General features: G+C 69.9%; 48 protein-coding genes and 6 pseudogenes. 21 read left to right on the top strand and 33 right to left on the bottom strand.

Annotated features, from left to right (window positions below; translation table 11 throughout):
- Window positions 1-355: 355 nt before the first annotated feature.
- The 6 genes from OO68_RS14580 to OO68_RS14555 form a co-directional block, all read right to left on the bottom strand.
- Window positions 356-727, bottom strand: coding sequence for a peptidase inhibitor family I36 protein (locus OO68_RS14580; RefSeq protein ID WP_033308775.1), 372 nt, complete (start codon window positions 725-727; stop codon window positions 356-358).
- Window positions 724-1,215 carry a hypothetical protein gene (locus OO68_RS14575; protein ID WP_033308774.1) on the bottom strand — a complete coding sequence of 164 codons (492 nt, stop codon included), beginning with the start codon at window positions 1,213-1,215 and terminating at the stop codon, window positions 724-726. Before OO68_RS14575 ends, OO68_RS14580 begins: the two co-directional genes overlap by 4 nt.
- Window positions 1,216-1,636: 421 nt before the next feature.
- Window positions 1,637-2,548 (bottom strand): hypothetical protein, encoded by a 912-nt coding sequence (locus OO68_RS14570; RefSeq protein ID WP_033308773.1) that lies wholly within the window; start codon window positions 2,546-2,548, stop codon window positions 1,637-1,639.
- Between the two features lie 147 nt (window positions 2,549-2,695).
- Window positions 2,696-4,204, bottom strand: coding sequence for a DUF4246 domain-containing protein (locus OO68_RS14565; protein ID WP_078625302.1), 1,509 nt, complete (start codon window positions 4,202-4,204; stop codon window positions 2,696-2,698).
- A 177-nt stretch (window positions 4,205-4,381) separates the two neighbouring features.
- Window positions 4,382-6,694 (bottom strand): FdhF/YdeP family oxidoreductase, encoded by a 2,313-nt coding sequence (locus tag OO68_RS14560; RefSeq protein WP_033308771.1) that lies wholly within the window; start codon window positions 6,692-6,694, stop codon window positions 4,382-4,384.
- Window positions 6,695-6,730: 36 nt separating this feature from the next.
- Window positions 6,731-7,351 (bottom strand): SRPBCC family protein, encoded by a 621-nt coding sequence (locus OO68_RS14555; protein ID WP_033308770.1) that lies wholly within the window; start codon window positions 7,349-7,351, stop codon window positions 6,731-6,733.
- 573 nt (window positions 7,352-7,924) lie between these two features.
- Between OO68_RS14555 and OO68_RS14545 the strand changes: the two genes are divergently transcribed.
- Both OO68_RS14545 and OO68_RS14540 read left to right on the top strand, forming a co-directional pair.
- Window positions 7,925-8,758, top strand: a complete 834-nt coding sequence (locus tag OO68_RS14545) for a DUF4436 family protein (protein ID WP_033308912.1) — start codon at window positions 7,925-7,927, stop codon at window positions 8,756-8,758.
- Window positions 8,759-8,862: 104 nt separating this feature from the next.
- Window positions 8,863-10,236 carry an APC family permease gene (locus OO68_RS14540; RefSeq protein WP_078625300.1) on the top strand — a complete coding sequence of 458 codons (1,374 nt, stop codon included), beginning with the start codon at window positions 8,863-8,865 and terminating at the stop codon, window positions 10,234-10,236.
- 23 nt (window positions 10,237-10,259) lie between these two features.
- Here OO68_RS14540 and OO68_RS14535 read toward each other — a convergent pair whose 3' ends face one another.
- Window positions 10,260-11,582 (bottom strand): aldehyde dehydrogenase family protein, encoded by a 1,323-nt coding sequence (locus OO68_RS14535; RefSeq protein ID WP_033308767.1) that lies wholly within the window; start codon window positions 11,580-11,582, stop codon window positions 10,260-10,262.
- Between the two features lie 191 nt (window positions 11,583-11,773).
- Here OO68_RS14535 and OO68_RS44020 point away from each other — a divergent pair, with 191 nt between their 5' ends.
- Window positions 11,774-12,019: a DUF5302 domain-containing protein gene (locus OO68_RS44020; protein ID WP_078625299.1), complete on the top strand. Its 246-nt coding sequence runs from the start codon at window positions 11,774-11,776 to the stop codon at window positions 12,017-12,019.
- A 211-nt stretch (window positions 12,020-12,230) separates the two neighbouring features.
- Here OO68_RS44020 and OO68_RS14530 read toward each other — a convergent pair whose 3' ends face one another.
- Entirely contained in the window at window positions 12,231-12,728 is a 498-nt protein-coding gene (locus tag OO68_RS14530) for a peptidylprolyl isomerase (RefSeq protein ID WP_033308766.1), read from the bottom strand.
- Between the two features lie 174 nt (window positions 12,729-12,902).
- On the opposite strand from OO68_RS14530, the gene OO68_RS14525 reads away from it, so the two are divergent.
- From OO68_RS14525 to OO68_RS14505, 5 genes are all read left to right on the top strand, one after another.
- Complete coding sequence (locus OO68_RS14525; protein ID WP_051814629.1) at window positions 12,903-13,625, top strand: maleylpyruvate isomerase family mycothiol-dependent enzyme; 723 nt, start codon at window positions 12,903-12,905, stop codon at window positions 13,623-13,625.
- 242 nt (window positions 13,626-13,867) lie between these two features.
- Window positions 13,868-15,115, top strand: coding sequence for an MFS transporter (locus OO68_RS14520; RefSeq protein ID WP_033308765.1), 1,248 nt, complete (start codon window positions 13,868-13,870; stop codon window positions 15,113-15,115).
- 37 nt (window positions 15,116-15,152) lie between these two features.
- Window positions 15,153-15,776, top strand: a complete 624-nt coding sequence (locus tag OO68_RS14515) for an NUDIX hydrolase (RefSeq protein ID WP_033308764.1) — start codon at window positions 15,153-15,155, stop codon at window positions 15,774-15,776.
- Window positions 15,777-16,073: 297 nt separating this feature from the next.
- Window positions 16,074-16,682 carry a pyridoxamine 5'-phosphate oxidase family protein gene (locus OO68_RS14510; RefSeq protein WP_245236976.1) on the top strand — a complete coding sequence of 203 codons (609 nt, stop codon included), beginning with the start codon at window positions 16,074-16,076 and terminating at the stop codon, window positions 16,680-16,682.
- A gap of 135 nt (window positions 16,683-16,817) precedes the next feature.
- Window positions 16,818-17,249, top strand: coding sequence for a LolA-like protein (locus OO68_RS14505; protein ID WP_051814627.1), 432 nt, complete (start codon window positions 16,818-16,820; stop codon window positions 17,247-17,249).
- Between the two features lie 196 nt (window positions 17,250-17,445).
- Here OO68_RS14505 and OO68_RS43080 read toward each other — a convergent pair whose 3' ends face one another.
- The 3 genes from OO68_RS43080 to OO68_RS14490 all read right to left on the bottom strand — a co-directional run bounded on the left by OO68_RS43080 (window position 17,446) and on the right by OO68_RS14490 (window position 19,541).
- Window positions 17,446-17,799 (bottom strand): peptidase inhibitor family I36 protein, encoded by a 354-nt coding sequence (locus tag OO68_RS43080; RefSeq protein ID WP_051814626.1) that lies wholly within the window; start codon window positions 17,797-17,799, stop codon window positions 17,446-17,448.
- A 713-nt stretch (window positions 17,800-18,512) separates the two neighbouring features.
- Window positions 18,513-18,803: a hypothetical protein gene (locus tag OO68_RS14495; RefSeq protein ID WP_033308763.1), complete on the bottom strand. Its 291-nt coding sequence runs from the start codon at window positions 18,801-18,803 to the stop codon at window positions 18,513-18,515.
- Window positions 18,804-18,857: 54 nt separating this feature from the next.
- On the bottom strand, window positions 18,858-19,541 hold the full coding sequence (locus tag OO68_RS14490; RefSeq protein WP_033308762.1) for a class I SAM-dependent methyltransferase: 684 nt from the start codon (window positions 19,539-19,541) through the stop codon (window positions 18,858-18,860).
- 315 nt (window positions 19,542-19,856) lie between these two features.
- Here OO68_RS14490 and OO68_RS14485 point away from each other — a divergent pair, with 315 nt between their 5' ends.
- Both OO68_RS14485 and OO68_RS14480 read left to right on the top strand, forming a co-directional pair.
- A complete protein-coding gene (locus OO68_RS14485) occupies window positions 19,857-20,762 on the top strand; it encodes an SCO6745 family protein (RefSeq protein WP_245236975.1) in 906 nt (301 codons plus the stop codon).
- A gap of 378 nt (window positions 20,763-21,140) precedes the next feature.
- A complete protein-coding gene (locus OO68_RS14480; RefSeq protein WP_033308761.1) occupies window positions 21,141-21,842 on the top strand; it encodes a methyltransferase domain-containing protein in 702 nt (233 codons plus the stop codon).
- Between the two features lie 21 nt (window positions 21,843-21,863).
- On the opposite strand, the gene OO68_RS14475 is transcribed toward OO68_RS14480, so the two are convergent.
- Both OO68_RS14475 and OO68_RS48705 read right to left on the bottom strand, forming a co-directional pair.
- Window positions 21,864-22,367, bottom strand: a complete 504-nt coding sequence (locus OO68_RS14475; protein WP_033308760.1) for a hypothetical protein — start codon at window positions 22,365-22,367, stop codon at window positions 21,864-21,866.
- On the bottom strand, window positions 22,352-22,630 hold the full coding sequence (locus tag OO68_RS48705) for a hypothetical protein (protein WP_403551637.1): 279 nt from the start codon (window positions 22,628-22,630) through the stop codon (window positions 22,352-22,354). The genes OO68_RS14475 and OO68_RS48705 overlap by 16 nt, the downstream gene beginning before the upstream one ends.
- 481 nt (window positions 22,631-23,111) lie before the next feature.
- Here OO68_RS48705 and OO68_RS14470 point away from each other — a divergent pair, with 481 nt between their 5' ends.
- On the top strand, window positions 23,112-24,299 hold the full coding sequence (locus OO68_RS14470; protein WP_033308759.1) for a serpin family protein: 1,188 nt from the start codon (window positions 23,112-23,114) through the stop codon (window positions 24,297-24,299).
- Between the two features lie 149 nt (window positions 24,300-24,448).
- Here the strand turns inward: OO68_RS14470 and OO68_RS14465 are convergent, their stop codons facing one another.
- The 6 genes from OO68_RS14465 to OO68_RS14440 all read right to left on the bottom strand — a co-directional run bounded on the left by OO68_RS14465 (window position 24,449) and on the right by OO68_RS14440 (window position 33,045).
- Complete coding sequence (locus tag OO68_RS14465) at window positions 24,449-24,847, bottom strand: hypothetical protein (RefSeq protein ID WP_033308758.1); 399 nt, start codon at window positions 24,845-24,847, stop codon at window positions 24,449-24,451.
- Between the two features lie 1,191 nt (window positions 24,848-26,038).
- Window positions 26,039-27,793 (bottom strand): ankyrin repeat domain-containing protein, encoded by a 1,755-nt coding sequence (locus tag OO68_RS14460; RefSeq protein ID WP_033308757.1) that lies wholly within the window; start codon window positions 27,791-27,793, stop codon window positions 26,039-26,041.
- A gap of 447 nt (window positions 27,794-28,240) precedes the next feature.
- Entirely contained in the window at window positions 28,241-28,765 is a 525-nt protein-coding gene (locus tag OO68_RS14455; RefSeq protein ID WP_033308756.1) for a hypothetical protein, read from the bottom strand.
- A gap of 309 nt (window positions 28,766-29,074) precedes the next feature.
- Window positions 29,075-30,226: a hypothetical protein gene (locus tag OO68_RS14450; RefSeq protein WP_051814625.1), complete on the bottom strand. Its 1,152-nt coding sequence runs from the start codon at window positions 30,224-30,226 to the stop codon at window positions 29,075-29,077.
- A gap of 637 nt (window positions 30,227-30,863) precedes the next feature.
- On the bottom strand, window positions 30,864-31,982 hold the full coding sequence (locus OO68_RS14445; RefSeq protein ID WP_033308755.1) for a fatty acid desaturase family protein: 1,119 nt from the start codon (window positions 31,980-31,982) through the stop codon (window positions 30,864-30,866).
- Window positions 31,983-31,989: 7 nt separating this feature from the next.
- Window positions 31,990-33,045: a ferredoxin reductase gene (locus OO68_RS14440; RefSeq protein WP_033308754.1), complete on the bottom strand. Its 1,056-nt coding sequence runs from the start codon at window positions 33,043-33,045 to the stop codon at window positions 31,990-31,992.
- An 87-nt stretch (window positions 33,046-33,132) separates the two neighbouring features.
- Between OO68_RS14440 and OO68_RS14435 the strand changes: the two genes are divergently transcribed.
- Window positions 33,133-34,272 carry a PucR family transcriptional regulator gene (locus OO68_RS14435; protein ID WP_033308753.1) on the top strand — a complete coding sequence of 380 codons (1,140 nt, stop codon included), beginning with the start codon at window positions 33,133-33,135 and terminating at the stop codon, window positions 34,270-34,272.
- Window positions 34,273-34,423: 151 nt separating this feature from the next.
- Here OO68_RS14435 and OO68_RS14430 read toward each other — a convergent pair whose 3' ends face one another.
- Window positions 34,424-35,803 carry an FG-GAP-like repeat-containing protein gene (locus tag OO68_RS14430; protein ID WP_245236974.1) on the bottom strand — a complete coding sequence of 460 codons (1,380 nt, stop codon included), beginning with the start codon at window positions 35,801-35,803 and terminating at the stop codon, window positions 34,424-34,426.
- Window positions 35,804-36,070: 267 nt separating this feature from the next.
- Between OO68_RS14430 and OO68_RS44010 the strand changes: the two are divergent.
- Together OO68_RS44010 and OO68_RS14425 are read left to right on the top strand one after the other, a co-directional pair.
- Window positions 36,071-36,433: pseudogene (locus OO68_RS44010) on the top strand (class I SAM-dependent methyltransferase); the annotation flags it as partial.
- Window positions 36,434-36,726: 293 nt separating this feature from the next.
- Complete coding sequence (locus tag OO68_RS14425) at window positions 36,727-37,725, top strand: YdcF family protein (RefSeq protein ID WP_051814624.1); 999 nt, start codon at window positions 36,727-36,729, stop codon at window positions 37,723-37,725.
- A gap of 22 nt (window positions 37,726-37,747) precedes the next feature.
- On the opposite strand, the gene OO68_RS47630 is transcribed toward OO68_RS14425, so the two are convergent.
- Together OO68_RS47630 and OO68_RS47625 are read right to left on the bottom strand one after the other, a co-directional pair.
- A complete protein-coding gene (locus OO68_RS47630) occupies window positions 37,748-38,263 on the bottom strand; it encodes a DUF427 domain-containing protein (protein WP_329503725.1) in 516 nt (171 codons plus the stop codon).
- Window positions 38,255-38,512: pseudogene (locus OO68_RS47625) on the bottom strand (UBP-type zinc finger domain-containing protein); the annotation flags it as partial. The gene OO68_RS47630 and the pseudogene OO68_RS47625, both read right to left, overlap by 9 nt.
- Window positions 38,513-38,916: 404 nt before the next feature.
- Here OO68_RS47625 and OO68_RS14410 point away from each other — a divergent pair.
- Window positions 38,917-39,906: an aldo/keto reductase gene (locus OO68_RS14410; RefSeq protein WP_033308750.1), complete on the top strand. Its 990-nt coding sequence runs from the start codon at window positions 38,917-38,919 to the stop codon at window positions 39,904-39,906.
- Between the two features lie 141 nt (window positions 39,907-40,047).
- Here OO68_RS14410 and OO68_RS14405 read toward each other — a convergent pair whose 3' ends face one another.
- The 3 genes from OO68_RS14405 to OO68_RS14395 all read right to left on the bottom strand — a co-directional run bounded on the left by OO68_RS14405 (window position 40,048) and on the right by OO68_RS14395 (window position 44,285).
- Window positions 40,048-41,916 (bottom strand): GMC family oxidoreductase, encoded by a 1,869-nt coding sequence (locus OO68_RS14405; RefSeq protein WP_033308749.1) that lies wholly within the window; start codon window positions 41,914-41,916, stop codon window positions 40,048-40,050.
- The gene (locus OO68_RS44000; protein WP_033308748.1) at window positions 41,913-43,367 is read right to left on the bottom strand and encodes a tocopherol cyclase family protein; all 1,455 of its coding nucleotides are present in this window, start codon (window positions 43,365-43,367) and stop codon (window positions 41,913-41,915) included. Before OO68_RS44000 ends, OO68_RS14405 begins: the two co-directional genes overlap by 4 nt.
- 207 nt (window positions 43,368-43,574) lie before the next feature.
- A complete protein-coding gene (locus OO68_RS14395) occupies window positions 43,575-44,285 on the bottom strand; it encodes a FadR/GntR family transcriptional regulator (RefSeq protein WP_033308747.1) in 711 nt (236 codons plus the stop codon).
- A 413-nt stretch (window positions 44,286-44,698) separates the two neighbouring features.
- On the opposite strand from OO68_RS14395, the gene OO68_RS14390 reads away from it, so the two are divergent.
- The gene (locus OO68_RS14390; protein WP_033308746.1) at window positions 44,699-45,208 is read left to right on the top strand and encodes a hypothetical protein; all 510 of its coding nucleotides are present in this window, start codon (window positions 44,699-44,701) and stop codon (window positions 45,206-45,208) included.
- 152 nt (window positions 45,209-45,360) lie between these two features.
- Entirely contained in the window at window positions 45,361-47,070 is a 1,710-nt protein-coding gene (locus OO68_RS14385; RefSeq protein ID WP_033308745.1) for a serine/threonine-protein kinase, read from the top strand.
- A 12-nt stretch (window positions 47,071-47,082) separates the two neighbouring features.
- Here the strand turns inward: OO68_RS14385 and OO68_RS14380 are convergent, their stop codons facing one another.
- Window positions 47,083-47,385: a LuxR C-terminal-related transcriptional regulator gene (locus OO68_RS14380; protein ID WP_033308744.1), complete on the bottom strand. Its 303-nt coding sequence runs from the start codon at window positions 47,383-47,385 to the stop codon at window positions 47,083-47,085.
- 1,011 nt (window positions 47,386-48,396) lie between these two features.
- Here OO68_RS14380 and OO68_RS14375 point away from each other — a divergent pair.
- Window positions 48,397-49,827, top strand: a complete 1,431-nt coding sequence (locus OO68_RS14375) for a cytochrome P450 (RefSeq protein WP_342449655.1) — start codon at window positions 48,397-48,399, stop codon at window positions 49,825-49,827.
- A 158-nt stretch (window positions 49,828-49,985) separates the two neighbouring features.
- Window positions 49,986-50,090 (top strand): annotated as a pseudogene (locus OO68_RS47620) (type I restriction endonuclease subunit M); the annotation flags it as partial.
- Between the two features lie 100 nt (window positions 50,091-50,190).
- On the opposite strand, the pseudogene OO68_RS48700 reads toward OO68_RS47620, so the two are convergent.
- Window positions 50,191-50,415, bottom strand: a pseudogene (locus OO68_RS48700) (hypothetical protein); the annotation flags it as partial.
- Between the two features lie 226 nt (window positions 50,416-50,641).
- Between OO68_RS48700 and OO68_RS14370 the strand changes: the two are divergent.
- Window positions 50,642-51,721: a protein kinase family protein gene (locus OO68_RS14370; RefSeq protein ID WP_033308743.1), complete on the top strand. Its 1,080-nt coding sequence runs from the start codon at window positions 50,642-50,644 to the stop codon at window positions 51,719-51,721.
- Here the strand turns inward: OO68_RS14370 and OO68_RS48585 are convergent.
- The gene (locus OO68_RS48585; protein ID WP_369333420.1) at window positions 51,642-52,169 is read right to left on the bottom strand and encodes a DUF6262 family protein; all 528 of its coding nucleotides are present in this window, start codon (window positions 52,167-52,169) and stop codon (window positions 51,642-51,644) included. The two genes, OO68_RS14370 and OO68_RS48585, sit on opposite strands and share 80 nt — an antisense overlap.
- 177 nt (window positions 52,170-52,346) lie before the next feature.
- Window positions 52,347-52,769 carry a hypothetical protein gene (locus OO68_RS14360; protein ID WP_033308741.1) on the bottom strand — a complete coding sequence of 141 codons (423 nt, stop codon included), beginning with the start codon at window positions 52,767-52,769 and terminating at the stop codon, window positions 52,347-52,349.
- A gap of 130 nt (window positions 52,770-52,899) precedes the next feature.
- On the opposite strand from OO68_RS14360, the gene OO68_RS14355 reads away from it, so the two are divergent.
- The gene (locus OO68_RS14355; RefSeq protein ID WP_033308740.1) at window positions 52,900-53,421 is read left to right on the top strand and encodes a hypothetical protein; all 522 of its coding nucleotides are present in this window, start codon (window positions 52,900-52,902) and stop codon (window positions 53,419-53,421) included.
- 9 nt (window positions 53,422-53,430) lie between these two features.
- Here the strand turns inward: OO68_RS14355 and OO68_RS14350 are convergent.
- From OO68_RS14350 to OO68_RS14340, 4 genes and pseudogenes are all read right to left on the bottom strand, one after another.
- Window positions 53,431-54,053 (bottom strand): annotated as a pseudogene (locus tag OO68_RS14350) (IS5 family transposase); the annotation flags it as partial.
- Window positions 54,031-54,211 (bottom strand): annotated as a pseudogene (locus OO68_RS47615) (lamin tail domain-containing protein); the annotation flags it as partial. The pseudogenes OO68_RS47615 and OO68_RS14350, both read right to left, overlap by 23 nt.
- A 283-nt stretch (window positions 54,212-54,494) precedes the next feature.
- Window positions 54,495-56,420: an AMP-dependent synthetase/ligase gene (locus OO68_RS14345; RefSeq protein ID WP_033308738.1), complete on the bottom strand. Its 1,926-nt coding sequence runs from the start codon at window positions 56,418-56,420 to the stop codon at window positions 54,495-54,497.
- A 45-nt stretch (window positions 56,421-56,465) separates the two neighbouring features.
- Window positions 56,466-56,711, bottom strand: coding sequence for a hypothetical protein (locus OO68_RS14340; protein WP_033308737.1), 246 nt, complete (start codon window positions 56,709-56,711; stop codon window positions 56,466-56,468).
- Window positions 56,712-56,876 lie beyond the last annotated feature (165 nt).

Here is a 56,876-nt window from a genome sequence, read left to right as displayed (position 1 = left end):
GCCGGGGTGTGCGGGGGGTGTGGAGGGGCCGGGTCGGCACCCCGCGGGTCGGCTGCGCCGGGCCTGTGGGAAGTGCGGCCGGGCTCACATCCGGGGGCGAAGCGTCACGGCGGGCAGGCGGCGGCATCGGGCGTCATGGGCTCGCGCACGCTTCTCTCCTGAAAGAACCGGATCCTCACCGGAGCGCCAGAGGCCCCCACATGACAACGGTGGGGCAGCAGCATCCCGCCTCTCACCACCGGCAACTCTACCCCGACGTCAGGTAGAGGTCGGGGGATCCCCTGCGGCCGACCCGGCGGGGGAATTCCGCCGGGTCGGCCGATTCATCGGGTGCGAGTGGTACCGCGGTGGGTGTTCAGCAGCTCATGGCCCACCTGTGGGAGTCACCCCGGTCGTTGGCGACGCCGTTCCAGTTGACCTCCTGGCCGGGCGCGAGGCAGATGGTCATGTCACCGCGCTGCCCGGCGCTCTCGAATACCTGGACAAAGCTGGGGATGCCGGGGCCCGCGATTCCGTGGTTGGCCCAGGAGGAGTCGGTGTCGGCGATGTAGCCCTCCCACCAGCCGTCGTCGCCCGACCAGTTGGCGCGCTGCCCCTGGAAGTCGACGTTCTCCCAGGCACAGAAGTGGCCGCTGGGGCAGTCCGCGGCCGACGCCGTGGCGGCGGTGGTGAGGGGGCTGCCGGCGGCGAGGAGCAGCGCGGCGGCAAGGAGGGCGGGCTTCTTCATCGGTTCGTGCCTTTCTCATGTGCGGACCGGAGGATCATTCGGGCGGTGCGGACGGCGTGCGCCCGCAGTTCCCGGTAGGCGGTCCGCTCGCCTGCCGGAGCCCTGCTCTTGAGGTTGTTCACGGTGGTCGAGGCGCGGAACCAGCGCTCCTGGTCGCCGTAGAGGCGCTGCTGGGCCTGGGCCAGGCAGCCATCGGTGTGCTGGCGGACCTCGGGACCGCCGGGCAGGGTGAGGGAGAGCTCGGCCCGGCCGGTCCCGAACAGCGCGTCGCTGACGCGGCTCTGCTCCTCGGCGTCGGGCGGGCGCTGTCCCGGACGCGGCGGGGTCAGGCCCTGGCCGGACAGACAGCGGTCGGTCAGCAGGAGCTGTGCGGCCTTGACGGTGTCGTCGGCGGTGAGCGCCGGAGCGTCCGGGGCCGTGCAGGCGGTCACGACGCACAGCGAGGCGAGGAACGCGACGGCCGTCGCGCGGCGCGGGTGCGTAGGCATGGAAGAACTCAAGCCGTCCGGCGGCCCGTCGGGGGGCCAGGCAGCACAGGGAAGATCGTTCGCATGATCAACCCAACGGGGACGGAGGGGCCGCAGGACACGGCGGGGCTCGGCCCTTCACTCCAGAGAGCGGCGCTCGGGGGGCAGTACCCCGCGCGAGCAGCTCCGCCCGGGCGCCCCGCTCACATCGCGAGCACGCGATGTCCCCGGCGCGGTGAAGCAGTTCGCCGGACGGCCCCGCACCGGCTGTGCACGGTCTCCGCCGTGCACAGGGCCATGGCGCGCTTCGGGCTCGACCTGACGACGCACGCGCACCAGGTGCCGCACAACGCGGCCCGGTCCGGCCCCCATTCCTCGACAGAGGACCGGGGCCCGGACCGGGCGGTGTGTGCGTGACTCCAGCTGTGCGGCAGGACGTGGGTCAGCCCCGGGTGAGGCGGACCGCCACCGTCTCGCCGACCGTCACCGGCCGGCTGTAGTCCGGGTCCGTCGCCGTCGCGCGGCCCTCGACCTCGACGTCCCCCTTCTGGAAGGGGACCGAGCCGGTGGGTACGGCCTTACCGGTCCAGGCGACCGGTGCGCCGGGGGTGCAGGACACCGACGTGGAGAAGGAACCGCGGATGAGGTCACGCTTCTTCACCTGCGTGACGTCGCCTGCCACGGTCACCTGCACCGGCTTGTTGCAGCTCACCGTGCCGTTGATGGTGGCCTTGCCGTTGAGGGAGCTCGCGGTGCCGGCCAGGGCGATGTCGAGGCCCAGGCCGAGTTCCGCCGGCGGGGCCGGGTTCTCGATGTGGACCTCGCCACGCGCGGCCGCGGTGCCTCCCTCACAGTGCTGTTCGAAAGTGGCGTCGAGCTTCTTCACGTAGCCCTGGGGGCCGAACTCCACCGCCGAGATGGTGAAGGTACCGGTGAGCTGGTTGCAGCCGCGGCCGTTGCCGCTGAGCGACAGGCCCGGTTCGGTCCCCTCGTTGAACGGGTAGCGGGTGGCTCCCGTGTAGGTCCCGGGCGTCAGGGTCTTGCCGGACGGCGCCCCGAGGTTCAGGGTCCACCAGTCGCCGTTCGCTCCGTCGACGGAGACGGTGACCACCCGGTTGTCGGTGTCGCCGGAGACGTTCATGCGGTCCTGGGACGCCGTCGCGTAGGCGTAGGACTGGCCGCCGCTGATGTAGTCGCCCTCGTCGCCGCCGAAGCTGAAGGAGCCGTCGGTGACCGGCGTTGCGTGCGCTTCGGCACCGGAGAGCAGGCCGGTGGTGCCGGTGGCCATGGCCAGTGCCAGCGCGAGGGTGGCGGTGGCACGCGCCAGGACGCGTCTGGGCAGGCTGAAATTCATCGATGTTCCCCCTGGTGAGATGACATGAGCCCCCGTTTCGCCGAGAGTCTGCCAACCAGAATGATCTGCGACAACTGCGTTTCCGGTGTCGGCAGTTGATGTTTCAGCCAACATCCGGTGACCGGCCTGGCGCGTGGGGCGGAGGGCTCAGTGCTCGCAGAGGGAGAACTCGCGTTCGTAGAGCTGCTCGTTGTGTTCGTCGACGAAGAACTTGCGTTCCTGCATCAACTGTTCGCGGTGGTTCCTGGCCTGGTCGAGCGTCATCGTCGAGGTGTCGGACCACGGTTGCTGCGGGGGTACATCGGAGGTCGAGACGATCGTTTCCGACGGGTCGACCAGGAAGAACGCGAGAATCTTGCGGTGGCCCGGCCGGGTGGGGTCCGCGAGACGGAATGAGTCGACCCGGTGTTGCAGGATGTTCGGGAACGCAAGGCAGCGGCCCGCTGGAGTCGACGCCGACCCCAGCACCTGGTTCAGCGCGTCTTCGTCCTCCAGGCCGTAGACCGCCCGCAGGCCGTTGTCGTCGTTCTGCTCGTAATCCGGGTCATCGAGTGCCGCCCGGAAACCCAGCCGGCTCTCGGTGATGTTCTCGCTGTCCCAGTAGTAGATGGCGGTGGAGACGATCCGCTCGTTCAGCATTCCCTCGACATGCCAGGATCCGCCGCGGTACTCGGGCTTGTCCGGTGTGAGGTGGATGGTGGCGAGCTTGACGATGACCTGGAGACGGCGGCCGCGCAGGCCGACCCGGGCGGATGCCTCGGGCCGCTCGGGCGGAATGAAGGCCGGGGCGTCGGGAAGCACGGGGCGGCGGTTCTCCCACCAGTCGTCCTGCGCCACCTCCCAGGCGCGGAGCGCTTCGGTGTAGGCCCCGTCGTCGCTGTAGGAGGCCTTGTCCGGGTACTCCGGCTCCGAGTCGTACCAGCCATAGGGATCGGCCTCGATCCGCAGCGGCCGCGGATGGCGCAGATCGGTGAGCACGTTCTCCAGCAGCGGGAGCATGCGCGCGAACAAGTCCGGCAGGACGGCGGCCAGTTCACGGTGCTTCTCGGGGTGGATGTTGTTGACGTACGAGGCGAAGGCGACATCGCCGTTGTCACTGACGTCGACGTCCGTGGGCAGCCACTGGTATTTCTCCGAGAACTCGTACTTCGAGTAGCGGTTCGTCGGGTTCCGCCATGCCCGCTCGGGCGCGCCGCTCACCCCTCTCACCAGACAGAACAGAGAGGGGTGAACCAGATCCAGTACCTGGCCGTCGGATCCGGGATGCCAGTCCAGTTCTGCTTCGGGGACCGCTTCCAGGAGCTGAACCGCCCTGCGCAGCCGCGATCTGAGCGTGTCGTCGATCACCTCGTCCGACTGCCACACCCCGTCCACGGCGGACACCTCGACGCCGGTTCGCCCGTCTCTCAGCGCGGCGTAGTGCACGAGTTCGTCCAGCACATAGCGAACTTGCGCCTCGGTGAGGCCCTGGGCGATCGCTTCTCGCGTCCACCTCGCGACGATCTCGGCATCGTGCATCTTGGCGAACCACCCCGGCTTCGCCCGGATGTGTGCGCTGCACTGCATCATCTGGAGTTCCCGCAGCGTTCGCGGCGGCGCGAAGGATATGGACTGGGAAGCGTGGAAGGGCAAGGGGAAGGCGGTCAACCCGGTCAATTCTCTTGGTCCTCACGGTCGGTGCGTGGAGGCCGGAAGAATACGTCAGCGGACTGACACTGCTGCCGTGGACAGGGCGCCAGGGGGCCAGGCGGGCATGGTGGAAACGGCACCCCCTGCCGGGAACGCCCGACGGGCCCGCTGCTGTCGCGGGCCCCGTCGGGATCGTACATCCGGTCAGGCGGTTGCGGGCTGTGTCCGGTCGAGGACGGGTTCGAGGCGCACGATGATGCCCTTCGACGTGGGCTGGTTGCTGATGTCGGCGACGCTGTCGAGCGGCACCAGGACGTTCGTCTCCGGGTAGTAGGCGGCGGCCGAACCCTTGGCGGCCGGATAGGGCACGACCTCGAAGTTCTCCGCCCGGCGTTCCGAGCCGTCGCCCCAGACGCTCACCAGGTCGACGTGGTCGCCCTGAGCGAGACCGAGTTCGGTCAGGTCGGCCGGGTTGACGAGCACGACGTGACGGCTGCCGTGGATGCCGCGGTAGCGGTCGTTGTCGGTGTAGGGGATGGTGTTCCACTGGTCGTGCGAGCGCAGCGTCTGCAACAGCAGATGCCCCTCGGGTGCCCGGGGGACCACGCGCTCGTTGCTGGTGAACACAGCCTTGCCGACCTTGTTGTTGAAGACGCCCTCGTTCACCGGGTTGGGCAGTTGGAAGCCTCCGGGGCGGGTCACCCGTGCGTTGAAGTCGTGGAAGCCCGGCACGATGCGGGAGATGCGGTCGCGGATGGTTCCGTAGTCGCCCTCGAACATGTCCCAGGGAATGTCCGCCTTGCCGTTCACAGTACGGCGGGCGAGCCGGCACAGGATGGCGACTTCGCTGAGCAGCAGCGGGGAGGCCGGTTCGAGGCGGCCCTGGGAGGTGTGCACCTCGCTCATGGAGTTCTCGACGGTGACGAACTGCTCACCGTCGGCCTGCACGTCACGCTCGGTGCGCCCCAGGGTCGGCAGGATCAGCGCGGTGTCGCCGCAGACGGTGTGCGAGCGGTTGAGCTTGGTGGAGATGTGGGCGGTCAGCCGGCACGAGCGCATCGCCTCCTCGGTGGCCTCGCTGTCGGGAGCGGCGCGGACGAAGTTGCCGGCCAGGGCGAGGAAGACCTTGACCCGGCCCTCGCGCATCGCCTTGATCGAGTCCACCGAGTCCAGACCGTGCGGGCGCGGCGGGTCGAAACCGAACTCCTTCTGCAGGGCGTCGAGGAAGGTGTCCGGCATCTGCTCCCAGATGCCCATCGTGCGGTCGCCCTGGACGTTGCTGTGGCCGCGCACCGGACAGGCACCGGTACCGGCGCGCCCCAGGTTGCCGCGCAGCATCAGGAAGTTGACGATCTCCCGGACGGTGGGCACACCATGCTTGTGCTGGGTGATGCCCATCGCCCAGCAGACGATGACCCGTTCGCTGTCGAGGACCTCGTCGCGGACCTTCTCGATCTCCGCACGGGTCAGCCCGGTCGCCGTGCGCACGTCGTCCCAGTCGACGGTGCGGACGTGCCGGGCGAACTCCTCGAAACCGGTGGTGTGGGCGTCGATGAAGTCGTGGTCCAGGACGGAGCCGGGCGCCGCGTCCTCGGCCTCCAGCAGAAGGAGGTTGAGGGCCTGGAACAGGGCGAGGTCGCCGCCGGGCTTGATATGCAGGAAGCGGTCGGCGATCTGGGTGCCGCGTCCGAGGACCCCACTTGCCTTCTGCGGGTTCTTGAAGCGCCGCAGCCCGGCTTCCGGCAGCGGATTGACCGCCACGATCCGGCAGCCGTTCCGCTTGGCCTCCTCCAGGGCGCTGAGCTGGCGCGGGTGATTGCTCCCCGGGTTCTGCCCGACCAGGAAGATCAGGTCGGCGTGGTGGAGGTCGGTGAGGCTGACGGTGCCCTTGCCGGTCCCCAGGGTCTCGCTCAGGGCGAAGCCGCTGGACTCGTGGCACATGTTGCTGCAGTCGGGCAGGTTGTTGGTGCCGAAGGCGCGGGCGAAGAGCTGCAGGACGAAGGCGGCCTCGTTGCTGGCGCGGCCGGAGGTGTAGAAGACGGCCTCGTCAGGGGAGTCCAGCGCTTTCAGTTCCTGCGCGAAGACGCCCAGGACGTCGTTCCAGCTGATGGGCTCGTAGTGCTCGGAGCCGGGCCGCTTGATCATCGGCTCGGTGAGCCGGCCCTGCTGGTTGAGCCACATGTCGGAGCGGGCGGCCAGATCGGCAACGCTGTGCTCACGGAAGAAGTCGGCGGTGATCCGGCGCGTGGTCGCCTCGTCGTTGATGTGCTTGGCGCCGTTCTCGCAGTACTCGTTGCGATGCCGCCGGCTCGGGGCAGGGTCCGCCCACGCGCAACCGGGGCAGTCGATCCCGCCCACCTGGTTCATGGCCAGCAGGTCCACCCCGGTCTTGCGCGGGGAGGTCTGCTCCAGGGAATACTCCAAGGCGTGCACGACCGCGGGAACGCCGGCCGCCCACTTCTTCGGCGGTGTCACGGAGAGGGTGGTCTCCGGCTCCTCACCGGGCGGGTTCTGCATCGGTTCGCCTTTCTCTTGCCGGGTCCGGCACGCAGGTCAGCCGACAGGCCACTGGGCCACGCGGCTCCTGGGCGGTTCCGGATGGTCGTGCTGCACGCGGCCGTTGCGGATGGTGCCGCGCCAGGCCCCGCCCTCCTGCCCCAGACCTTCGATGAACCGCTTGAAGTTCATGAGCTCCCCGCGCACCGACCGGGCCGTCAGCCGGGTGGCCCTGGACGAGCGGGTGAGGATCCTCGCGGCTCCCCGCGGTTCCAGGAGCATCCGGACGGTGATCGCGGTGCCGCCGGACGCCGTCGGCCTGAACTCGACCTCCCCCTGATGGGAGGGGTGCTGCTCCAGGCCTCGCCAGGCCAGGTAGGCGTCGGGGTCCTGCTCCACGATCTCGACCGCGAAGCGGTGGCGCAGGGGGCCGTAGCCGATGGTCCAGGCGGTCATGGTGGGCCGGATCTGCTCGACTCCGTGCACCACGGTCGAGAACCGCGGGAAGGTCTTGAACTGCGTCCACTGGTTGTACGCCGTCCGCACCGGCACCGCGACCTCGACCGTCTCCTCGACGTGCCGTTGCCGCAGCGGACGGCGGCGCCTGACGCCGTCACCGTGCCTGCGCGTTCCCGGCGTGTCCGGCACGGCCTGCGGAGCGTCGTCCTTGTGCGCCATCGTGGTCTCTCTTCCGGGGCGAGGCAGCCCGGCGGCCTCCGGGCGCCCGTCCTCCCCTCGTAGGGCAGGTCTCCTCTCCCGGTTCCCACATCGTGCACTTCGAGACACACCGGTACCCGCGGATCCGGCGGGATCCCGCCCGGGGGAGGAGCGGGCCGTTCACGAGACCGGCCCGAGGCGGCTCCGGCGGGATCGTTCAGGCGTGTGCCCGAGGCGGGCTGCCCGCGCTTCATGCTCACCAGACGTCCGCATGCACGCCCCCGCCCCACCGTTTACCGTGAATCACGTGCGTTGCGCCCCTGTGGCAACCCGACTGTGGCGAATGCAGGTGGTGTCCGTGAACCGGATGGCGTCGTTGTGTACCCCCGGGAGCGGGGCGCGGGACTGCACGCTGGGTCACCCGCTGCGCCGTACGAGCGGTAGTACGGACCACCAGGACCTGCTGGAGGCCAAGGGCATCGATCTGACGTGTCCGGCGGGCCGGCTGCCGGGCATCTGGACCCAGTGATGGGCCGGAGCCGTCCGGCACCTGCCGACTCGCCCCGCCCACGACGTCGCTCAGGACGGTCCGTCCTGCCCGTGCTCGTCCCCATCGCGGCTCTGATCGTGGTGGCGGTGGCCATCGGATCGTGGCTGCAGTTCACCGAGCGGCAGGCGGTCGACGCGGTGCACACCGTCGGCTCCTCGGCCGCCGACCGGGTGGATGTGGAGGCCGTCGTCCAGAGCGTCGACGCCGCGAACAGAGAGCTGGTCCTGCGCGTCTGGGTGACCCCGCGCGGGGCCCTCGGCGAGGCGGGCGGGGCGGCCCCGGTGGCCGATCTCAGCCTCCAGACCTCGGGGGCGACCCTCAGCGACCTGAAGTTCGCGGCGCATGAGCGGCTCTCGACGAGTGACGTGCAGGTCGCGCTCACCGGCGGATCGATCAGCGACTACCCGTTCGACACCTATGAGACCGACATCGCGTTCCGGGCGGAGATGGGCGGCGAGCAGGTGCCGGTGCGGATGCTGTTCTCCAACAACGACACGCTCTTCTCGATCTCCGCGGAACCCGCGTCGTCACGGCAGGAGGCCGTTGCTGCGTTGGCGCTGTCCAGATCGGGCAGCCTGCTCGTCTTCGCGGTCTTCATGATGGTGGTGATGTGGGCGCTGGCGGCATCCGTGCTCATCGGGGCCTGGTACCTGACGACCAGCAGCGAGGGACTGGTCTGGCCCGGCCTCGCCTGGATGGCCGCCACCCTGTTCGCCCTCGCCGCGTTCCGCAACACCGCCCCGGGCACACCCCCGATCGGCTGCGTGCTGGACTGGTTCGCCTTCCTGTGGGCCGAGTCCGTCATCGCCCTGTGCCTGATCACCGTGGTCATCACGGGCGCCGACAAGGCCCTTCGCCAGACCGCGCCGCCCTCGTAGTGCTCTGCATGGCGGGCAGGGTGCCAGCGACGAACCCGGGACCGGCTACGGACGCGGCCGCCCTGCTCGCCATGCATCGCGCGGGGCGGGGGACACGAGGCGGTATGGCGAGAAGAGTCGGGAACGAAGCGTCGGCGGAATCGGTGGAACAGGGCGGCGGACAGGAGGGAACCGCACTCAAGCGCGCCCTGACGACCCCACTGCTGTACTTCTTCATCCTGGGCGACGTGCTCGGCGCCGGCGTGTACGTCCTGATCGGCCAGGTCGCGGCCGACGCCGGGGGAGCGGTCTGGGTGCCGCTGGTCGTCGCGCTGCTGCTGGCCTTGCTGACCGCTGCCTCCTACGCCGAGCTGGCGACGAAGTATCCGCGGGCGGGCGGGGCCTCCCACTACACGACCCGCGCTTTCGGACCGTTTGCGGGATTCATCGCGGGCTTCTGCATGCTGGCCGCCGGCGTCGTCTCCGTGGCCGCTCTCGCCCGCGGCTTCGGCGGCGGCTACCTGTCGGTCTTCGTGACCCTGCCCGTGGGACTCGTCGCCGTGCTGTTCCTGGCCCTGCTCGCCCTGGTGAATGCGCGGGGCATCAAGGAGTCGACCCGCGCCAACGTCGTCGCCACCGTCATCGAGGTGGGCGGACTGGTCGTCATCGTCGCCCTCGGCGCGTGGCTGCTGCTGCGCGGCGACGGCGACCCCGGACGGCTCATGCAGCTGGGCACGCCGGAGAAGGGGGCGGCGGCGGCCGTGCTGAGCGGCTCGGTACTGGCGTACTACTCCTTCGTCGGGTTCGAGACCTCGGTGAACGTCGCCGAGGAGACCCGCGACCCGCGGCGCTCCTATCCGCGCGCCCTGTTCGGCGCCCTCGCCACCGCCGGGGCCGTCTACGTGCTGGTGGGCATCGCCGCGTCCGCAGCGGTACCGACCGCCCGGCTGGCCGGGTCGAGCGGGCCACTGCTGGAAGTCGTGGAGGAGGCAGGCGCCGTGCCGTCCCGTCTGTTCAGCGCCATCGCGCTCGTCGCCGTGGCCAACGGCGCGCTGCTCACCGGCATCATGTCCTCACGCCTGGCCTACGGTATGGCGAAGGACGGACTGCTGCCCACCGCGCTGACCAAGGTGCTGCCACGCCGCCGCACACCGTGGGCCTCGATCGCGGTCACCACGCTGCTGGCGATGCTGCTGGCGCTCACCGGCAGCGTCGCGACCCTGGCCTCCACCTTGGTGCTGCTGTTGCTGCTTGTCTTCCTCATGGTCAACACGGCGGTGCTGGTCCTTCGCCGAGACCCGGGAGAGGCCGACCACTTCCGCACTCCAACCGTGCTGCCCGTGCTCGGCATCGCGTCTTGTGTCGTGCTCGCCACGCAGATCGAGGCACAGGTGTGGCTGCGCGGACTTGCGATCGTGGCCGTCGGCGCGGTGCTCGGCGCGCTCACCGTCGTCCAGCGAAACAGGAGAGACGAGAGGGAAGGCGGATGGGCGAGGTGAGGCCGTGCCCCCGGCCGAGGTCGTCAGTGCAGCGGCTTGTCCAGGACCGCCTTGCGGTGGCTGAAGGTCTCGATGGAGTAGCGGCCGTGGTAGTTGCCCATGCCGCTCTCTCCCACCCCGCCGAACGGCAGGTCGGAGACGGTGAGATGAGCGAGCGGCAGGCCGTGGCCCAGTCCGCCCGAGGAGGTCTCGGCGGCGAACCGGCGCCGCGTCCCCTCGGACTCGCTGAAGACGTACAGGGCGAGCGGCTTGTCCCGGTCGTTGATGAAGTCGATCGCCTCGTCGACGCCGGGGACGGTGACGATCGGGAGGATGGGGCCGAAGATCTCCTCACGCATGACGGGCGCGTCGGGCGAGACGTCGGCCAGGACAGTGGGTGCGATGTACTTCGCCGCCCGGTCGCTCGTGCCGCCCACTACGGTGCGGCCGGAGTCGAGCAGGCCGGTGAGCCGGTCGAAGTGCCGTTCGTTGATGATCCGCCCGTACTCGTCGGAGGCTGCCGGGTCGCTGCCGTACAGCCCCCTCACGGCGTTCACGAGCAGCGGTTCCAGCGCCGCCGCGGTCTCCGGATCGGTCAGGACGTAGTCGGGGGCGACGCAGGTTTGTCCGGCGTTGAGGAACTTGCCGCGGGCCAGCCGGTCCGCGACGACCGCCAGGTCGGTGTCGCGGTCGACGAACGCCGGTGACTTGCCGCCGAGTTCAAGGGTGACCGGCGTGAGGTGCTCGACGGCGGCCCGCAGCACGATACGGCCGACCGTGCCGTTGCCGGTGTAGAAGATGTGGTCGAAACGCTCGGCCAGCAGGGCGGTGGTCTCGGGGACCCCGCCCTCCACCACGGCGACCGCGTCGGTGTCGAGGTACGCAGGCAGCAGCCGGGCCAGGACGGCGGACGTGGCGGGGGACAGTTCGCTCGGCTTGGCGACCACCGCATTGCCGGAGGCCAGAGCCCCGACCACGGGGGCGAGCAGAAGCTGGGCCGGGTAGTTCCAGGGCGCGATGACGAGGACGACGCCGAGGGGGTCGTACTGCGTCCAGACCGATACGTCGCCGCCGAGGTGGGCCGGGGCCGGAGCGGGCTCCGGGCGCAGCCAGTCGGCGAGGTGGTCGAGGGTGTGGTCGATCTCGCGGACGGTGAAGTCGATCTCGGTGCGGAAGGCCTCTGTGGCGCTCTTGCCCAGGTCCGTGTGGAGGGCGGCTGCCAGGTCCGTGCCGTTCTCGGTGAGCATGTCACGCAGCCGGCGCAATTGGGACATGCGCCACTCGACCGGCTTGGTCCGGCCGGTACGGAAGGTGGCGCGCAGGCGGGCGACGACGTCGGCGGGCTGCTCAGGGGCGGAGTGGTTCACGGGTACCTCACAGGCTCACAGTCAGTGTATATACCAACCTTCTGCCCGCTCCGCTGCATTCCATCGTTCCGGGACCGCATCCGTGCCGTGTGTCACAGCGGGTTGAGCATCGGACCGCCGTGGGAGACCCACGCGTCAAGGCGTCGGCATGACAAGCTGTGCCTTCCAACGCCCGAGCCCAGGAGGTCACCATGGCCGCAGAGTCTCCATCACCCGAAGGTTCGGAGCCGGCTGACGCCGAGAGCCCTGCCCTCACGCCCGACGCCGACGGTCAGTACGATCTGAAGCGCAAGTTCCGGGAAGCTCTGGCCCGTAAGCGCGGTATGCAGGCCGCGGATGCCGCCGACCTCGCCGCGAGTCCTCACGCGTCGAAGATCCGCGGCGCGCACGGCCCGGCTGCCGGCCAGCGGTCGTTCCGGCGTAAGAGCGGCGGCTGAGCCGGTAACCGGCACTGAATGAGACTCGGCAGGACACGGCCCGGCCGCATGGGCCCATGAGTGGGCTGCGCCCTGCCGAGTGGCCGGCTGTAAGGGCGCCGCTACTGGCCGTTCCCACCGCCTCCCGAGCCCCTCACTTGGGCACGGGAGGCATGCGTGGCATACGGCCCGAGTCGGTCACCCCAACCCGGGCCCGCAAACGACGTCCGGTTCAGAGAGCGCCGCAGTCGGCGATGGTGATGGTCGCCGAGGTGCGGCCGGACCGTGAGCCGTAGCTCTCGATCTTCCGTACGACCTCCATGCTGCTCTCGTCGGCGACCTCACCGAACACGACGTGCTTGCCGTCGAGCCATGACGTCACGATCGTGGTGATGAAGAACTGCGAGCCGTTCGTGTTCGGGCCGGCGTTGGCCATGGAGAGCTGGCCCGGCTTGGTGTGCTTGAGCGTGAAGTTCTCGTCGGCGAACTTCTCGCCGTAGATGCTCTTGCCGCCGGTGCCGTCGCCACGGGTGAAGTCGCCGCCCTGGAGCATGAACTCCGGGATCACGCGGTGGAAGGACGAGCCCTTGTAGCCGAAGCCCTTCTCTCCGGTCGCCAGCGCGCGGAAGTTCTCCACGGTCTTGGGGGCGACGTCGTCGAACAGGTTCATGTTGATCCGGCCGGCGGGAACGTCGTCGATGGTGATGTCGAAAAAGACCTTGATAGTCATGCCTCCATCTTGACACCTGGAGCCCGCCGGGTCGGCCCGGGGACCCCGAGGCCCCCTCCGCCGGCCTACGGACCCGTGGTGGCCTGGTCTTTTCGCGGTCGTCGCATGATCATCATCCGGCACTTCCGTGGCCCGGGCGGGGACGAAACGGATCGACACAGCTAGGCTTTGACAGTGGTCAACTCCCTTATAGGTCCTGACGAGCTGGTGCTCCGGGTCTCGCGAGCGCATGCCCGGGCGCTTGAACTGGCCGATCAGCTCGACGGCCGGCAGAAGGACGCAGCGTCTGCCCTGCCCGGGTGGAGCCGTGGGCATGTCCTCCAGCACCTCGCCGACAATGCCCGTGCCTTCGAGCGGCAGGCACTGGCCGCTCTGCGCGGTGAGCTCATCGACATGTACGACGGCGGTCAGGGAGAACGAGACCGATCCATCGCGCGTGGTGCCGCCCGGCCCATAGCCGAGCTACGTGAGGACCTGGTTCTGGCCCAGCGGACGCTGGAAGACGCGTGGAGCCGGCTGACGGCGGCGGACTGGCGGCGCCCGGTCCGATTCCGCCATGCCACGGTGCTGGACACCGCGCTGGCACGCTGGCGAGAGGCGGAAATCCATGCCGTCGACCTCGCGCTCGACTACCGCCCCCGCGACTGGCCGCCCGCGTTCGCCCTCCACGCACTGGACTTTCTCGCGGACCGCGCCCCCGCCGGCATGCGGCTGGTCTTGCGCGCCGTCGACGACGGGTTCACCCGAACCCTGGGCAGCGGGACGACAGTCGAGGTCACTGGAGCAGTGCGTGACCTTGCCGCCTGGATGGCCGGCCGGAGCACCGACGGTCACCTGAGCACGACCGGCCCTCACTTGCCGCACCTGGGTCCGTGGCCGCCGGACCCCGCAGACTGAGCCATCCGTCGGCACGGATGTCGATCGACGGCCCACGTCCTGGCTGCCGGGACCGAGGATCTGGTCCGCGACGGTGCCGGTGGCCCCGGCGTCGGCCGCAGCGCGTGGGCCTCGGTCTCCACCCGGTACGACACGCGAGCAGCCAAGGCGTCGGCCGGCGGGGCACTGAACGGACACACCTGGCCCGGTGCCGGTCCATAACCCTTTGACGGGCGAGCCGCCCAGTGCCGACGATCAGGCCCATGCCTGCCGCCCTGGCGCCGCTGCGCCACCGCCCGTTTCGCCACCTCTTCATCGGTACGACGGCCAACCTGCTCGGCACCGGGGTGGCGACGATCGCCCTGGCGTTCGCCGTGCTCGACGCCACTGGCTCGGTCGGCTCGCTCGGGTTGGTGGTCGGCGCCTACTCCCTCACCAGCATCCTCTTCCTGCTGTACGGCGGAGTGCTGGCGGACCGGCTGCCGCGCGGCCCGCTGCTGGTCGGCAGCAGCACGGTCAGCGCCGCGAGCCAGGCGGTGATCGCCGCCCTGGTCCTCACTCACAGCGCCGCCGTTCCCGTGCTCATGGTGCTCGCCGCGGTCAACGGGGCGGCAAGTTCCTGCTACCAGCCCGCCGCCCAGGCCCTGTTGCCCCAGACCGTGCCGGCCGAGTCCCGCCGCGCCGCCCTCGCGCTCTCCCGGATCGCGAGCAGCAGCGCGATGATCGTGGGTGCCTCGCTGGGCGGCGTACTGGTCGCCGCGATCGGCCCCGGCTGGGGGCTGGCCGTCGACGCTGCCAGCTTCGCGCTCGCTGCCGCGTCCTTCGCGCTGATCCGCGTCCAGGCCGCGCCGGCCGCGCCCAGCCTCGGCTTCGTGCATGAACTGCGGGTCGGGTGGCAGGAGTTCACCTCCCGAAGCTGGGTGTGGGTGATCGTGGTGGCCTTCTGCTTCCTCAACGCAGGCAGCACCGCCTCGTTCGCCGTCCTTGGTCCGGCTGTCGCCGACACCACCGGGATCGGCCGCAGCGGCTGGGGCCTCGTCGTCGCCGCGGGCTCGCTCGGCGCGGTCGCCGGCGGCGTACTCTCGCTGAGCTGGCGACCCCGGCGCGCGATCCTGGTCGGCTGCGCACTGATGGGCCTGACGGCGATGACCCCGCTGCTGCTCGCGCTCGCCCCGTACACCTGGGCGCTGGTCGTGGCCAACTTCGTGGCCGGCATGGGCATCGAGCAGGCCGGCGTCGCCTGGTACTCGACCCTCAACGAGCAGATCCCCGAGGACCGCCTGGCCCGCGTCTACGCCTACGACGACCTCGGCTCCTTCCTCGCGCTCCCGCTCGCCCAGTTCGCCGCCGGACCCGCGGTACTCCTCTTCGGCCTGCACGCCACCCTCTACGCGTCCGCCGCGCTCATCCTCCTCGCCACCCTTGCCATGGTCGCCACCCCCTCCGTCCGCGCGCTGGCCCCGAAGACGCCAGAACCGCTGCCCGTCTCCGAAGATCCGGTCCCTGGCTGAGATTGATCTGACGCGTAGGAATGGACAGGATGCATGGATGGCCTCAACTGCCCGTCCCCTCACCGAGCATGATGATCAGCGGCGGGCCCGCCTTCTGGAGCTGCTCGGCGCCATCGGCCCCTGGGATGACCTGGAGCGAGCCCATCTGGAAACCGCGACGCAGTGGATCGCCGGCGGGGCCCCGGTGTACCGGGTGCGCAAGCCGGATGTTCCCGCGATGCACTTGGTGTGCTACTTCGTCGTCCTCGACGACACCAGCGGCCAGCTGCTGCTCGTTGCGCACCGCAAGGCCGGCTTGTGGCTGCCGGCCGGCGGGCACGTCGAGCCGGAGGAAGACCCGTGGACCACGGTGGTACGCGAATGTCGTGAGGAGCTGGGTCTCCGGGCCACGGCCTCGCAGATCACCGGCGAGCTCCCCTTCTTCCTCACCGTCACCGAGACACGGGGGCAGGGCGTACACACCGACGTCTCGCTCTGGTACCTCCTCAACGCCGATGCCGAGTCCATCACGTCCTACGACCAGGACGAGTTCGACGCGATCCGGTGGCTGACCGCCGAGCAGGTGCTCCAGGAATCGGACGAGCTGCTCGACCCCCACATGCACCGCTTCACCCGCAAGCTCCAGCACGCCCGGCCAGGAAGGCAATGCCGGGGGCGATGACATCAGTGGGCCGGTGCCGCCTGACCCGGCCCCGGCGCCGTGGCCCGGTCCGCGCCCCACGGCTGCTCTGCTCTACCCTCATGGGCATGGCCGGTGCGATTTTCGGCCTGAGCGGCGATGCAATCAGGTCACGTGAGTCTTGTGAACACCGGGCCATGGCCCGGACAGAGGCGCTCGCACTCCCTGGGCCCCGTGGACCGCTGCACTCGACTGAATGCCTGTCAGGGAGGACCGTTGCACCACGACGAGCGAGCAGAGCGACCCGGAAGCCATGGCGAGCACCAGATCCAGCGTGAGGTGGGAACAGTCGACCGTGCAGATCGGTTCTACAGCGAACAGGTGCTCGACCGGCTCAACTCGCGGATGACGGAGTTCGTAGCCCGTCAGGAGATGTTCTTCCTCGCCACGGCGGACGGGCACGGGGAGTGCGACAGCACGTTCCGGGCCGGACCGCCCGGTTTCCTCCAGGTGCTCGATGCCGCGACCCTGGCATACCCGGAGTACCGCGGGAACGGGGTCATGGCCTCGCTCGGCAACATCCGGGAGAACCCCCACGTCGGCATCCTGATGATCGACTTCTCCCAGGACCGTATCGGCCTGCACGTCAACGGCCGCGCCCAGCTGGTTACCGACGAGGCCATGCGCCGTAAGTACCCCGGCCTCCCCGTCGACCCGGTCCCGGGCCGCCGTCCTCAGATGTGGGTGGAGGTCGAGGTCGAGGAGGCCTACATCCACTGCTCGAAGCACATACCGAGGCTGGTCAAGGCACCGCTGCGGCAGAGCGTCGACGGAGCGCAGGCTGCGGCCGGTGACGACGGGCAGGCGTGGGGCACGGACGACGTCAGGCGCAAGGGCGGCGACTACTTCGGAGCGGCGGCCCGACGACGCGGGCTGGCTCAACGCTGAGAAGGAACACGGTACGAACACGGAGGCGGTGCTTCTCACCGGGCGGTGTTCGGCGCCGATGTCGGAGAAGAGGACCTCGGACAACAAGATCTACATCAGCGGTGTCCAGGGAAGCGGCGAGGACGCCTGGGGGTCATGCCCCGGCACGAGGCGGAGGCCCACTACCTGCTGCGGGCCCCGCTCAACGACCCCGAGCACGTCCTGCAGCAGATCGCCGCGATGCGCAAGATCTCCCGGGAGGGGACGGAGAACGCCCAAGGGGTGCGCGCCGTGCGTTACCGCGGCATCCTCGACCACCGGACCGCCACCCTGCGCATGGCCACGGAAGTGCGCACGAGGAGGGACCAGGCCCGCGACGCCGTGGGCAGCGATGTGCCGGTCTTGGCGGACGCGTGGGTCGACGCCCCAGGGCGGCTGGTGCAGATACGCATGAATGTGGACATGTCTGGTGCGCGGGTCACGCTGACCATGGCCCTATCGGACATCGGCAAGCCGGTGCGTGTGCGGGTCCCGCGGGCCTCGGACACGGTCCCCGTCACCGAGGTCGGCGGCATCCTGAACGGCTGAGCCGGAAGGTTGCCAGTCCCCGGATTCACGTTCTTCGACTCCATCGACGAACAGGCGCCGGCCGGCACTCCTGGCGGCCATGAGCGTTCGCCGCCCTGCCCCTCGACCCAGGTCGACGAGAAGCCATGTCGCGCTCCTGGCGTGAACAGGGCGGGCCGCATCCTTTCTCGGGATGCGGCCCGCCACAGATGCGGCTTCAGCAGCCGTCCACCCAGCGGTGTGAGCGGAACCGGTCCACGACGTTCACCGTCGCGCCGGGCGCGACGCACACCGGTGGGCCGGCGAAGCCCCGCTGCCGGTGGAAGGCCACCGGGGTGGAGCCCTGGTTCCGGATGGACCGCACGGGCTCGGTACCGATCCACGAACAGCGCACCGGGCCGTCGTACCAGTTGGGGTCGTCCTCGGACGACTGACAGCGGTCACCGCTGCCCAAGCTGCCGCTGTAGAAGCAGACGTATCCCGTAGGGCAGCCCTGATCCCGGTCCTCGGCCGCCTGGGCGTTTCCGGGCATCGCGACGACGGCCAGGGCGGCGACGGCGACACCGCTCACTGCCGTACGGGCGCGCGCCCTGTGTCCCCCCGCGTTCCCGCGCACCACGGTCAGCAACATAAACGGGCCCGGTCGAAGCTCTGGACTTGCTCAAGAGGTGCTTCAGGCCAGCACAACGCCGGGCATACTGCGGGCAATCCGGGCGCAGTCCGGCGGAGGGGGCGTCATGTTGATCGCATTCGTATGGGTGGGCGTGTTCGTGTTGGCGCTCGTAACGGTGACCACCTGGATGGTGCGCCGGGCATGGCGTCGCGCCTGGGACGATCTGAGCATGCGCGCAGCCGCGTCCGGCCTGAGTGCCGCCGGACAGGGCCACGGAACATGGCCGACCGGCACCGGCGCGTACAACGCAACGAGGGCGCATACCGCCGACAGCCCCGTCGACCACTCCTCCTGGTGGGAGGGAGGCACGAGCGAGCATCCCTCGAGTGACTGCTCCAGCGGCGGTTCCTCGTCCTGCGGCAGCTCGTCATCCTGCGGGAGCAGCTCGTCTTCATGTGGGAGCAGTTCGTCGTCGTGCAGCAGCTCCTGCTGACCGTAGGGCTTAGCTGCGACCGATTCAGCTGCGCGTGGGCGGAGCCGGCAGCTTCAGGTAGGGGCGAGCGATGTGAGCGCGGAGCCGTTTAGGCGACTCCACGTCCGGCGATTCCACGTCCGCCAGGGAAGGCAGCCGATGCCGGCCCAGTTTGTCGAGCGCTGTCCTCCATTGCTGCTCACCGATCGCCCCCGAAGTGGTCGCGGATCTCATCGCTGCAGTCGTCCGCGCCGACCTTGCTCCGGGAGAAGGCCAGTACGCCGTCGTCCGTGCCTTGCTGCTTGGCCTTGGCCAACTGCGTCTCGATGTCCGCGATGTACTCGGCGCACTCGGGGCTGACGGGCTCCTCGGGGCGCGGGTCCGGTGCCGAGGCGGCGTTCAGCCCGGCGGTGGCGGCGATGCCCACCCCGCACAACAGCACCCACCCAGCGACCCACGCGCGGCGGCTGATCCGTATCGGCTCGGGCATGCATGCATCCTACGGGCGCTACGGGATCGCCCGCGATGCTCCGACCGCGAGGTCTCAGCGCAGCCGGCGCACCCGCAGCACCAGGTCGTCGGTGTGGTGCGTGCCGGCACCACCCTCGGGCGCCACGCGCGGCCGTTGCTCGTTCGCCTCCACCTCCCAGTCGCCGTCCAGGAGATCGGCGACCATCGAGGGCCAGACGTAGTCGGCCGGGTCGAAGCCGCTCTCGTGCGCGTGTTGGGTGTCCATCCCCGCGTGATGCACGAGCAGCAGCACGCCGCCGGGCGCCACGGCTGCGAGGAGCGCGCGCTCGGCTGCGGCGTCGGGGGTGCGCAGCAAGGCCGGGTATTGCGCGGACACCAGGTCGAAGGAGGCCGGTGGGAGCACCGCGTCGGTGAGCGCAGCATGTACCCACTGAACGTCGACTCCGGCATCCCGCGCGTGCCCGGCTGCCCGCTCCAGCGCCACGCCCGAGACATCGAGCGCGGTCACGTCCCACCCACCCCGCGCGAGCCAGATGGCGTCTGCCCCTTCCCCGCAGCCGACGTCGAGCACGCGCCCGGGTGTGAGCGCGGCGACCTCGGCCATGAGGGCGCCGTTGGGCCGGCCGCTCCACAACTGGTGTCGGTCGGCGTAACGGTTGTCCCATTCCGCCCGCACCGCCGGGTCGCCGACGTATCCGTCGGTAGGCGATGGGCTGTCAGGCGCGGGCGATCCTGCTGCTGCGGTGTCATCGGTCATGGGCCCACGGTCGCCGACCGAGTCGCGGTTCTGCCACTCCCGTTGCCGATCCGGCAAACGGCGTTGCGACTGAGCTGCAGGTGCAGATGACGCGGTCTCGGGTGACCTTACGTAGTTGGGCAGGCAGAGCCCACCCCGTTGCCCATGGCGATGAAAGGCCGTTCGACCTGCACTCCCGGCCCGGGGATCGTGGCCGGCCGCCCTGAAGGCGCTGCGGCGACCTACAGACCGAGGGTTGTTATGACCGCCGTCATGATGGATGCTGCCTCTCGGCGTTCGCTGCAGCCGAGCAGGACGAGCCGGGAGGGCCTGAAGATGATGAGCGAAAGCGTCGCACGGGCGATGTGGGAAAGGTTCGAACCGGTCCACCAGCTGGTCTACTTCACCCCCGAGGTGCGCGAGGCCGCGGAGGGTCTCGGATTGCACGGCTACTGGATGGGCTATTTCGCCCTGCGTGCGGCGCCTCTCGGCACGGTTCCCGCCTCCGTCGTCACCAGCTGCTTCTACGTCTTCCACCCCGACCGGGCGGCGAGCGCACTGCCGGACGCCTGGGCTCTCGCATCTCCGCAGCAGGTGATCGAGGCACGCGAGCAGGCCGTGGACGCCGCGATGAAGAGCCTTTTCGGTCCGGACGTCGTCGCCTCCGCCGAACTGGCCGAGGCCGCCGACCTCGCCTGGGAGGCCGCCGGCGCCGCGGACACAGCGGGACGGGTGCTCGGCGCAGCCAACCAGGCCCTGCCCCGCCCGGCCCAGCCGCACGTCAGGCTCTGGCAGGCTGTGACCACGCTGCGCGAACACCGTGGCGACGGCCATGTAGCCGTGCTGGTGGGCCGTCGTCTGGGACCGGTCGAGGCGCTGGTGCTCAAGAGCGCGACAGGGGAAACCGACGCCGAGTTCCAGCGCCGCGTCCGTCAGTGGGACGTCGTGGAATGGAGTGCGGCGCAGGCGAAGTTGCGCGAGCGCGGCTGGATCGACGAGGAGGGGCGCCTCACCGAGGCCGGGGCGGCTGCTCACGAGCAGATGGAGGCGGACACGGACGCGGCGGCCCTCGCGCCGTGGCAGGCTCTGGGCGTCGACGCCACCACCCGCCTCGCCCACCTGCTCGAACCGCTCGCACGACGCATCCTGGACTCCGGAATCATCCCAACCGGTAACCCGGTCGGACTCACGGAGGGCACGTGGAACTCCACGGGTCGATCTCCGGTTGGCGGGTGCACCTGACCGGTCAGGATCCGGGGGACACGCGACCCAGCATCGTCGCGTCGGCCATTCCGCTTCCACTTTGCCGTCGGCTTGGGCCACTCATACGGGAACCGGACTCCACTGAACTGTTTGACATCCTCAGCGAGCACGTAACGCCCGAATAGATGGCGGGCGCGGTGAACGTCTCATCCGATCCCGGCCGACGCACAGTCTGAGCTTCCTTCACGAGTACGTGGAGTCCGGCTTCGAGATGGTGATGCTGCACGACGTGGGCCGTGCACGGAGTGCGCGCATCGACGCGTTCGGCGCCGAGCACACCTGGCCGTACGGCCGAGCCAGGGCACGCCAGGGTGAGATTTCGGGGAGTCGGTCCACGACCCGGGGGCGGCCGCCAGGATGAGCCGGGTGACCACCAGAACCCCAGACCTTTGGCATCACTACGGCCGGGCCCGCGCCACTCGCGACCGCGCGGTCCCCGGCGCTTTCTACTGGAGGTGGAGCCAGGACGCCGGGCCCGGCTCCGAGATCCTCGGGGAACTGACTGGCCGCTGTGTGGGCGACCTCGGCGCCGGCGCAGCCCAGCACGCAGCACATCTGGCGGTTCATCACCAGCCGGCCCGGGTCGTCGCCATCGACGCCTCGCCCGCACAACACGCCATGGCAACCGACCTCTACGCCCACCTCGCGCCAGGTCTGCAGATCGTGCAGTCCGACGTGGTGCCCCACCTGCACGCGATGACCCGCGCGTACGACGTGCTGTACAGCGTCTTCGGCGCCTTGGACTTCACCGAACCACACGAGGTGCTGCCGGCCGCGGCCGCAGCGCTCAAGCCAGGCGGTCGACTTGTGTACTCCACTCTCGCCCAGTACCTGAACGGGACGCCCGCTCAGCCCGAAGCTGTCGGTGCCGACATCCCGGCAAGGACGCCGGAGGGGGAAGCGACCACGATGCGCCGCTGGGTCCTCCAGGAGCATGTATGGACCGAGCTGCTGGACGCGGCCGGATTCATCAACGTCACCGTCGACGTACTGCCTGCCGCTACCGGCGGGCAGCGCACCGCCGACACACTGCTGGTGAGCGCGTACCGCCCGTCCTAACGGTCGCCCCGCAGTGCTTGCTCAGAGTTCCGGGAAGGGCGGCGCCTCATCCATGACCCGCAGCAAATTCCGGGCTGGGGCTGCTTCTTCCGGCCTCACAGACGAGGCAAGCTCTTCGAGAACGGGCCGACCTGTGTACACGGCGGCCCTGGCGGCCTCCTCCCAGCCTGGTTGCTCTTGGTAGCTCGTGTAGTTCTTTTGGTCCCTCGCCGCCGCGGCGGCGGAGTGCCATTGCTCGGTCCGGTAGATGCTCGCCAGCAGGTCCATCAACTCGGCTTTGCACGGTACGTGCGGGGCCCCGACAAGTTCCAGGAGGAACGGGACAGTCGTGGCCGTCACCTCGCCGATTACGAATCCCAACGCACAAACACGGTCGCCGAGTTCATCGATGGCGAGACGGGCGGTGGCCTCATCTGCATGCGCGATGCGGGATAACAGAGAAGGGATGCCCACAGCCGGAGCTTCTGCTGCGTCACGCAGCTCTCCCCATCTGATCCGGGAAACGCCCTTCAGCAGGCTTCCCACCGCGCGGCCTCCTCTTCGCACTCTTGTCGTCTCCGTCGACGCCTTGCAGAAGTGATCGTCATCGAGCGTTGTGTCGTTACCGATGGGTGGGGGCTCTCCGGCGGCCAGACGATCAAGCCGCTGACATGACCGGACGGGCATCCCAGAGCTCTGTCCAGCCGGTCCAGCCAGTCGTCTACCTCGTCGTCTGAGACGTAGTCGACGTCAATGATCCGCTGCACGAGTGCGGACGCCTCTGCGCGACTCATGTCCACAGGTCTCATCACGTCCCTTCACCAAGGGAGCCTACGGATACGCGCGACAGACCGGACAGCTCCGGGGGTGATGGCGCGGATGCCGCTCTGGCGACCTGTCCAGTGCCCTGCCGAGTAGCCCGGGAGCACTGGCACAAGAGGGCTGACCAGCGGTGGCGATGGGTCCCGGCGCGCGGGAGGTTCCGCCCCGAGGCCCTGCTGACCACCGTCCCTGGTGGTACGCCCCGGCTCACCACCGCCGGAGGAGTGGTACGGCGTGCCAACGCGCGTTAGCTCATAGCGCACCAGGAGCGAGCTAGTTATGGGTGCCCCTGAAGCTCCAGCCCATGTGACCTGGTGCACAGGGCGGCTCTGGCAAGTGGGCAGGTGCGCGCCCTCAGTCGGGAGGCGAGGCAGGGGCACGGGTACCGTCCTTCTGGGCCGGATGGCCGCGACACATGAACCGACGTAGGACTGGGCGCACCCTAGGCGCGCCGACGGTGGGGGTGGAATGGGAGTCGCGACGACAACGGTGCACGCGGTGAACGGCTTGACCGCGCGGTGGGCGGGTGTCTCGGAGGACGGCACGGCCTTCTCGGCCGCGGGGGTGTGGCCGCTGCTGGCCCACTTGGCCGACGCGGCCGAGGGCGCGGCGCGGGTCGAACTGGCGGAGGCTCTCGGCCTCCCCGCCGGGCAAGCGAGGGACGCTGCGAGCGAGTTGCTCGCGGCGATGAACGCCATGCGGGGACTGGACACAGCTCTGGGGCTGTGGACGAAGCGGACGCTGGAGCTGAGGGAGGAATGGGAAGCGGGCCTGCCTGCCGACGCCCAGGGGGTACTCACGGGGGACCCCGTGGCCGACCACCAAGCGCTGGACGCCTGGGCGGTGAAGCGGACGGGCGGGCTGATCGACCGCATGCCGGTCACGCTGGCCGAGGACACGGAAATGGTGCTGGCGAGCGCGCTGACCATGCGCACGCAGTGGCTGAGCCCTTTCCAAGAGGTGGATTTGGAGACGGCGTACGAGCCATGGGCCGCCAAGCCGCGGCTGGGCCTGCGGCGCTCCAGCGCCGTGCTGGACCGGGTCGGGGTGGCGGACACACCCGGCGGATACGTAACCGAGCTGAAGGTACTGGGGAACAACGCCCTGGACGTGCACCTGCTGCTCGGTGAGGAGGACATGAAGCCGGTGCAGGTGCTGGAAGCCGGGGTCGACATCCTCGCCGGCCGGTGCGCGGTCGTGCCGGGACCGCGGCTGCCCTTTGGGAACGTGGGCCCTGGCCTGCTGGTGGAGAAGGTGCGCCGCACGCGGCCCGTGCCACCGTCGCTCGACGTGACGACCGTGGCGTACCACATGAGCGCAAGCCACGATCTGTTGGCGCTCCACCGGTTGTTCGGGCTTACGACGGCACAGGACACCTCGCGCGGACACTTCCCCGGCGTCAGCGACTTCCCGCTCGCCATAGGGTCGGCCAAGCAGAACATCATGGCGAAGTTCGGCGCGCGGGGTTTTGAGGCCGCCGCGGTGACTGCGTTCAGTGCAGTAGCCGGGGGCGTACCCGACGTCCGGTACGTGACGACCCGTATCAGGGCCGCCTTCGACCGGCCATTCGCCTTCCTCGCCCTGCATCGTCACACGCGGCTCGTGCTGACGGCGGGCTGGGTCACGGATCCGCTGCCGTTCCCGGAGGATGACTGAGAACCGCTGTGAACTCCGGGTTCACTTGCGGTGACGGACCGAAGCAGGTGGCCGCTCCGGTCCGTCACCGACGCTCCGGCCCCCGGCACCGGCATTGTCACCTGGTCGTCGGGGCGTGCCTCTGCATCTCTCCTACGGGCCTCCGCCAGTCAGCAGCGCCGGATCTGCTGCTGCCACACACTCGGGTTGCCGGTGTTGAGGTACCAGTCGTTGACGTAACCCGACCGCACCCCCAGGTCGATGAGCATCCTGTAGCGGTAGTTGGGGTTGTCCGCTGCTCCGTCACCGGTCGTCCAGCAGGTGAGGCCGACCTCGTCACCGTTGAGAAGCGTCCCGTGGGGGACGTTTGCGTACCCGTATCCCGGACCGGTGCGCATCTGCAGCCAGGAGCCCGGGTCGATGCCGGTCACCGTCGTGCAACTTGTCATGTCCCCGGAGATGCTGCACCGGTGGATGGCGGCGTCCGCGGGCGTCGCCAGGCCCAGCACAGCGGCGGCGGTGGCCAGCGCGGTGATGAGAGCACCCGTGCGACGGGGTCGAAGTGTCATGGGGATCTACGTCCTCTTGGGTATCCGGGCACCAGGTGTGTCCAACTGGTCCGTCATGCCCGGCAGGCGTGGGATGACCAGGTCCCTGACAGTTGTCAGGGGGCCGCGCACGGCCTCACCGCTTCCGCGCTCTTGCGACGACACCCTCATGTCGGTGTCGTTCATCGGTGAGACGGGCCTGTACCCGGTGCTCAGGAGCCAGGCCGGCCGCAAAGGCGGCGTGACTCGGCCTTGCGCTGCTGGACGCCCTGGCAGCGGCCACCAGCAACGCTTTCCGACATCGGCCGCCATACCGTCGCTCCAGCGCTTGGAGAGTCATCCCATCAAGCGGAGTGGATGGTCGGCTGATTCCCCACTCGCCTGCTGCTATGGCGCGTCAGTGGACCAGGCCCGAGCCGCGAAGCCGAAGGACAAGCCCGGAGTTGAGCGACCCACGCCCCATGTCCGCGACTCGTAGTGGAGTGAGCGGACCTTCACCTCGCTGGGGCACACGCGAAGCCGCTGTGCGCGTTCGAGGCGGTAGAGACCGTATGCCCAGCTTCTGTTGCCGGAGGGGCCGTTCGTACTAGCCAGATGGTCGAAAGCGACGGTCGGCTCGGGTACCGACAGCAGTGGTGCGTACACGTCAGGCCAATGCCATGCTCAGGGACAAGAAGTACGACGCCGGCCGGGGAGAGGAGACCGGCGTCGTCAATGCAGCTGCTGCGCTGGGTCTTCAGTCGGCTCGCTACCACCACCGCTGCCGTGCCGTCCGCCTCGCCACCGGTTACTGCGGTCCTCGATCCAGATGATGACGTGATGCACATGCACACAGCCCTGGACGCTCACCACACCTCGCTGTCCGGCCGGATCACCCTGCACCCCCGGCATAGGCACCACCGGCGAGGCCGGCCCCGCTCACGCCCTGCTGACCTCACTGGCCACCGGCGCCGCAGTGCGGGGCCTGGTAACGCCCGCGAACACCGTCATCTGCCGGTGCAGCGCTCTTTCCGCTGTTGCCGCCCCGTCTGCGAAGAAGAGGGCGAGTGAAGGGCGGGGGTGACTGACTCTTGAACAGTGCCCCATCCGACGGACTTGCTGGAAAGGTGCTGGCTCGGCGGTTCGCGGGTGGGTGAAGCAGGCCGCGCAGGGGCCAGAGGGCGCTCCTGCTTCCCTGGACATGAGCGCCTCCCTGGCCAATGGCTCGAGGCTTCAGCGCTGGAGTTGAGAAGGCAGCGGCACCCAGCGGCGCGGGGCGCCACGATCCGCGACCTCCCGGCCGTCGTGGATCCTCAGTCCGGCCGCGGCACAGGCGTAGGCGAGTGTGTCGGCGTCGTGCGGGAAGGTGGACCGGCGCTGCCAGAAGCGGAAGTGCCAGTGCGTGGCCGGGTCGGGCCTGTCCGGATAGAGGCCTATTTCCTCATGCTCGACGACTTCGCCGTCGCGGGCCATGGTGCCGAACGTCCCGCCCTTGGGGTTGAAGTAGATTCCGTAGGCGGCGGTGCCCGCCGATATGGCCCGCAGTACGGCGTCGTCGCTCGGCATGTAGCCGTCCTGCGTGATCGCGCAGCCGCCGGGGGCCCCGGGCACGCTCGTTACGCCCACGTAGCGGAGGGACTCGTCGTAGTCCATCGGATCGAAGGGCGCATGCTCGGAGTCTGCCTTCGGGCACCGCGCGGGGTCTGCGCCGAGCCGCCGGATCACCTCGTCCTCGCTCAGTCCCTGCACGAAGCAAATGCCGAGCCCTTCGGTCCACAGTTCCTGGTCGCCGAAGGCCGCGATGAGCGCGTCCGCCGCTGTGAACGCCTCGGCTTCCTCGGCGGGCAGCTCCACCGCCCCAGGCAGATCCGCGACGAGTGGAGCGAGCGACGTGGTCAGCAGCAGCCGGCCCGGGGACCACGGTCCGCTCTGCGGCGTCCACGCATCGGCCCCGGCGTCGATCAGCGCTCTGACACTGCCCTCGTCTACGCTGCAGGCGGCGTACCACAGCGGTGTGTGTCCGTCGTCGTCGCGTGCGTCGACTTCCGCGTCATGCGACAAGAGCGCGTCGACCGCTTCCGCTGCCCCCTGTTCCGCCGTCAGATGCAGTGGAGTGGTGCCACGCCATCCGACGCGGGCGTCGGGCGGTGCCCCTGCGTCCAGCCGTGCACGGATCAGGGCCGCGTCCTCCCAGTCCTGGTAACCCAGTTGCTGCCAGTCGGCCCGCGGCACATAGCGCCTGCTGGCTTCCTCCTGGCGGCGCAGCATCTCGCGCTGGTGCCGAGTCAAGGGCGGGGCCAGGAAAGCAGGCGGTCCGCTCACCTCCATGTACCCGAAGGCGCCCGGCTGCTCTGACGGATCCGGCGGCTCGAGCGTCGGCCAGACCTCGAGCACCCGCCTCGACGCGGCATGGAGGGCCGCCACGTCGACCGAGGTGCGGGTTTCGGCAATACCCTCGTCCGGCCACTCCACCACCAGCTGAGCCTCTCCGGCAGGTGGGATCTCTGCCAGATACAGGTCGACGTCGGTCTTGAAGAGGGACCGTCGCGAATGGTGTAATCCGGCATCCAGCGGGATCAGCCCGACCGCTTGCGGTGTGGAAGCCACGGTCACCTGTCCCTGCGCACCGGTGAACTCCACCCTCCGGTCTGTCGTGCCGTCCAGCGAGGTCACCCGGCGGCCGTCGGAGAACAGCAGGCCCACCCGCAACCCGGACTGCCGTCCGGCAGCCGCGCTGTGGTGGCGGGTCCTACGGAAGACCGCCAGATGCAGGGTGGCAGCCTGCGGCCACACCGACCATCCCGTAAGCAGCACCTTCGTGTCCGGACCGGCGCCGAGCACCTCAAGCTGCGGCAACAGCGCAGGAGCGAACCAGTCAACCGGCGGCGCGTACCGCCCTGCGTCCTCTCCCGGCGGGCCCAGCCGGACCAATACCGTCCGCTCGGCGGCCGGTTCCTCCGGTAACACCAGATCGTCGAAGAATCCCATACACCGATCGTGGCAGAGGGGTCTGACAGTGAGGATGTACGCGGCATCGCTCGGGGGTCTGGCCGCAACCCGGAGACGCAGTCATTCGGGACTACGTCGGCCGGATACGAACAGCTGCTGGCCTGTTTCCGGGCCCGGGGCGACGTCATCGCGGTCGGAATGGAAGGCACCGGAACCTACGGCGCCGAACGCGACTGTGTTTAGGCTTGCCCGGTCAGAACGTGCACGGCCCTCGCCGCCCGGACCTCGGCATACCTCACACCCGGGCGCTCGGGCGAACCGACCGGCCCGAGGAACTGCTCAACCGAACGGCCCCGCCTCAAGGCTCCGATGATGAAAGGCTCCACCAAGTAGCGCATCGGGGCACAGTACGACCCAGCCACGACAGCCGACCAGAAAGCCGCTGAGTTCGGGGACTTGCCCACTGTCACCGGCCTGCAAGGCCGTTCACTGCTGTCGCAGGGCCCCGTGCATCCGGCGGAGGCGGTCCATGGAGCGACGGCGCATCCACAGGACCCATGAGCACAGCATGACCATGCCGACCGCGAAGAGAAGGGGGAAGACGAGGGACCCACTGACGGCCCCCAGGACGAAGATGCCGACCACGACGAGGCCCATAACGCCGAGCCAGTACGGCAGCCACTTGCCCGCCCGCTCCATCTGGCCAAGCTGCTCGGCGACCAGCCGTCGCATGGCCGCCTGCTGCTGGGGGTCCTGCGGCACCTCATGGTGTCGGATCTTCCGGTTCAGATCGGCCAGTCCGCCCGCGTCGGTGCCCACGGCTCGGGCGGCCCGGCGGCGCTGGACGGCCAGAACCGCGACGGCGACCCCGGTGTAGAGAGCGCTGTGGAACACCCAGAGCGCGGGGTGCTCGTCCTTGCGGAACAGTGCCGTGATGCCCAGTCCCAGCAGGAACACCAGGGTCGCCTGCGCGGTCAGACTGCGGTCGAGTAAGCGCTTGAGCGAGAGCACAGCGCAGACCTCCTTGTAAGGGAGTCGGGACAGCGTCGTCGTCTCCCGGATACCCCGCCTTCCCCCGATCATCGAGGCCGTGCGGACGAGAACGGAGAGGCTTCCCCCAACGTGGTCCGTAGGCGGGAGTTGACACCACTCGATGCTCGGAGCGGGCAACACCCGGGTTTGCCGGCGACGGTGGGCGGTTTACATGGCCAACCTCCCGCCGACTGCACCTCTCGCTGTCGTGCGTGTAACGCCGTCTGCCGGATGGAGTCGGCCTGAGGCTCGTCGGTACCTGTTGTTCGGCCAGGCTGGCCGGACCGGTCAGACCGGTCCGGCCGCTTGGGTTTGCGGTGTGGGCGGGGCAGGCTGCTGTGCGCGGCTGCGGATCCGGACGGTCATCGTGCTGGCGCAGCCGGCCAGGATGCCGAAGACGAGAGCCGCCGACACGCCTTGACCTATGGAGACGTAGTAGAGCAGGGGGCCACCGGTGCTGCCCTGAAAAGAGAGCAGCGAGTGCCAGAGTCCGTTCACCACCACGCCCAAGGTGGTGGCGGCGACGGCGCCGAGCGAGTAGGCGGGGTAGGTGACGCGGTCGAGCAGTACGGGCAGCAGCCGTAGCCCCCACCAGACCAGGGCGAGCAGCGCCACGTCGCCGAGCCGGTACAGCAGCCAGCGCCCGGGAGCGGAGGCGGTGGGCAGGGTCCAGGCGCTGAGCTGGATCCACAGCCGCAGCAGATCACCCGGCTCAGACAGCCGCCCGCTGCCCGTGAACCCGGTTTGGATCCGCCCGGCCACCCGGTCGTTGGACAGGACGGCGAGGGCGATGGCGACCACTGCGGTGCCCACGGTCGCGGCCAGCCGCGCGGTGGCCGCGGCCGGCACAGACCGGCCAGGCCGGGGTGTCACCTCGGGCTGCAGCAGGGTCATGAGGCCGACGGTGCCCACGGCGGCGACCAGGGCAGCACCCACCGGCAGTTCACGGCCCTGGGACATGGCACTCGCGAGGTTGGGCAGCAGCCGGAACGCGGCCGAGCCGCCGGAAGCGACCATCCAGGGCGCGGACACAGTGACGGCGAGCATGGCCGCAACGATTCCCCAGCCCCACAGGGCCGCCACGGCGACGACTTTGCGCCCGGCGCCGCGGTTCGACAGCCGACGCAGCAGTGGCAGCGCGCCGCACGTGAAGAGCAGGACGAGCGCGGCGTAGCGCACCCGCATGGCGGTCTCTCTCAGAGCCGCGTAGTCCGCCCCGTGGCCGGGTGCGCCCGTGGGGTCCGTGAACTGGGCTGATGACGGGGCGTCGGTCGACCAGGGCATGGTCCAGGCGACCAGGCGGTTCGCCTGGTCGGGGCCGAAGAACCGTGTGGCGCCGGGCAGGCTGAGTGCGTGGGCGCTGGTCCCCGCCCACCACAGCAGCCCCGCCAGTAACAGTGCACCGAAAACCGCAGGTCCGAGCACACGCCGATACGACATCGTCCGTTTCCCATCCGCCCGCCCGCGCGGACCTCAGCCGCCGCTCGCCGACGCGCGGGTTTCCATCCGTCTGGTCGACGGATGCATGACAATGACCTCAGAAGTATCAGATTTCCGGAGCGCGGTGCACCCCGGGCAGGGCGACGCTCGGGACGCCAGTCCGTGGCCTGACCGCCATGCGGCGCGACTGACCAGTGCAGCGACTCCTCGTTCGACCGGCGACCTTCGTGTGGGCACTCCGGTTCCGATGGCGATCGACGACCCCGGGCTCCCGGCGGGCACCTCAGGTGTGGTTGTGGTTGAGGTCGTGTACGACGACGATGCAGCCGAGGTTGTGGGCGCCCTTCCATGAGCCGAAGTGCTCGGGCAGGTCCATTCACGGCGTGCCGGAGCGGTACTTGACCGCAGTCGCGTCGATCACTTGCCGGTGATCACACCACCGCCCACCCGCCGAGGGCTTCGCTCCGCGTGTCAGAGCCGCCCATGGGCGTGCATGATCCCGCCGGCCGACGTGGTCCGCGCGGAGGGCCGTCCGCGCGGACTTCTGATGTCGCGGTCGCTCACCGTCCGCAACGGATCTCACCGAACCCGGCCCGTGCCGCCGGTGCGGCCGAAGGGTCTGAACCAGTACCGGGAATCAGGCCGCGACGAGCTCCTGCTCGCGGGCCGGCGTTTTCACCTTGGGCTCCTTGTTCGGCAGCGAGAGCCTGAAGACCTTGCGCCACGCGGAGAACACCTGCTTGGGCAGCGGCCCGGTGACGTACTCCAGCTCGTACTTTTCGAACAGGGCGCGCACCTTCACGGCGACCTCGGCGTACCGGTTGCTCGGCAGGTCAGGGAACAGGTGGTGCTCGATCTGGTGCGACAGGTTGCCGGTCATGAAGTGCATGGCCTTGCTGCCGCTGATGTTCGCCGAGCCCATCATCTGGCGCAGGTACCACTGGCCGCGCGTCTCGCCCTTGATCGACCGGCGCTCGAAGACCTGCACGCCCTCGGGGAAGTGCCCGCACATGATCACCGAGTGGGACCAGATGTTGCGGACGAGGTTCGCTGTGAACGTGGCGGCGAGCGTGGGGAGGAACGACGGACCCGACAACAGCGGGTGGATCACGTAGTCCTTGAGCACCTGCTTGCGGATCTTGCGGCCCACGGCCCTGGCCCGCGCGCGGAACTCCGGGTTGTTGCGGCGGCGCTTGTGCAGGTTCTTGCCGAGCTCCAGGTCGTACGCTGCGATGCCGTACTCGAAGAAGCAGGCGTTGATGAAGTTCCACAGCGGCTGGCCGAGGTGGATCGGGTGCCACTTCTGGTCCTCGTCGACGCGCATGATGCCGTAGCCGAGGTCGTTGTCCTTGCCGATCACGTTGGTGTACGTGTGGTGCAGCTCGTTGTGCGAATGCTTCCACTGGTCGGCCGGCGAGACGTGATCCCATTCCCAGGTGGTGGAGTGGATCTTCGGGTCCCGCATCCAGTCCCACTGGCCGTGCAGGATGTTGTGGCCGATCTCCATGTTGTCCATGATCTTCGCCACGGACAGCCCGGCGGTCCCGATCAGCCACGCGGGCGGGAAGATCGAGAACAACAGCACGCCCCTGCTGACCAGTTCGAGCTTGCGCTGCGCCGAGATGACCTTGCGGATGTAGGCGGCGTCCTTCTCACCGCGACTCGCGATCACCTCGTCGCGGATCGCGTCCAGCTCGCGGCCGAGCTCCTCGATCTGCTCCGCGGTCAGGTGGGCAGTGGGGTCGATGGCGGTCAAGGTGCTCCTACCGTTCGATGTCGCAAGGGCCCGCCGCGGCGGACACGCAGGTCTGGATGAGGACGCCCGGCTCGGCCTCGGTGATCTCGCCGGTGCGCAGGTCGCGGACGGCGCCCGCCTTGAGCGGTGTGACGCAGCCGAAGCAGATGCCCATGCGGCACCCGGACGGCATGAGCACGCCGGCCTCCTCGCCGACGTCCAGCAACGGCGTGGTGCCGTCCGCGTCGACGGTCTTGCCGGTGGTGCTGAACGTGACCTCGCCACCGTCGCCGGCGGCGACGATGCTGGGGCGGAAGCGTTCTACGTGCAGGCGCTCCGGGACGCCGTGCTCGCTCCAGTGCTTTTCGGCGGCGTCGAGCAGGCCCGCCGGCCCGCAGGCCCAGGTCTCGCGCTCGGCCCAATCGGGCACGAGTTCGTCGAGACGGGCGATGTCGAGCATGCCGTCCGTGTCGGTGTGCAGCTCGGTGAGACTCAGCTTCTTGTCCGCGACCAGGCCGTGCAGCTCGTCGCGGAAGATCACGTCGTGCGGCTGTGGCGCGGAGTGGACCATGACGACGTCGTCGAACTCGGTGTCGCGCAGCATGCCCATCACAGGCGTGATGCCGCTGCCGGCCGTCAGGTAGAGCACCTTGGCGGGCTTGGCCTCCGGCAGCACGAAGTCACCGGTCGCCTGGTCGAGCTGGATCAGCGTGCCCGGTTTCACCCTGCGGACCAGGTGGCTGCTGACCTTGCCGTCCGGGATCGCCTTCACGGTGATCGTGATGCGGCCGTCCTGGCGGTTCGTCGGCGAGGTGAGCGAGTAGGCACGCCACAGGCGCACCCCGTCGACATCGACCCCGATCCGCACGTACTGACCGGCTGTGTGGCCGCGCCAGCCCCGCCCCGGCCTGATCACGATGGTCGCGGCGTCACCCGTCTCGGGGTGCACGGCCTCGATGCGCCCACGCAGGTCAGCGCCGGCACGCAGCGGGCTGACCAGGTCGAGGTAGTCCGACGGCAGCAGCGGCGTCGTGACCATCTCGAGCAGTTTCCACGCCCTGCTGCGGAGGGGTGTACTCGTCATGACTCCAGCTTGCTGTGCCTCAGGGTGTAAAGTCCTGACCGCAGGACGTAAATCTGATCGACCGAATTGTTCGCAGGGAACAAAAGCGTGAGCCATGCAATCCGGAGGGCCAGCGAACTGGCCTTGGATGAGACGACGGTCACCGCATTGCGGGCCGCGCTGAAGACCACCGCCGACGAGGTCGTCCAGGCGATCATCGATGAGGTCCCTTCCTACGCCAACGCCCTTTCGGGCAGCATGGGCGGCACCATCCGGCGAGCCGTCCGCACCGCCCTGGGGCACTACCTGGACCTCGCGAGCGGGAACGCCACGGGCGGCCACGGCGGTGACGCAGCCTACGAGCTGGGCCGCGGCGAGGTGCGCGACGGCCGTTCGATGGACGCCCTGCTCAGCGCCTACCGCGTCGGCGCCCGCGTGGCCTGGCGAGGCCTGGCTGCGGGTGCCGTACCCGCAGGTCTGCCCGCCGCCGAGGTCGCCAAGTTCGCCGAGCTGACCTTCGCCTACATCGACGAGCTCTCCGCCGCGAGCGCCGCGGGCCACGCCGACGAACTGGCCGCCCAGGGCCGGGCCCACGAGCGCCACCTGGAACAGCTGGCCCGCGACCTCCTCGCCGGCGCGAGCCCGGACGTGTTGCTCGCCTCTGCTCAACGAGCCGGGTGGCAGGCTCCGGTCACGCTGACCGCGGTCCTGCTGCCCGCCGCGCAGGCCCGGCCTGCCTACCGCGCGCTCGACCCGAGCACCCTCGTCCTCGACGATCTGCCGGATGGCACCGGTGTGCTGCTCGTTCCTGACGCCGACCGATCACATCTGTTGCGGCAGCTGACCGACCGCACCGCCGTGGCCGGCCCGGCCCGGCCATGGACGCGTGCCTCCGCCTCGTACGCACGAGCCGCACGCGCGCGCTCCCTCTCCTCCGATATCCGCGACACCGAGGACCACCTGCCCGAACTGGTGCTGAGCGCCGACGCGGACGCGTTCGCGGACCTGCGTGCCCGAGCCCTCGCACCGTTGCGGACTCTGCCTGACGCGACCGCGCGGCGCCTGGAGGAGACGTTGCGGGCGTGGCTGCTGCACCAGGGCAGGCGGGACGAGGTGGCAGCGGCGTTGTTCGTCCATCCCCAGACGGTCCGCTACCGGATGTCGCAGCTGCGGGAACTGTTTCCGGATCTCGCATCCCCGCACCGGGTCCTTGAACTGACGCTGGCGGTCGGTCTTCGGGCCGGCTGACGCGTCCTTGCTGAACGTTTCAGCATGACGTTCGGAGTCGTCGTGAGCAGACGACGCCGCAGGCGAGTTGGGGAAACGCAAGGTGGAGGTCGCCACCCCCCCGGTCGACGACCATGGCCCCACCCCGAAGCCGAGCCGGTACACGTCCGTGTCAGATCACCCCGAGGAGGCCGTTGCCGCCGAGGAGGGTGTTCTCCCGCTGGGAGAAGCCCACGGACGGGGCGGTGATCAGGTAGCTGCCTCGCGCGGTTGGCCCGCCCGTGCCCCCGGGCAGGACCCATACCGCACCCGTCGAGGTGTTCTCCTCGGCGGCGCTGAGGAAGAGTTCCGGCCTACCGTCCCCGTTGATGTCGCCGACGGCCACGCTGGTGCCGAACGAGTCCCCGGTCTCGCCGGCTCCGGGTATGCCGGCGGTGTCCTGCGTGTAGGTGTACGCGCCGGTTCCGAGGGAGCCGGTCCGGCGGCCGGGGATGACCGTCACCTGCCCGGCGTTGCTTTTGCCTGTGTCCTCCAGCGGCGAGCCGACCACAATGTCCTCCAGCCCGTCCCGGTTCAGATCGGCCACGGCGAGGGCGGCACCGAAGTTGTCACCCTTCTCGCTCGATCCGGGAACACCGGGGGTGTTCTGCGTCAGCCGCACCGGCTGCGCCTCCCGTGCTATGCCGCGCGCCGAGCCGTACCAGACGAGCAGGCGGCCACCGAGGGCACCGTCAGCGGCATTCTGCGGATCGTCCGGGTCACCGACGACCAGGTCGTCGTGCCCATCGCCGTTGACGTCCCCGGTGGCCGCGATCAGGCCGTTGCCCTGCTGCTGCGCACCTGCGTACACCGGGTTCACGTACACCTGCCCGCCGCTCAGCTCGCTCATCCGGACGGTGACGACCACTGCGTCCGGTTGGCCCCCCTCGGCGAAGTCGCCCAGCGCGACGCTGTTCACGGACGGGGTGTCCCGGTTCTCGACGGCCTCACCGTAGGTGCCGCGGCGGGTGAACGGCCCGGTGAAACGCATCGCCCCCTCGTACCCGCCTACGAGCACCTGGGTTGCGGCACCGGGGCCCGCACTCAACGCCGCCACGTCGATGCCGTAGTACGCGCCGGGGCTCGTCGCCGGCAGGTCGGTGCCGGACGTCAACCCGTTCTTCCCGCCCCACAGCACCGTCACCGTGCCGACGTCCCGGCCCTGCGGGGTGTCCTCGAACGGGGCGGACACCACCAGGTCCGCGTACCCGTCCCGGTTGAGGTCGGCCGTCGCGGTGGCGCCGCCGAAGCCGTCGTGCGCCTCCGCCGAGCCCGGCACCCCGGCAGAGTTCTGTGTGATGACGGTCCGCTGGGACGTCGACAGGCCCGACTTCGATCCGTAGAGCACGACCACCGCACCGGCTCCCGCCGTGCCGGCGACGTTCGCGCCCGGCGCGGGCAGTACCGCATCGCGGTATCCGTCACCGTTGACATCGCCCGGCACAGCCCCGTGCCGGGCCGCCGCGGGCGGCGCCGCCGACAGCGGTACGGCCACAACCATCGCGATCAGCAACGCCGCAGCTCTCCAACCGCCGTAAGAGAAGCGTCTGTTCACCACGAACCCCCCTGCCAAGCGCCGCACCTGGTGTGCACCGCAGTCAGAAGATCGTAAACGGGCGCACGCCCGCAGCAGTCGGGCCGCGACGAGTCCTCGTTCTCAAGGCGCGGGTCAGCGGGCGAACATGAAGCGCACGGTCGTCCAGCTGTCGCTCCGCGCACGGCCATCCGGATCCAACTCAGCAGCTCCTAGGGCCGCCTCTGCATACGTTCGGCCGCATCTGGGGCGCATCGAGTTCTGGACATCGGCTGCGGCACCGGGGTGTTCGCACTTCTCCTGGCCGACCGTGGGGTCGACGTCGGCATCGACCCCGCTCAGGCATCCGTCGACGTCGCCCGGTCCAGACCGCGCAGTGAGCGAGTGCGCTGGATCTGCGGGGACGCGACAGCCCTCCCGCCATTGCAGGTCGACCTCGCGACGATGACCGCGAACGTCGCCCAGGAGATCGTTGATCCGGACACCTGGCTGAAGACGCTGTGGGGAGCTCATGAAGCACTGCGGCCCGGCGGCCACCTGGTCTTCGAGACCCGTGACCCGGCCAGACGCGCCTGGGAAGAGTGGACCCGGGAGCACTCCTACCGCGTGCAGTTGGTCGCCAATTTTGACACTCGGCCCGAGGGCCCTTCAACTCGACAAGGCGCGCCTTCGCCTGCCACCCGACTTTCCGAACGTTCTGTGTGGTTCTCGGGCGGCGCCGTCGGGGCGACGTGCTGGTCCGGCCGATCATGTGCCACCGCCCGCCCGCGTTCGGCGCGCCCCAGCAGGTCTGGGAGGATGGCCGGCAGTCGTCAGTCCCGGATCCGCGAACCCGCGGGCGGCGAAGGGCGGGCAGGTACGGGCAGCGGCCCGGCGGGCGGAAGAGCGGAGCAGTGCGGCACATGCCGGAGTACCCGGAGTACCTCGCCGCGGTCGTGTTCGCCGCGGGCGGCGTCGTCAACGCCCTGCTGGCACCGCACCGGTTCTCCACTGCCGTTCTGTTCTGCCTCGCGGTGACCTCAGCCGGGCTCGGCGTGGCCAGTCGCAGTGCGGCATCCCACCCGACCTTCGCCACCGTCGTTGCCGTCGCCGCCGCGCTCCTGGCGCTCGCGCTGGGCCTGCTGTTGCTGACCGACGGCGTCCTCCTGGTCCGGCGCTACGGACCGCAGGCAGCCCTGCTGGCGACCGGGGCCGCCGGCTGCGCGGTGCTGGCGGTGCTCGGCCTCGACGCGGTCTTCTACGCGGGCGGCGGCGAAGCGTTCGGTGCACTCGTGGTCGCGGTGAACGCGGCCGCGGGATACCTCAGTCTGCTCTTCCTCGTCTTCGCCGGTTACGTGGTCATCCGCGGCCGTAGCAGCCCCCTGCCGGAAACCACCCATGTCGTCGTCCTGGGCGCCGGGCTCGACGGCGACCGGCCCGGCCCGCTGCTGACCCGCAGGCTCGAGCGCGCCCTGGCGATCGACGCCGCCCGCGCACCGGACGCGCCTGATGTGGTGTTCGTCCTCTCGGGCGGACAGGGCGACGACGAGGTCCGCTCCGAGGCGGAGGCGATGGCCGACTATCTGCGCGGACGCGGGGTGCCCGCCGACCGGATCGTGCGGGAAGACCGCTCCGTCAACACCGGGCAGAACCTCCGCTTCAGCGCGGCGCTCGTGGACGGCACCGCTCCCGGCCACCGGGCCACGGTGGTCACCAGCGGCTTCCACGTCTACCGCACGACCCTGCTGGCCCGCCGCGTCGGTGTGCCCGCGCACGTCGTGGGCGCGCCGACCTCCCCCGCCTACTGGCTGGCGGCGACCCTGCGCGAATTCGCCGCCGTCCTGTGGCTGGACCGCCTCCCCCTGATCGGACTCAGCCTGCTGCTGGCAGTGCCGGTGTCGACGGCGGTCTTCCAGCGCTGATGCGCGGCTGACCGTCGCCGCCTCACCACAGTCGGGTGCCCGGGGCGCCCTTGAACGGCCCCCGCACCTCCGCGGTGATCCAGCCGCCGTAGAAGTCGCCCTCCTGCGCCGTGACCTCGTCTCCGTCGACCGTGCAGCGGTCCATGCGGCTCGGGTAGAAGGCGAAGAAGCCGGCGAGGAGAGCGTAGCCGGGCTTGGGACGGGGATAGCTCCAAGCGGCACGAGGGCGTACGTCGTCTCCCACGATGACGTCCCAGTACCGGGCCGACCCCTTCCATTCGCACCAGGTCCGTCCCGCGACCGCCGGAGACAGGAACGCCGTACGGACGTCCTGCGGAGGGATGTAGAACACGGGGGGATGGCTGGTCTCCAGTACCCGTACGGCCCTGCGGGTCTCGGCCACCACCTGGCCGGCGCACTCCACCCGCACGTCACGGTCGTCCTCCCGTATGACGGGCGGCCGCGGGTAGTCCCAGACCGACTCGGGCGGCCGCGGGGCGGAACGCGGCACGGGCTCTTCCGGCGGGTCCAGATACACCTCGTCCTCGTAGCACCAGGCCCATTCCGCCTCGTGTGCCAGGGTGCGTGCCACCGGATGTGCGCTGGAGTCGAAGTGAGCCGTGGCGTGGGCGCCGGGAGAGCTGTCGTTGCAGCCCACGTGGCCGCAGGTCAGGCACATCAGCAGGTCGGCCGGTGCGCGTCCCCGCGCCGCGCAGGACGCGCACGTCTCACTCAGCGGGGCTGGGTCCGCCGTCCAAACGCCCCGGCCCACGCCCGTGTCGGTCACGCTCTCTCCTCCGTGGTCCTTGGTCTCCACCCTGTTTCGCGCCGACACCGCCCAGGAGATGCAGGCCATCGGGCGTTTCTGTCCCCAGTGGCGGCCCTCCACGCGACAGGCGCGGGACACGATCTGACAGCCGGAGGCCGGACCCCGTCGGGCTGGCGGTCGCCGGCGGGGGCGTCCTGCGCATGGGCTGATGCACTCTCCCCTCCAGGAGCCAGGCCTTCCTCTCATCCCACTTGCCATGGAGTGCGCTCGAAGTCATAGCGTCGATGACGCAACGGCACGCGAGGCCGTCTCAGCGCCCACTCCCGCGGGGATGCCGGGTGTCGGCATCTGTGCCTGGATGGACAGGAGGCTTCGTGTCGCCCGATGGAAGATCAAGAGTGCAGGGAAGGCTGGGACACGACATGCAAAAGCGTGGTCTGCGGGAATTGCAGGTATCGGCCATCGGCCTGGGGTGCATGGGCATGTCGGCCTTCTACGGAACCGCCGACGAGGAGGAGGGCGTCGCGACGATCCGGCACGCCCTCGACCTCGGGGTGAACTTCCTCGACACCGCGCAGATGTACGGCCCGCTCACCAACGAGTCCCTCGTCGGCGACGCTATCCGGGGGCGCCGTGACGAGTATGTGATCGCGACGAAGTTCAACTACCGGATGGACGACGCTGTACCGGGCGACATCAGCACGGTCGGCCCGCAGGACGGCTCGGCCGAACACGTTCGCAGCTCCGTCCACGGTTCGCTGAAGCGTCTGGGAACCGACCACATCGACCTGTACTACCAGCACCGGGTCGATCCGACCGTGCCCATCGAGGAGACGGTCGGCGCGCTGAGCGAACTGGTCGCCGAGGGCAAGGTGCGCTACATCGGGCTGAGCGAGGCGAGCGCCCGGACCATCCGGCGTGCGCATGCCGTGCACCCGATCACGGCGGTGCAGAGCGAGTATTCGCTGTGGTCGCGGGATGTGGAGGCCGAGGTGCTGCCGGCCTGCAGGGAGCTGGGCATCGGCTTCGTACCGTACTCGCCCCTCGGCCGCGGCTTCCTCGCCGGGCGGTTCACCTCGCCGGACGATCTGGACGCCAACGACTGGCGCCGCCAGAATCCGCGCTTCCAGGACGCCAATCTGGAAGCGAACCAGCGGCTGGCGGCGAAGGTGCAGGAGATCGCCGCCGAGAAGGACGTGACGCCGGCTCAGCTGGCCATCGCGTGGGTGCTGGCCCAGGGCGAGGACCTGGTGCCGATCCCGGGCACCAAGCGCCGCACCTACCTTGAGCAGAACGCCGCCGCGGCGGACATCGACCTGACGATGGACGACCTGGCCCGCATCGACGCGGAGCTGCCCGAGGCAGCCGGTGAGCGGTACGACGAGGCGGGGATGAGGTCCGTCAACCGGTAAGCGCACAGAGCGCAAAAGGGCTCCGCAGGGAACGCGGCGAGGTGGTCATCGACCTCCTGCTCGCCGGACGGCAGGACGGCACTCGGTGACCATGACCATGCGACCATGGTCGCCCGTTCGTGACAGGCGGCCACGGCCCTGTCATCCCCCGTCGCGCCGGACGGCCTGCTCGGTCACGGCGTGCGCCAGCGCCATGATGGTGATCTGAGGGTTCACGCCGGGCGACGACGGCAGCAGGCACGCGTCGGCGACGAGCACCCCTTCCGTTCCGCGCAGTCGCCCGTCGGGGCGCACGGGGGAGTGCCGGTCATCCGCCCCGAGCGCGGCGGTTCCCGTGGGGTGGAACGCCGACAGGTGGAGGCGGCGGTGACCGGTGCGGCGGACGACGTCGTCGAGGTCGGCGGGCGAGGTGACCGACGGGTGTGCCGGGATGCCGGTGAGGACCTCGCGCGCTCCTGCGGCGAAGAGGATGCGTCCCATGCGGGTGATGGACCGCAGGAGGCGGCGACCGTCCTCGGCGTGGAGGGTGTAGGACGCGAGAGGGCGATGCGTGCCGCGCACGCGTCCCGAGGAGCGGTCCGAGACCATCGCGCCGAGGAGACCGAGCTTTCCGGCGTCGTCCAGCTCGCGCTTCAATTCTCTGCCGAGGTGCGGGAGGACGAAGGAGGTCATGCCGGGAGGTGCGGCGGTCGCCTCGATGAGGATGCCCTCGTCGTGCCATTCGTCGACTCCGACGCTCTGCAGGATGTTGGGGCCCGCACCCGGGCCGGTGACGGCTTCCGTGAAACGCCCGGCGACGCTGACGGCCGGGTGGATCGCCAGATTGCGGCCCAGTCGCGGATGTTCCGCCAGCCCGGAGCGTCGTAGCAGGGCAGGGGTGTGCAGGGCTCCGGCCGCCGCGACGACGAGGCCGGTGCTGACGGTGATGCTCGTGCCGTCCGGACGCATCGCCTCCACCGCGACGGCGCGTCGGGCGCCCGCGTGGTGTTCGGTGACGATGCGGGTGACCCGGGCGCGGGTGACGATACGGGCGCCGCCCGCGCACGCCGTGGGCAGCACCGACAGATGCACCGCCTGCTTGGCGCCGCTCGGGCAGCCGGCGACGCATTCGCAGCATCCCCCGCACTCCATGGCGTTACGGCGCAAGGGAGCGGCGGACCAGCCCAGGCGTCCGGCACCGAGAAGCGCCAGCCCGCCGTTGCGCCCGAGGACGGACGGATCGGGCACACCCACGCCGAGGAGCTTCTCCACATGGTCCATGTGACGGGCGAAGGAGACGGGGTCCGCCAGCTCGACACCGTGGGTGCGCTGCCATCGGTCCAGTACATGCGGGGGTGTGCGGAAGCAGGTGCCCGAGTTGACCAGTGTCGTGCCGCCGACGGCCCGGCCGAGTGGCAGCAGCACGGGCGGCAGGCCCCAGGCGAGGGTGGCGCCACCGTCCCGGTAGGCGTCGGCGAACCGGTCCAGGGGCGGCCGCGAGGCGAGTTCCCGCGTCGAGAAGTGCCGTCCCTCCTCCAGGACCACGACCGAACGCCCGGAGGACGCGAGGGTCAGCGCCGCCACGGCACCTCCCGCGCCGGAACCGATCACCACGGCGTCGACGCGGTGCTCGTCGGGCCAGTCGGACGACGGGCAGATGTCCAGCGGGGGATCGGCCCGGACGAAGGGCCTGACCGGCCGGGAGCCGTGCCGGCTCGCCCCCGCGGCCAGCAACAGCGGAATCTTCACGTTGTCCATCAGGGTCTCGAATCCAGGCATCCGGGTCAGCCGCCGCAGGAGCCGTGCCCTGGTGTCCGGCGGCAAACGGTGCGCACGCCGGCCCGTGGTGAGGACGGAGAACCCGTCGAGTGCCAGGTCCGCGGCGTGTAGACCCGTGCGGAGGTACGGCGGCAGGGACGACATGAAGCGGTGCAGTCGTTCCGGCACCTGCCCCTCCCACTCCGGACCGTGTGCGACCGCGCCGACATCCAGCAGCACCGCCGACAGGGCCCGGCCGTGAACCGTGCTCATCGCAGCCCTACCTCCGCGTGCGCGGTGCCCCGCACGTCCCAGGCCTGTTCGGGCTGCCACTCGCCGTCCCGCCGCCGCTCCAGGCAGACCCGCACGTCGGCCCGCTCACTGTTGTGACAGGTGGCCCTGCTGCCGTCCGGGTCCGTGTAGCCGACTGCGGTCCGGCTCTCCTCGGGCAGATGCACCCGTACCTCGATCCGGCGCCCTCCTGCGTGGCCCCGCACGGTCCAGGTCGGCAGCCGGGGCGTTCCCCGGAACCGTCCGATCCCCATGACGCCCAGTGAGCTGCGCCAGTCGCCGCGCGGCCAGTCGCGTCCCGCTCTGCGCAGCCGTAGGAACACCAGCGGCGGAAGATGCCGCAGCAGCGGCAGGCCGGAGACGGCCGCCACCACCTCCAGAACGGTGTCGTCGTCGAGATCGGCGTGCAGCCAGGCCCAGCGGTGGGCGTTGCCCCGGCCCGCGATAGGGGCGCTGGCACCCAGGGCGTCCGCCACAAGCAGCGTCTGTCCGCCGAGGCGCACGGATCCGCGGTAGCGAGCTTGTGCCTGCGGGACGACGTGGACGGCGGGCAGCACCCGGCGCTTCCAGGCCAGCCGGGGGAAGGTGCGCAGGGGCGCTGAGTCCGCGGCCACACGGAGGTCCCAGGCCAACTGCTCTGTCTTTCCGCGCAGTTCGTGCGCGGTGGCGACGGCGGACGGGGAGTAAAAGCCCGGCGACTCAGGAGGGGCGCCGTCCCCGGCCGAAGAGGCCGGGCCCTCCGGCAGCACATCGGGGCCGAAGCGGTCGATGACGGGGGGCTCGTCCGGCCTGTACACCGCGGCCCAACCATGCGTGTAGGGCGTGCCGTTCACCGGGCGCACCAGCTCGTGGTGGAGCCAGAATCCGGTGCCGGTCTTCGGGTCGGTGAAGGTGCTGTACCAGACGTTCAAACGGTCCTGGCGCGCGGCGGTGAGGGTCTCGGCGCAGTCGGCGGATGCGGGAAAGCGCCAACTCGCCGTGAACGACGGCAGGGTGCGCAGGCGAAACCGCAACCGGCCTTCACCGACGGGACGGTGGGAGCCCGAGCCCACTCCGCCGGCCGTCTCCCCGGCCGGTCGCAGGCGGATCGGCAGGACCGTCATGGAACGCAGCGGACTGCGCCAGGTCGGGGACTTGTGGCCCTCCAGGACGTACTCCAGGCCGTCCAGGGCCGTGAAACGCGCGTGGTAGTCGATCCGGCCCCGGGACAGCGGGGCGATGAGCATGCTCCCGGAGGCGTGGAGGTCGTCGGCCCAGCCGCCGATGCGAACACGGCCCGTGACGACGGCAGTTGTCACCCCGTGGAGGCGTAGAGGGCCGGGAGCGTCGACCCGCAGGTCGAGCGTCACGGGCCGGCTCCCGCCCCTGGCGGTGTCGAGCCGCAGCCTGCCCGTCATGGTCTCCGCGAAGCGTGCTCCCCGGCGTGCTGCCATGTACGGCACCCTTCCTCTCCGAATCGTCCGGGCCGTCCGACGCGTGAGGCAGCCGTAGGGAGACCGCGGAGGTCACGACGAGCCACCGCGAGCCGGTGACTCACTGGCTCAGTGGCTCATCCACTGACGGCAGGGAACCAGCCCACTCTTCGTAGGTCAAGTCCCCGGTCTCGTCCGCGGCTCTGGTGGTCTCCGGCGGCGTCGGCGTCACTTCCGGCGTTTGTGCCTGACGAGATCCGCGGTCATCTCCTCAGCGGTCAACTGGAGATAGGCCTCGGCGGCGCGCCCGGCCTGCTCCGCCTCGCCGTTCACGACGGGCTCCACCACCTGCCGGATGCGGTCCGCGGCGACCGCCGGGTCCGCGAAGGGGGTGCTCATGACGTGACGCACCGGCAGATATGCGCTGAGCAGGGTGTTGGTGAGCAACAGGTACACACGGTTGCCCGTGGTGCGGGCCAGTTCCCGGTGCACCTCGGCCTCCGCGAGCTGGGCGCCGGCCGGGTCCGGTGCCTCGCCCACCGCGTCCACCGCGGCGCGAAGCCGAGTGCCCTGCGCGGCGCTGCACTGAGACGCGGCCTTGCGCGCGATCAGTCCGCCGATCGCCCGGCGAGCCTCGAAGACGTCCGACAGCCACCGGCCGTCCTGCCCCACCAGCAGCGGAAGGAGGTCGACGCCGCCGGACCTGAGGAAGTCCAGCACCTTCGTGCCCACACCGTGCCGGGTGCGGAGCAGACCCGCCTGCTCCAGCCGGGACAGGGCGTGCTTCAGAGTGGTGCGGGTGACGCCGTAGGACGCGGCGAGTTCACGCTCCGGCGGGAGCAGGGAGCCGGGCTGGTGGGTGCCGTCCAGGATGTTCGTGCGCAGGCGCTCTTCCAGGAGGTCGACGACGGACTGGCGGACGATCGCTTCGGCTGGCATGGCCGCACTCCTTCGGTTCGGTCCGCGCTCCCGCCGGCGAAATCGGGGACCGGATGTCGAGTCTTCGCAGGCAGTGGATCAGCGCGGGCTTCTCACCGTCAAGCGGCGGCCGGCTGAGCCGACCGCCGCTTGATTCTTCGGGCGCCGAACGCTGAGAGGGGCCGGACGCGGATCCGCGACGAGTGCGCGGTGGGACACATGGTTCACGGGGCTACCTGCTCCGGCCCCGGGTGTGAGCTCCGGCGCCTTCCGTGGGGTCGGCGCGATGACACGGGTGCTCTGACGCAGTTGCCCCCGCAGCGCCCCAGGCGTCACTGCTCTCCGTTACGGTGAGGCCTGTGGCCGCCAAGCTCCAGCCCAGTGCCACCTCGTGGCCTTCGTGCCAGCGATCCCCACCGTGAAGCGAGGGCGCCATGGCGAGGCTGTACCGGCGTGACAGCAGCTACTGCCAACCGGAGGACATCGAACCGGGCCTGCGGGAAGCCATCGCCGCCCACGCGGAGGCATGCTCCCTCGGAGACGTCCTGGCGAACGCCGTCGCCTGCTGCCTGACCGTCAGCACCCGCACCTACAAGCCGAGTCTGCGTTCCCGCATCAAGGGCATGGCTGACCCCGACCCCGAGCACCGGACCCTGGCCCTCTTCACGCCTCGGTGGCTCGTCGTGACGGTGACCAGGGCATCGTCGGGAACGACGGTCCTGTCCGCACGGCTGGACGGCGTGACCCTGGCCGAGCACAGCGCCCTGATCGCCCGCTCACCCCGGAACGCCCAACTGCCCGAGGACAGCGGTGTCAGCATCACGGCGCAGTGGTCCGGCCACGGTGAGAGGGGTTCCTGCCACGTCGCGCTGGGCGACGACGCCGACGGAGAATTCTTCCTGCAAGCACTGCGCAGGGCAGTGACGGAAGCAAAGCAAGGCTGAACCGGAGCACCGCACCGGCCCCACATACGACGGAAGAATGATGCGCAGCCACGCCATCGGACGAGACCGCCCCGCTGGCGAACATCCCTCCACCGGGGCGTGCCCCTCACCTCCGCGGGGCCGCGCCCCACGCATCCCGTAGGCTCCCGGCCATGAACGACGGGGAATCCGGCAGACGGGTCATAGACGGGCGCTTCGAACTGCAAGGGCGGCTCGGTGGCGGCGGCATGGGCATGGTGTGGCGGGCGCGCGATCTCGTCCTCGACCGAGACGTGGCGCTCAAGGAAGTACGGCCCTCCGATCCAGGACTCGCCGAATACGATCCGCACGCCGCGGCCATGCTCCGGGCCCGGGTGCTGCGCGAGGCACGAGCACTCGCCCGCGTCGACCACCACAACGTGGTCACCATCCACCACGTGGTCGACACCGACGCCTACGCCTACCCGTGGCTCGTCATGGAACTGGTGACCGGCGGATCGCTCCAGGACCGGCTCGACCAGAGACCGCTGGAGCCCGTCGAGGCCGCCCGGCTCGGCCGCGAGGTGCTGGCCGCGCTGCGCGCCGCGCACGACGTCGGCATCCAGCACCGGGACGTGAAGCCCGCCAACGTCCTGATGCGGCCCGACGGCCGCCCCGTCCTTACCGACTTCGGCATCGCGGCCATCAGGGAATCGACCTCTCTGACCGTGACCGGATCCATCATCGGCACACCCGACTACATGGCGCCCGAGCGCATCACCGGCGGCGAGGGCGGCCCCGGCTCCGACCTGTGGTCACTGGCGATGATGCTGTACGTCGCCGTCGAAGGACACCACCCGCTACGCAGGGGAACCACCCTCGCGACGCTCGCGGCTCTCCTGAGCGAGGAGCTTCCGCCGCCCCTGCGGGCCGGAGCGCTGACCGGCTTCCTGAACGCCGTGCTCGTCAAGGATCCGGCGCGCAGAGCGGACGCGGAGACCGCCGACCGGATGCTCGCCGAAGCGGCCGAGGGCCGCGGCCCGGCTCCCGGCGGCCTCGACGGGGCGGGTGAGGCCACCTCGTACCGGCTGGCCCCTCCGCCGGTGTCGACCCCCACGCCCTCGGTGCCGACCGGGTTCGGACCGCCCATGGGCTTCGGGCCGCCGACCGGCTTCGGACCCACGGGACCGCACGACGCCGTGCCCGGCCCCACCGGGCCGGCCCGGCCACGACCGGGAAACCGGACGAAGAGCCGCATCACCATCGCTGCCTCCGTCGCCGCAACCGTGCTGGCAGGAGTCCTGACGTGGACCCTGCTGCCTGACGACGGGCAGAACGACGATGCCAAAGCAGCCGATCCGACCGCCTCGGCCTCGACCGCCGCGAAGGACCCGGCCTCCGCACCGCCGAGAGCGTCCCGGACGGCATCGGTGCCCGAGGCCGACGCCAAGACCGACCTGTTGACCCCGGACGGCATCCGGACGGCGGTGAAGGAGATCAAAGCCGCCACGGGCACGGACCGGGCGTGCGACCTCACCGTCTACCCGGGCTACGTGTCCGCGGAAATCATGGTCAAGGGCAGCGACACCAAGTACGACAGCTACACCTACCGCCCGGGTGAAGGCGTCAGGAAGGGCATCATCAGCAGCGCGCTCATCGGTGGCGAACGCCCGTTCAGCCTGGACGACTTCGACTGGGACATCCTTCCCTCCTTGCTGAAGCGGGCGGAGAAGGACCTGAACGTGCAGCGGCCGACCATGCGCTACGTCCTGGTCCGCCCGGCGGACGACACCTTCGGCACCCCGCTGGGACTGGCCGTCTATCTCGCCGACGAGCACGTCACCGGCTATCTGGACGCCGACCTCAAGGGCAAGGTGACCCGGGTCATGCCGGCCCAGGACTGATCCCTCGAACGCTCAGCCGACGGGCGGTTCGGGGGAGATGAGGCCGAGAAAGCGGGCCTTGTTGATCGCCGTCACCCGGTCGTGCACGCGGAGCTTCTTGCAGAGGTTCTCCTTGTGCTTCACGACGGTCTTCTCCGTGATCCGGAGTCGGCTGCCGATGGCGTGGGCGGTCAGTCCCTCACTTGCCCCGGGTTTGCTAAGGCTCGGCTTACGGAGGGACACGCACTCGTGGGCGGACACCGTGTCGAGCAGTGAGCTGACCAGGCCGGCGTACTCCAGGTCGCGATCGCTGAAGCCGTGACGGCTGCGGCTCATGATGACGCCCCGGATCTGTCCCGGGCGGGAGCCCAGCGGCAGCGCCGGCTGGCGGTCGATCCCGATGGCGGACTTGCCGGCGTGATAGGCCTCGCTCTTCCACCAGCGGTCATCGGCGACCTTGTCGAGCGTCAGCGGGGGTCCGGTCCGTTGACTGTGCGTAGTGACGCAGCAGGGGATGGACCCGTATGTGCGTGTCGATCAGGGCGTCCAACGGCGCCTCGTGCAGCCAGTCGGGCTTGAGGCGAGGGATACCAGTGGATCCGCATCGAGGGCTACGTGAGCCGGGGGCCGGCGCAATGAAAGTCCCCGCGTCCTCAACCGATATCCGTCGCACCGTGGGAGAAGCGATGAGCGGCAACGCCGACAAAGACACGAACAGGGTCAGGGACAGGGAGGTGATGGTGCGCAGGCGGGCGCTGCTCGGGGCGCCCTCGCGCTCGCCTCCGGGGTGGTGCGGCGGCGTACTTCGGCACTCCGGGCCCGACCCTGTGCTCGAACAACGCGCGGGGCCACACGCCGTCGTCCGAGACCTACCGCGTGGAAAGCCCGCGGGACGCCAGGTGGAGAGGCTGCCCCGGCACGGGAACCCGCCACGCTGACGGCACTTCGGCTCGCCACCCCCGGCGCAGCCGCCAGGCCGGACACGCCGAGCCCGGAGTGTCCGGCCGGCACACCTACGCGGAGCCTCGAGGATGTCCGGGCCCGCGTCCCACGCCAGAGCTGCCGCCTCCGTGCTCGACTTCCTCGAATCGGGCACGCAGCTGTTCCACGCGGAGGAAGTATTCCCGGGCCGTCCCGGCATCGCCGTCCACGGCGGACCGGCCCCTGCCGACGAGCACGTCGTGCTGCACATCTGGCCCGAGCGCGCCACGTGGGCCGCGCCCGACGCCCCGCCGATACAGGGCCCGTATCCAAACAGATCTTGCCCGAGCAGGAATGACGCGCGAGCAAAGGCGGCATTCTGCCGGGCAATGCTGGGCAGATAACTCGGTCGTATCAACCCTGACAGTGAGGAGCGTCAAGGCCGTGACTGCCTCACCCACCCCAGTTGCCCCTGTCCCGACCGCGCCTGGGGGGCTCCCGCTGATCGGGCATGCCCATCTCCTGATCCGAACCCCGTTGCCGTTCATCACCTCACTGCGCGAACACGGCAGCGTCGTCCGCATACGTCTGGGGCCGACCCCCGCGTACGTGGTCACCGACCCTGTGCTCACCCGCACCGTACTGGTCACCGAGGCAGCGCACTTCGCCAAGGGCGGAAAGATCTTCGACGTCCTGCGGGGCGTCTTCGGTGAAGGTCTGGCCACGGTCGCAGATGGCGACGCCCACCTGCGCAACCGCCGCCTGATGCAGCCCATGTTCAACAAGGCCCATATCGCCACGCGCCGCACCGCCATGATCGACCAGGCCAGGTCCATGGTCGGCGCATGGGAGGAGGATCAAGCCCTCGACGTGTTCTCGAACATGAACGACGTCACCCTCGCCGCGTTCCTCGTCGCTCTCTTCGGCACGGATTTCCCGGCGAACCTGCAAGGGGAATTCACCGCCCTCATGCCCCCGCTCATGAAGGAGTCGATCCGGCAGACCGTCCTGCCATCGTGGGTGACCCGGCTCCCGCTGCCCGCGAACCGAGCCCACAACCGCCGGATCGCCCGTCTGCGCGCCGTGATCGACCAGGCCATCGACCACCGCTCCACCCGGTCGGCCAGCACACCCCCTGCCAACGTCCACCACCCGGCCGAAGCAGCGGGATGCCCCCACAAGGACCCGACCGAGACCGAGCATGAACATGCCGGGCTGTTCGACACCCTGATGGCGGCCGAGGACCAGTTCACCCGCCGACAACTTCAAGACGAAGCCATCACCCTGATGAACGCGGCGATCGAGACCACCGCCACAGCCCTCGCCTGGACCTTGTACGAGCTCACCCGACACCCCGACATCGAACAGCGTCTGCGTGCCGAACTCGCTGCCGTCTGCGACGGCCGGCCCTTGTGTCAGGAAGACCTCGACAAGCTCCCCTACGCCCGGCAGGTCCTCCAGGAAGCCGTCCGCAAGTACGGGCCGGCCTGGATGGTGACCCGAAAGGCCACCCGGGACGTCGACCTCGGCGGACACCGGATCCCCCGGGGAGCCGACGTTGTGTGGAGCCCCTACCTCCACCAGAACGACCCCGCCCACTTCCCCGAACCGGCCACCTTCGACCCGGACCGCTGGGCCTACGGTCGTGCCCCCTCGACCCGCGATTCCTTCTTCGCCTTCGGAGACGGCCGTCGCAAGTGCATCGGGGAGAACTTCGCCTGGGTCGAAATGCAGATCATCCTCGCCACCCTGCTGGAGGCCTGGCCCCGTCTCCGCCTTGTCTCCCGCCCGCCCCGTGCGGAGACGGCCATCACCATCAAGCCGGACAAACTCGCCCTTGCCTTCGGAGCGTCTTGATCGCAGGCACCGGCCGACCTGGAGTCCGCGAGATCCCACGGTAGGGCACCCACCTCGCTTAGAGACGATGAAGCGACCCGCTCAACCTGGGCCGAGGGCCTCATGGTGCACACAGCGGTTGCGGTCACCAGGCTTCTGAGGAGAGGCAGGACCGTGATGGTGGCCTTCCTGCACACGAGGAGCGGATCGACGAGGAAGCCCGTGCGGCACACTGCGCGAAGATCGAGCAGGCCGCCAGGTCGGCCCCATCAATCAAGGCTTAGTCGGACATACCAGGCTGACTGACATCAGCGCCCCTACCGACGCTTGCGATTTCCGAACACCCGGCCCACCCGATATGCACCCGTCGCCCGATGTGGGCTTTCAGTCCGCGCCTTCGTCGTCCTCGTCCAGCTCGAGCGCGTCCGCGTCGCTCAGCGAGCGCAGGGCACCGGCGGCCGGGGTCGAGGCGGTGAAGCTGTAGCGGTCGAGCAGGTTCAGGTCGCGGTGCTTGAGAGAGGAGAGCGCGTGAAGTCCTCCTCGCGGATCGCTTGGCTTTCGGCTTGGTAGCTGGGCGACGGCGTCGTCGACGTAACGGGGCGTCCACAGCGTATCCGGGGTAAGCGGGTGAATGGGTGTTGTTTGTGCAGGTAGGCCGCTTGACGGTCGCGTCCGTGAGAGATCGGTGCCAGGGGCGCGTCATGGTCTGAGGCGGCGTCCGGGGGCCAGCGTTCCGGGCGACTTCGCGTACCTACTCCTACAGCCTCGGCGGATAGGCTCGACCAGATCTGCGAGGGCGCCGAGGCCCTGGTTCTGGGCACCGAGGGAGTCGTCTATGCACCATCCGGACCCGCGGTATGCCGTTCGGCTTGCTATGTATGGGACCGTGGCCACGCGCTTGTCCCTGCTGAGTGACCGTCGGCTCGGTGAGGTTGTGGCCGCCGCCGATCCGCTCGGGTCCGGCATCGGCGGCAGGTCGGCGGAGCTGGACATCGATGGCACGCGGGTGTTCGTCAAGCGGGTGCCCCTGACGGACACCGAGTTGCAGCCGGACAACGTGCGGTCGACGGCGAACGTCTTCGGACTGCCGATGTTCTACCAGTACGGGGTGGGCTCAGCGGGTTTCGGGGCCTGGCGAGAGCTGGCCGTGCACATCATGACCACCAATTGGGTCCTCGGGAACGAGTACGAGGGCTTTCCGCTGATGTACCACTGGCGCATCCTGCCCGACTCCCCTCCCGAAGGGGTCGCGGACGAGTTCGGGGGCATCGACGGGGCGGTCGTGCACTGGGAGGGGTCATCGGCCGTGCGTGAGCGGCTGGAGGCTATCGGCCGGTCTTCGTCCAGCCTGGTGCTCTTTCTGGAACATGTCCCGCAGACACTCGGCGACTGGTTGCACGACTACCGGACCGCCGCGCCGGAGGGCGGGGAGAGCTCGCCGTACCCGTGGGTGGAGCAATCCCTGGCGCGCGGCACCGCGTTCATGAGCTCGCACGGACTCGTTCACTTCGACGCCCACTTCGCTAATGTCCTGACCGACGGCCAGCTGCTGTACTTCGCGGACTTCGGACTCGCCCTGAGTTCCGGCTTCGAACTGTCAGCGGCCGAGGCGGAGTTCCTCTCCGACCACCTCGCGTATGACCGCTGCCACACTGTGAGCCATCTGCTCCGCCACCACCTGCCCGATGGCCTGTGCGGCGGGATGGAATACGAGGCGTTCCTGCGCGAGTGGGATGCAGGCCACCGGCCCGATGGCGTCCCACGCGAGATCGCCTCGATCATCAACCGGCACTCCCGAGCTGCTGTGGTCTTCGGCGAGTTCGCCCGTCGCCTGCTCACCGAGAGCAAGCGGACGCCATTTCCGGCCGCCGAGGTCGGGCGGGCCTGGGGCACTGCGGTCGCGGCGCCCCACTGAGGCCGGCCTTCGGTAGAAGATCGCCGTCAGGACGTCGCGGGACGGGTGGTGTGCCGTGGACCGACGCAGCGTCGCAGTTCGAGGTTCTCGCTCTGGGCGGCTTCGAGGGTCTGCCGCAGGCCCTGGACCTCGTCGCGGTGCGCCGCTTGAGCTCGGCGAGCTGGGCGGTGAGGGTGCGCACGACGCTGCTGGGAGAGTCGTCGGGCGGCTGCGTAGCCGACTGTGGCGGATGGTTTCGCTGCTGGGACCTCAGCTGCTCGACGCGTCGGCGGATCTCGGCGGACCGGTAGAGGAAGTCGAGCGAGACGTCGGCGGTCTGGGCGAGGCCGCGGAAGGCGATGGGCTGTCCGCGGCGGAGCATCTCCCGGAGGCCGTTCTCCGCGCGGGCCTGGGCGGCGGCGCTCTTGCGGGCAGCGGCTTGGCGGAGGTTGTCGGGGTTTCCGCGCATGCTGGTCACCTCTTGTCCCGGCCACGGGTGATCGCGTCGCTGCGGGCGTCGACGCCGACCCCGCGGACATACTGCGGGGCCCGTGGGCGAGGCGGGTCTGTTCCAGCTTGAGGATGACGCGGCCGAGGGAGTCCTGTTCCTGACGGCGTCCGGCGAGCCAGACGTTGTCCTCGCCCATCAGCTGCCCGGTCCGGGCCGTGAACGCATTCTGCCGTTCGTCGATGAGCTGGGCGGTGCGCTGTCGCGGGCAGGAAGGTGGCGTCCGTGGCGAACTTGTCGCAGGTCAGGCAGGTGTTGCCTCCCCTTCGCGCATGCATGACGGGGCGGCAGCAGACACGGGCCGTTGGGCAGGTTCCGGTCGCTGCGCTTGTCGAGCTCCAGCATGACCCAGAGGTCGCGCGGGTCGGTGGCCAGTTCCCGGGCGTCGGCGGTGATCTTCCGATTGCGCAGGAAATTGGCCTTGGTGTGCCGGAATCGGTGGGTGCGGGCAAAGTCGACCAGCCGCCCGGCGCTGTCGCGGATGCCGAGGCGGCGGGCGAAGTCGGACAGCGTCTGGTGGATTCGCTCGACGGGGTAGGGCTTGCCGGCGTTCCGGTTCATCTTGGGGGCCAGGAAGAGGGGGCCGATCCTCCGTACGGAAGGGACCCTCAGTGGGCGACCATGGGCGTGGCGCGGGTCGGGCTGTATCGGCGTTGGCATGTCGTCGGCTGAGCGTGGGCAATGTTGAAGTATGGCTACGGATGGTGGCGTTGCGGCCGGAGTGCAGGTTTGCTCTCTCAAGGTCGATACACCTCAGCTGATCTCGCCGGGAACCGCGTACAAGATTGTCCGGTTCCCCTTCGGGGCGGCGAAATCGACGGACCGATACGAGATGCACCAGGCCGTCCAGCCTGACGGCTACGTGGTGAGTGACTGGGCGACGGACGACCGCAGCGGCCTGATCTGGCCGTCTAAATCCGGCTGGGGCCAGTTGCACGCGATGATCCAGTGGGAGTCCGCCAGCGGCGCGGCCGGCTACACCGAGCTGCGCGACCAGTACGTCCGTGACCCGCTGGGCCTGACACCCACCCCCAACGACACCACAGCGACCGAGCACCGCACGCCGACGCCCGGCGGCCAGTACTACGTCAAGAACCACGGCGTCTTCGTTGTCCCGGGCACCCCTGTCGCGCTCCGTGTTACGCACAACGATGCCACCCCGCGTTTGTTGACCCTTGCCGAGTTCAAGCTCGTCATCCACGATGCCGCCTAAGACGTCATTTCACTTGGTCAGTCGGCGGTGACATATGAGGGTCGCGGCGATGGCTGTGAAAGTAAGGAAGTGTTCCGGCTTGCGCTCGTAGCGGCGGTGCAGGCGGCGGCAGCCGGACAGCCAGGACACGGTCCGCTCCACCGCCGAGCGGTGCCGGCCCAGCCGCTGGGACGACTCGATGCCCTTGCGGGCAAGGTGGTGCCGGATGCCGCGGGACGCGAGCCATCGTCGCAGGTGGTGGCAGTCGTATCCCTTGTTACCGTGCAGCTTGCCCGGCCGCCGGCGTCGCGGGCAGCGACGGGAGCGGATGGGTGGGATGCCGCGGACCAGCGGGATGAGGGCCTGACTGTCACGGAGGTTCGCGGTGGAGATGCCGATCGACAGCGGCAGGCCCCGGCGGTCGACGATCAGGTGGATTTTCGATCCGTTCTTCCCGCGGTCGGTCGGATTCGGTCCCGTCAGCTGCCCCCTTTGAGAGCACGGACGCTGACGGAGTCGATCGCGCACCGCGACCAGTCCAGATCGCCGCGGGCACCAAGTTCGTCGAGGACCAGGCGGTGAAGCTTGGCCCACACCCGGGCCTCCGTCCACTCAGTGAACCGGCGGAAGGCCGTCACACCCGACAGCCCGAAGCGACGAGTAGTTCTTCACCGCCAGGTACTCCTCGCGGGTGTTGCTCCGAGGAACAGCTGTTGGAGTCCCAGCCCGGCGCGTCGTACTGCACTCCGCGGATCTTCAGCGCCGAGCTGTACTCGGAGGCGTGTGCGGGAACGCAGGACAGGGCGGTCAGCGCGCCGGCCGTAACAGCGGCAGCCGTGACGAGGTTCTTGCGCTAGAGCAGGCTCCATGGCTGAGCGGGTGGTGTCGCCTGTGCAGGACACGCACCCGGTTCCCGCGGTTGCGCAGAGATGAGGACCTTCACCCGTTCGAAGGACGGAGAGGCACTGCGCCTGCGGCGACCCCGACGACGGCGAGGCCCCCGGCACGGTCGACCTCATCGGCACCGCGACTTCGGTGCCCAGCGCTCCCTGGATCAGCACTGGCCCGACGAAGAATCCACGTTGACGAGCAGTTCAGGGTTTGTTCGCGTACAGGGCCTCGATGACGTCCGCGTATGCCGCCGTCGCCGCCTGGCGCTTGACCTTCAGGGACGGGGTCAGCAGCCCGTTCTCCTCGGTGAAGTCGCCCTCGACGAGAGTGAACGCGCGGATCGACTCGGCGCGCGAGACGGCCTCGTTGGCGTGGTCGACCGCCTTCTGTACGTCGGCGCGCAGGCGTTCGTCGTGGACCAGCTCGGACAGCGGGGTGTCGGCGGGGAGTTTGCGGACCGCCAGCCAATGGGCGAGTGCTTCCGGGTCGAGGGTGATCAGGGCGGCGACGTAGGGGCGGTTGTCGCCGACGACGAGGCACTGCCCGACGGGCGTGCGGCTGCGCAGGCGGTCCTCCAGGACGGCCGGGGAGACGTTCTTGCCGCCGGTGGTGACGAGGATGTCCTTCTTGCGGCCGGTGATGGTGAGGTAGCCGTGCTCGTCCAGGGAACCGAGGTCGCCGGTGGCGAACCAGCCGTCGTCCAGGGCCTGCGCGGTCGCGGCCGGGTTGTTCCAGTAGGCGCCGAAGACGATGCCGCCCTTGATGAGGACCTCGCCGTCGTCGGCGATGCGGACGGCGGTGCCGGGGACCGGGAGGCCGACCGTGCCGGGGCGGGGGGCCAGGGGCGGGACGATGGTGGCGGCGGCGGTGGTCTCGGTGAGGCCGTAGCCCTCGTAGATGAGGATGCCGGCCGCGTAGAAGAAGAGGTTCAGGTCGCGGTCGAGGGGGCTGCCGCCGCTGATGGCGTAGCGCACGCGGCCGCCGAGTTCCTTGCGGATGCGGCGGTAGACCAGCAGGTCGTACAGGGCCCACGCGGCGCGCAGGCCGGGCCCGGGCCCGGGGCCCTTGTCCAGGAACCGGTTCATGTGGGCCGTGCCGAAACGGACGGCGATGCGGTGGGCCCGGTCGAAGGAGGCGCCGCGGCCGAGCTTCTCGGCGGTGGCGCGGCCGGTGTCGTGGATCTTCTCGAAGAGGTAGGGGACGCCGACCAGGAAGGTCGGGCGGAACGCCCTGAGGGCCGGGCGGAGTTCGTCGGGTTTGATGCTCGGGCAGTGGCCGATCTCGATGCGGCCCATCAGGCAGGCGATCTGCAGGGTGCGGCCGAGGATGTGCGCGAGCGGGAGGAAGAGGAGCGTCGAGGCGGTCTCGCCGGTGACCTCCTTGAACAGGGGGTGCAGCAGTTCGACGGTGTTGGCGGCCTCGGCGTGCAGGTTGGCGTGGGTGAGGACGCAGCCCTTGGGCCGGCCGGTGGTGCCGGACGTGTAGCAGAGGGTCGCGGTGGCGCCGGGGGTCAGGGCGGTGCGGCGCTTGGTGACCTCCTCGTCGGGGACGTCCCGGCCGAGGGCGGTGAGGTCGTCGAGGGCGCCGCCGTCCACCTGCCAGACGCGCGGGGGCTCGGGGTGGGCGGCCGTACCGGTCAGGACGGTGTCGGCGTTCGCGGCGGTCTCGGTGACCACATGGCGGGCACCGGAGTCGCGGACGATCCACTCCACCTGGTCGGCCGAGGAGGTGGCGTAGACCGGGACGGTCTGGCCGCCCGCCGACCAGATCGCGAAGTCCAGGACCGTCCACTCGTAGCGGGTGCGGGACATCACCGCGACGCGGCCGCCCGGTTCGAGGCCGGCCGCGATCAGGCCCTTGGCCACGGCGGTGACCTCGCGGGCGAAGGCCGCCGCGGTGACGGGCTGCCAGCGGCCGTGCCGCTCGCGGCGCAGGACCACGGCGTCGGGGGCCTCGGCCGCGTTGGTGTAGGGGATGTCGGCGATGCTGCCGGTCGTCGGGCGGGGTGCGAGGGGAGCCGTACGGGCCTCGCGGACGATGCCCCGCTCGTCCCTGACGGTCTCGGTCTTCGTGCTGATCGTCAGGTCGGTGCGGTGTTTCGCCCGTTGCAGATCCTTGCGTACGCCCATGACGGCTCCCGGTCGCGGATGAGGCTGACGTGCTGCCGTATCTTCTTACTCCGAAGTCAACTTACTCATAAGTAAGCCCGGGTCAATGGGCGGGGGGCACATCATGCGGTGCGCGGTGTCGGTCGCCTCGGCGAGCCGGAGGATCTCCTCGCTCTCCGTGCTGTCGGCCAAGTCGTGGGCGTGATCGGCGAGTTCGTCCAGCCGCGGGGCGTCGGACAGGTCGCGGTCACCGCGGCCGAGGGCCTCGGCGAAGTAGACGGCCGTGGCGGCGGTCCGCAGGCCGCGGCTCACGCTTCAGAGGGAGTCGTGGAGGGCGTCGGCCTCCAGGCCGCCGGTCTCCTCGTGCGGGTCGCGGTCGCGGGTCGCGGGTCTCCGGGTCGAGCCAGCGGACGGTGGCGGTGGCGAGGTGGCCGCGGGCGCCGGGCTCGGTGCGCACGGCGTACAGGGCGGTGACGG

Origin of the sequence: Streptomyces iakyrus, assembly GCF_000717055.1 — a bacterium.
GTDB lineage: Bacteria > Actinomycetota > Actinomycetes > Streptomycetales > Streptomycetaceae > Streptomyces > Streptomyces iakyrus.
Note: the sequence above shows the minus strand (reverse complement) of the source record. Positions and strands in the feature narration are given on the sequence as shown.

Coding starts and splice junctions, on each gene's coding strand:
- OO68_RS14480 (WP_033308761.1), top strand. CDS start 21,141: ATGAGCCGGGTGACCACCAGAACCCCAGACCTTTGGCATCACTACGGC.
- OO68_RS14390 (WP_033308746.1), top strand. CDS start 44,699: ATGGCGAGGCTGTACCGGCGTGACAGCAGCTACTGCCAACCGGAGGAC.
- OO68_RS14460 (WP_033308757.1), bottom strand. CDS start 27,793: ATGGGATTCTTCGACGATCTGGTGTTACCGGAGGAACCGGCCGCCGAG.
- OO68_RS14515 (WP_033308764.1), top strand. CDS start 15,153: ATGGCCTCAACTGCCCGTCCCCTCACCGAGCATGATGATCAGCGGCGG.
- OO68_RS14495 (WP_033308763.1), bottom strand. CDS start 18,803: ATGCCCGAGCCGATACGGATCAGCCGCCGCGCGTGGGTCGCTGGGTGG.
- OO68_RS44000 (WP_033308748.1), bottom strand. CDS start 43,367: ATGGCAGCACGCCGGGGAGCACGCTTCGCGGAGACCATGACGGGCAGG.
- OO68_RS14395 (WP_033308747.1), bottom strand. CDS start 44,285: ATGCCAGCCGAAGCGATCGTCCGCCAGTCCGTCGTCGACCTCCTGGAA.
- OO68_RS14465 (WP_033308758.1), bottom strand. CDS start 24,847: ATGACACTTCGACCCCGTCGCACGGGTGCTCTCATCACCGCGCTGGCC.
- OO68_RS14580 (WP_033308775.1), bottom strand. CDS start 727: ATGAAGAAGCCCGCCCTCCTTGCCGCCGCGCTGCTCCTCGCCGCCGGC.
- OO68_RS14360 (WP_033308741.1), bottom strand. CDS start 52,769: ATGAACCGGAACGCCGGCAAGCCCTACCCCGTCGAGCGAATCCACCAG.
- OO68_RS14385 (WP_033308745.1), top strand. CDS start 45,361: ATGAACGACGGGGAATCCGGCAGACGGGTCATAGACGGGCGCTTCGAA.
- OO68_RS14520 (WP_033308765.1), top strand. CDS start 13,868: ATGCCTGCCGCCCTGGCGCCGCTGCGCCACCGCCCGTTTCGCCACCTC.
- OO68_RS14490 (WP_033308762.1), bottom strand. CDS start 19,541: ATGACCGATGACACCGCAGCAGCAGGATCGCCCGCGCCTGACAGCCCA.
- OO68_RS14410 (WP_033308750.1), top strand. CDS start 38,917: ATGCAAAAGCGTGGTCTGCGGGAATTGCAGGTATCGGCCATCGGCCTG.
- OO68_RS14450 (WP_051814625.1), bottom strand. CDS start 30,226: ATGTCGTATCGGCGTGTGCTCGGACCTGCGGTTTTCGGTGCACTGTTA.
- OO68_RS14575 (WP_033308774.1), bottom strand. CDS start 1,215: ATGCCTACGCACCCGCGCCGCGCGACGGCCGTCGCGTTCCTCGCCTCG.
- OO68_RS14530 (WP_033308766.1), bottom strand. CDS start 12,728: ATGACTATCAAGGTCTTTTTCGACATCACCATCGACGACGTTCCCGCC.
- OO68_RS14370 (WP_033308743.1), top strand. CDS start 50,642: ATGCACCATCCGGACCCGCGGTATGCCGTTCGGCTTGCTATGTATGGG.
- OO68_RS14485 (WP_245236975.1), top strand. CDS start 19,857: ATGATGAGCGAAAGCGTCGCACGGGCGATGTGGGAAAGGTTCGAACCG.
- OO68_RS48705 (WP_403551637.1), bottom strand. CDS start 22,630: ATGAGACCTGTGGACATGAGTCGCGCAGAGGCGTCCGCACTCGTGCAG.
- OO68_RS14345 (WP_033308738.1), bottom strand. CDS start 56,420: ATGGGCGTACGCAAGGATCTGCAACGGGCGAAACACCGCACCGACCTG.
- OO68_RS48585 (WP_369333420.1), bottom strand. CDS start 52,169: ATGCGCGGAAACCCCGACAACCTCCGCCAAGCCGCTGCCCGCAAGAGC.
- OO68_RS14425 (WP_051814624.1), top strand. CDS start 36,727: ATGCCGGAGTACCCGGAGTACCTCGCCGCGGTCGTGTTCGCCGCGGGC.
- OO68_RS14440 (WP_033308754.1), bottom strand. CDS start 33,045: ATGACGAGTACACCCCTCCGCAGCAGGGCGTGGAAACTGCTCGAGATG.
- OO68_RS14555 (WP_033308770.1), bottom strand. CDS start 7,351: ATGGCGCACAAGGACGACGCTCCGCAGGCCGTGCCGGACACGCCGGGA.
- OO68_RS14570 (WP_033308773.1), bottom strand. CDS start 2,548: ATGAATTTCAGCCTGCCCAGACGCGTCCTGGCGCGTGCCACCGCCACC.
- OO68_RS14380 (WP_033308744.1), bottom strand. CDS start 47,385: ATGAGCCGCAGCCGTCACGGCTTCAGCGATCGCGACCTGGAGTACGCC.
- OO68_RS14505 (WP_051814627.1), top strand. CDS start 16,818: ATGCCCCGGCACGAGGCGGAGGCCCACTACCTGCTGCGGGCCCCGCTC.
- OO68_RS14405 (WP_033308749.1), bottom strand. CDS start 41,916: ATGAGCACGGTTCACGGCCGGGCCCTGTCGGCGGTGCTGCTGGATGTC.
- OO68_RS14560 (WP_033308771.1), bottom strand. CDS start 6,694: ATGCAGAACCCGCCCGGTGAGGAGCCGGAGACCACCCTCTCCGTGACA.
- OO68_RS14540 (WP_078625300.1), top strand. CDS start 8,863: ATGGCGAGAAGAGTCGGGAACGAAGCGTCGGCGGAATCGGTGGAACAG.
- OO68_RS14470 (WP_033308759.1), top strand. CDS start 23,112: ATGGGAGTCGCGACGACAACGGTGCACGCGGTGAACGGCTTGACCGCG.
- OO68_RS14355 (WP_033308740.1), top strand. CDS start 52,900: ATGGCTACGGATGGTGGCGTTGCGGCCGGAGTGCAGGTTTGCTCTCTC.
- OO68_RS44020 (WP_078625299.1), top strand. CDS start 11,774: ATGGCCGCAGAGTCTCCATCACCCGAAGGTTCGGAGCCGGCTGACGCC.